The sequence below is a fragment of the Vibrio sp. Y51_MX_L26 genome (genome assembly GCF_024181935.1).
Classification (GTDB): domain Bacteria; phylum Pseudomonadota; class Gammaproteobacteria; order Enterobacterales; family Vibrionaceae; genus Vibrio; species Vibrio diabolicus.
Window position 1 is genome coordinate 230,686 of the sequence record NZ_JAMZAS010000005.1, and the last position, 57,671, is coordinate 288,356.

Here is a 57,671-nt window from a genome sequence, read left to right on the forward strand (position 1 = left end):
GCAGTCCAACTCACTTAACTCAGTGTCCAAAACTGCTGGTGCGGATCATTAATTTTTGAGGCGAGCCTCTGGACACTGAACTTCCATAATCAATGTAAGATTGTTGGTAAGCCGCACCCTGATGCATTGATTTATCGTGGCTTTATTGATTATTACTTGGAGGGTAAACGTTTAAAACTGGTAGTTAATAAAGAGAACTACGACTCTTTCTTGTGCAAGATGCAGCATCACGAAAAAGCGATTGATTTTGCTAAAAATTGCCTAACGATTGATGACAAGGATGTATAAAAATCACTCTAGCAGTCACCTTTGTTCAACTTCAAGACAGTCTCCATAGAAAAAACCATAAAAAAACAATATATTGCTGTTTTCAATCTTGTATTAAAAGATATTTAGTTGCATAATTAAATTATATAAGTTTCTGATTTTTATTAAAAAATGACAAAAAACACTAATCGAGAACACCCAATTGTAAAACTACTGCGTTTGATTCTTTCACTGCTGGCTTTAGCTGTTTTGACATATATAACTCTTGAATTATTTGCTAACAGTTGGTGTCGAGCGGCCTTCGGTACTAGTATTGATGAAAATTCAAGCTGGGAATTGAAAGCTTGCGCTAAGTACTATTGGGATATCGACTTAGAAAATCGAGACGGTTGGTAAATCAACTCTAAAAACCCGATTTCAAGCAACGTTCAAACTGCTTAAAAGAAAAATAAACGGAGATACCCATGTCAGATGATTACATTTCAATAAAAGACCGAATGAAAAGCTTTGCGGTTGGTTTAGGCGTCATGATGGTCATTGCCTTCTTACTTCTGAAGAGCGGTGATTTGATCGGATACCTAGCAGAGTACTACGACTTGTAAGAAAAAGAAGAACAACGAGCCTCCATTAATATGGGGGCTTTTTTTATGGAGACGATTTCAACGCTCACTTATTTATCCATGCAACTTGTTAAAGTTCTTGACATAAGGAAAATTAAGTCCAACGGCAACAATTACATTCAAGCTCAATTCCGTACTGGCACACAATGGGGCAAAGATGAGTTACGCGTACTCTGGGAAACCGCTTATACCAGATTAGTAAAAGTATCTTGAAAACTTAAACACTTGTTATAGCTCATTTAGCGACATAAGATTCATGATTGATCGTTTTGTCGTACAGTCCTAAGTTTTTGTCGGAATATAGCTGAAATAAAGCAAGCACTAAAATAGAAGGTACTTTAAGAGATTCACATAGCTCTTTTGCCGTGATTACTACACCCGACTCACAGTCATCGACATAACCAACTAACTCGTTTAGTGTTGAATCAGGTTCACATAAGCCTGCCATATAGACAACATATGCTGGATTTAAAGGCTCAATAAAAATACCTGATTTTTTAAGCCAACCAGCACCAGAGAGAAGTAATATAGCCTTGCGGAACTCAGGACTTAACTCTTCATCAACCACATCGATAAAATGGCTATTTTCAGCTTTTATTTTGTCATATAGAAACTTGGAAACTTCAGGGACACTTGGGTGCAAAGATGATATTGGATCTTCAAGTGCTTGAAGGCGCTTCTCTAGAGCAATACCTTCTAACTCAGACTTTAACTGTAGAAAGTTTGATGCAAAGGGAAGTGATGCTCCAGCAACACATGCAAGCTTGACTAACCATTTAACATTTTCCATTTTCAGTTTCACCTATTTGAAGTTGATGAGCTATAACGCTTTTTATACGCCTTTCATGCCCCTATCATGCAGCCATTCCATTCACAGTTCAATTTATAATCAATAGGTTAATGGGAGCTATTGGGTATTAGATTGAAAAAAGCTGCATAATTTTTTAGAAAGTTTACTTCGACACTCCCTCTCTCCAGATACACCTTAATTATTCCATTGGTTTGATATAAATAACAATCATATCAGTTTCTCTATGCTACCATCGACATTTAAATGTCAGTTTTTTTAGGAGGACGTATTGGCTAGACGAGGTAGTGGCTTAAGAACAGTAATGAAGGTTGCTAAGGCAATAGATCGTGCCAACAAGCAAGCTGCTCGTGAAGCTCAGCGCAGAGAAAAGGCTCAACAACGTGCTTTAGCTCAAGAGATAAGAGATCAAAAAAGAGCCGTGCGTGAACTGGAGAAAGATATTAAAAGGCATGAGCGAGCACAAAAATCAGCAGCAAAGCAAGCTTTTAAAGATGCTATAGCTAGCGCGAGCGAAGAATATCAGGAACGCTGTGAAGAACGATCAGCACTTAGAAAGCGATTTATACAAGAGGTTTTAAAATAACTAATGGAAAATAACATACTGATATTGGCAGGGTTATCTTTAGTCGCAATTATATTGACCTATGTATTGACGAAACGAGCAGCGGATAAAAAAGCAGGCCAATACAAGTCTCTAGATGAAGCATTAACCAAAACCAAGAAAGAACTTGAAGCATTAGAACAAACTAACGAATCGGTTAAGCAATCCATCGTAACAGCTAAAAACGAACTGGAGATAGTTAACGCTGAAACTGCTGAACTACAGGATTTAAAAAGGCAAGACGATTCACTTAAGCTTAGTATCCAAGAGCAGCAAGCCCATCTTGATACTGCCAAGAGTACTTTAGTTGTACTTAATGCGAACATTGAAAAAGGCGAACTCGACCTAAACGAGTTAATGGGTGATATAGACCTGTATTCTCGCCTCGATGAATACACTGCTCATGGTCATTTTGAAATGCCACAATACCTTTATGAAACATCTACTCGATATGCTGAAGAGATCAAAGATATCAGGCAGCAGCAGAAAGATATGATTAAAGACAAGACTGCTATCACATTCCCAGATACAACAGTCATCTCTAATGATAAGTCTTTTAATAAGAAGATCCTAAACGGTCAAGTTAAGTTGATGCTTTCCGCATTTAATATTGAATGCGACATGCTTATTGGCAAGGTTTCTCCAAGCTCGTTTGGTCGAACGCTCGAGCGAATTGAAAAACTGGCGAACAATCTTGAGAAGTCGGCAGCGACTCTTGAATGTGGTTTTGACATTGATTACATCGAACTCAAATTCGAAGAATGCAAACTCCAATACCAATTCACGCTGAAGAAACAGGAAGAAATTGCGGAGCAGAAACTCATCAAAGAGCAGATCCGTGAAGAGCAACGGGCTATCAAAGAGTTTCAAAAAGCGATTGCTGATGCAGAGAAAGAGGAAAAGATGTATCGCAATCTTCTTGATAAAGCACAGCAAGAGCTTGCTAAAGCTTCTGAGCAAGAACGTAGTGACATGGAGCAAAGGATTGCCATTCTTGAGCAGCAACTAGCTGAAGCAGAGGCCAAAGAAGAACGTGCTAAGAGCATGGCAGAACAAACACGTAAAGGTCATGTGTACGTGATCAGCAATATAGGTTCTTTTGGTGAAGATGTTTATAAGATAGGCTTAACTCGAAGACTAGAGCCTATGGATAGGGTTAAAGAGCTTGGTGATGCCAGCGTACCGTTCCCATTTGACGTTCACGCTATGATTTATACCGACGATGCTCCTGCCCTAGAAACGGCACTACACCGTGAATTCCATGCTCAGCGTGTCAACGCAGTAAACCTCCGTAAAGAGTTCTTTAGTGTCGATTTAGATGATATCAAGGAAGCAGTTGAGAAGATTGCTGGCGTAGAGGCAGAGTTTAAGATGACTGCACTGGCTGAAGACTATTATGAAAGCCTAAGATTGAGCGATGCAGCATAAATACTTAGAGTAAAGTTCTTAGTTGGGACTAGGAACTTTACTTCTAATCTAATCGCTATTCGTATGTATGGAGGTAGACTAGAAAGTGTTATATGCCATGTAAAGATCATCGTGGTTAAATTTTATATATTTATAATCACTAGAGCCGAGGTTTTCACTGCCGCCTCTTCTCCTAAAGTCATGTTAAAAGTCCACCCAGAAATTAAATGTTTTGTAGTAGACTCTCCCTTTCCTACGGCTTTCAATGCTGGATAGTGGTGATTAGCAAATTTGACTACATAGTTAGAGTGCTAGTCATAAGGAAAGGCAAGTCAAATAGTGAGGATTGGAATCAGGTTAAATCTCGCTCTAGCTCACTTTGGGGCAGATGTGTTTTAGGCTTTGCTCTAACTCAGCCGATTTCGATTAATAAAGTAAGTCTGAACCCTACAGAGCGGGACATTATCCTTCAACGAACAGCCCTTTGTAGGGCCAGATAATACTCGATATCATCAGGCTTTACTCTCTGCTTATTGCGACCAGAGCGAATATAGAAGTGTTCTCTACCCACCTTCTCTTGGTAAAAGAATAAGTAATCTTTTGATGGCTTTATCTTAACCCAAGCGACTGTATGACCATAGATCGGCACTAGAGTAGTGGATAGTAGTTCGCTTGGCTTTGATATTGTTTTTGATTGGTCATCGTTGATAGCACGCATGGAGATCTTATCTCGAAAAAGAGAAGTTAGTTGCATCACAAACTTGTCTTCAGAAGAATTATGATAGTGCTCTAGCTCCTCCTCAATCCCATGAATCGACAAGTCATCATCAACACCAATGAATAAATTGCCGCCATTTGAGTTTAGAAAAGCTACCACAGAGGTAATTCGTTGTTTGTCCATGTTATTTTTATCATAGCGCCGAATAGTGTTGGAAGACAAATAACATGATTTAAACTCAACGTGTTGCCCTTCATCACTTCGAATGATCTCTAATGCATCCTTATGTAGAGGTGGAGTATAGTCCAAGTTAAGATGCTGAAATTTTTCTAAATACCTAATCCCCCCTTTAGGGCAACTTGAGATGCCCTCTATGAGCTTTAATACCTTTTCAACCTCGTTAGGTAATGGGGTAGCGTAAAGCAAATAGTCAGAAAATTTTGCATGAGCTTCAACTGCTTCAATGTAATAGCGTAGAGTTGGAGGAAAACATTTTAGTGAAGCCGCTGTTCTTATGTATTTTTCACGATCTTCGCTTCTTCCATTTAACCTAATTTGGAAAGCTAAATTACTCAGTTCGTACAGTTTTTCTTGAATCAATGGTGGAGCTGCAACTTCAAGTGGTTGCTCTAGGGTCGGTCGTATTAACTGGAGTATAGAATGTACCTCTGGGAAAAGTGGTGATCTTTCATATACATAAGACCACCAATATGGAGAGTGTATTCTGAGTTTATCCCATAAAAATGATTCTTTGTATAAGGTAGACCAAGGCCCAACTCCATTAATTTTACCGCTATTAACTCTTTCGAATGTATCGCATATTTTCTGAAGCTGAGTATCTACATCTCGAATCATTAACGCATCTGTCATAATAAAGTCCGATCAAGTTAATTCAATTGAAGCCACAAGCGAGCTGTTCAAATTATACCACATCACACAAAAGCTCAGAAAGTCAGCCACATATGAGTGAGGGTATGGTGGATTAGCAAATTTGACTCTATAGTTAGAGTTCTAGTCATAAGGAAAGGTAAGTCAAATTGCGAGGATTGGAATCAGGTTAAATCTCGCACTAGCTCATTTTGGGGCAGATGTGTTTTAGGTTTTACTCTAGCTCAGCCGATTTCGATTAATAAAGTAAGTTTGAACCCTACAGAGCAGGACATTATCCTTCATCGAACAGCCTTTTGTAGGGCCAGATAATACTCGATATCATCAGGCTTTACTTTTTGCTTATTGCGACCAGAGCGAATATAGAAGTGCTCTCTACCCACCTTCTCTTGGTAAAAGAATAAGTAATCTTTTGATGGCCTTATCTTAACCCAAGCGACGGTATGACCATTGATCGGCACTAGAGTAGTGGATAGTAGTTCGCTTGGCTTTGATTGTTTTTGATTGGTCATCGTTAATAGCACGAATGGAGATCTTATCTCGAAAAAGAGAAGTTAGTTGCATCACAAACTTGTCTTCAGAAGAATTATGATAGTGCTCTAGCTCCTCTTCAATCCCATGAAATTTGAGATAGTGTCGCTGCTGTCTAGTGCTCTCTTAAAATGTTTGTTATGCGCGTGGTTGGGGAAGAACCATTTAGGGTAACCTGTCAGATCTTGTCACATCGAAGTAACGAAACTGACAGTTTAGAGTCAGATTAATTCATCTAAATGACCTAGATATAACTTCTAGGTGACCTGGCGAGTTTATGCATTATCTTCAGCGTTAATTAGTGACTAACGCTTCATCTATAAATTTTGATATCTTTGTATGGCGGCTAAAAGCCTTTGATATAAGGAGAGATTCGTATAGAACCGACACATCTCCTACAAACACAACTTGGTGCTTTGCTCTGGTTAACGCTGTATAAATTAGATGTCGGTCAATGACCCTCGACTTTTTGATTACAACAATTACACGGTCAAATTGACTACCTTGGCTTTTATGAACTGTCAGTCCGTATGCATGCTCTAAGTGCTTTAACTCTGACGGGTTTAAGGTTACTTGTGTACCTTCAAAGTCCACAAAAACCTCTTGATTGGTTGAGTTGATTATCTTACCAATAGATCCATTTCTAATCCCTTTGGAATAATCGTTTCTTGTATACATGACAAGCTCACCAACCCTCAAGGTGCTACCATTTATAGCGTGTTGTACTGTTCCATATTCGGTATCTGTAAACTCTATAGCATCTCCCTTGGAAAACTTGTCATGTATGAGCGTATTTAGGCTTAGAACGCCGCCTGAGGAGGATTTAATTGCAGACAAGAGAAGGACATCATTATTTTCACCGTTTCCACCTAATTCTTCGTATAGCCGCAATGATTCTGTCTCAATATCTGCGTTGCTACACTGAACGAAACTAACGCCTTGCCCAATACCTTTATAGGGAGCGAAAGGGATGGGTTCTCTCGTCATTGGATAGCATCTCATTTTGTTTGCTACCGTAGGTATGCCAGAGGCTTCTGACTGTCGCTTAACCGATGTCAGGTTAGGATTGAAAATATTTTCTACACCAACGAGAGCATGGAAAATAAGACCGATTCCGACTGGTGGTAACTGTTCTTCATCTCCCGTCAGTATAATTCTCCCATTACTTGGAATTCTTTTTAGTAATTGATATATAGAAAGAATATCTATCATGGACGCTTCATCAATGATGAATGTAGCATCCTCTGGAATGTCATCCTGATTGACGTGATACATGAACGCTGCAATTGTCATGGCTTGACGTCCTGTAGCCTCCGTAATTCTCATGGCGGCTTTTCCAGACAATGCCATCAAATAGATTTTGCTAGTCAGTTTTAAACTTTCCAATGCGAAACAGATAGCTTCAAGTACGGTTGTTTTGCCGCATCCAGCACCGCCTGTCAGGACAGATAGTCTGGCAGCAGTACAAATCGATACTGCATGTTGTTGCTCTTCAGTAAGCTCAAAACCAACTCGTGATTCGTATTGCGCAATAATGGCATCAATATGCTTGCTAACAATTGGATTTAATGGATATTTAGTAAGACTAGATATTATTGAAGCGACACCTGATTCAACGATATCCATGCTTCTGACCTGCGCTATGTCTTCGTCAACAATTACTTCTTTATCTTCAATCGAGATATCAATAGCTGTCAGGGCTAAGTCACCAATTTTTCTTCTTAGTTTCTGCCTTAATTCTGCAAGCGGTAGGCACGTGTTACCTGATTTGAATCCTTCATAAAGTGTTTCTTTTGCATACGCTACAAGGCGTTCTGGGGAGTCAGATTTAAAGCCAAGCCGATTTATTGCATACTCATCCAGGGCTTCTAAACTCGCCATAAACATTACAAGCACATAGGGATTAGCTTTAATCTTGTCATAAGCACTTAGCCCCCATATTTTTAAGACAGATTCACCCACATATGCTGGTACACCTAAGTCGTCTAATAGCTTTAGACAATGTAACTCTTGATACGCATTCAGACCATCGATCAACGTCTGAGCAACGTGTGCGCCTAAGATTGGGGTCAGCCTATCAGCATCATTATTAGCCGCAATTTGGTATAGTTCGTCGCCATAAAAGGACACTAGTTTTTCAGCCTTTACTCCACTTATCCCTTTGAATACTTTGGATTCTGACAGGAGTCTCTTTAAATTTTCGTTTGCAGCCTTAACAAAAGATATCTTTGTGGGTTTTATGACTTTTTCTTCCTTTGACGTGCCATCTTTCCACGTTATTTTTTGTTTTTCTACGGTGCCTTCGACATGCCAAAAATGCTTTTCTTTGAATATTGAAGGAGTGGGTGCTACATCAAATCCAGCTTTAATGACAAAACGCGTGGGACTACCACAAAGAGTTACAGCAGAAAATATAATTCCTCCCTTTGCCCCTTTACTACGAATGGAACGAATTTGCACATCACCAGAGAATTGCTCCATTACAAGCGTCCTGTTTCCATCATGTAGCTTTCAATCACTTCTAGATGCTTCAGTTTTTCTTCAGTTTTTTGAAGCTGAATTTTGGTTTCTCTAAGTTCTTGTTCTAGTGCAGCATTGCATTCCTGAGCAAATTTCAGAGTCTTTTTATCTACACTATTTGAGATAGCGGCAGATTTTTCACTTACCTTGTCTGTACCAGTTCTTGAATCCTTGGTGAGTATCCCTTTCTTTAATAAATCAGTGACGACTTCATCAAATTTTTCAATGATTTTAGAATTTTCATTAATTCTTTTCCTGTCAAAGCCACATTCTTTAGCGATAGCTTGTTTGTTCAAACTGTGATTGTCTCTAGAGCGATAATCTTCCCAATCTCCCTCAGATTCTCGCTCTCTCACAAATGTTATGAACTTTTGGTAATTAACTTCTGCTTGAGGATTCGCCATTAATTTTCCTTATGTTTTTTCAGCTTTGTCGGATAAATAAACTCAGGGTCAATACCTTGATCTTCCAGCATTTGATAACAGTCATTTAAGCGTAATTGAAGGGCTTCAATCTTACGGGTCAATTCCTGATTCGCTTCCTTTTGTGCTTCATACTTTTCCTTGTAGCCATCAATAGGCGTTGCTCCTTGCGAAGGATCTACGGTTTTATATCCTCGCAGAAATTCTCTGACTTCTTTATACCGCTTCATATATGGTGTGTTGCGATTCAAAGTCATACGAGTTACACCACATCTGTCAGCAATGTAATCATGTCCAAATTCGTGCTTATACTCTGGGTTTTTAATAAAAAACTCTAAACTACTCAGCGCAATAGTTTGCCACTCTGGAGCCTTACTCATCTTTTATATTCTCTGGATTAAATATTTGAACGATAGGAATTTTATGAGCTTCATTTTTTTCTGCGTTTTCATAGGCTTTTAGTGCAGCAATGCAACCGTTTATTGTGTCTATACAAAACTGTACATGTTGGTCTAGAGGTTCTTGGTTATTCAGTTTCAATGAAAGCTCATCGTAGTTTGGCAATAGCGCACTTAGCTGATTTTCATAATGAACCTTTGTATTGTGAATATTAACTAGAGCTTCTTTATCGGTTGGATCTATTCCAAAATGATTGCATGTTTCACCATCATTACCCCGTAGACACATCATTCCTTTTTGACACGGTGATACGTCTAAATCTCTGTCGCAAGTTCCCCAAGGGGTGTAATGAACAGCAGACATGGTGTGATTTAGAGCTGTCTCTATTTCATCTAGCGAAACGTTATTATTTCTCATACGCTTTATGCGTCTGCCCAGAACATCATCGGGTGGATTTTCAGACATATACCGTTTACGCATTGCCTCAGCTCGTTCTTTCGCTGTTCGATGGTCGTAATGTCTTGTTTGTCCAGGCGTTCGCCCCATCCATAGGTCAATTGCTGATTCGTTTTTTCCCGCCCGAATTAGGGCTGTAGTAACCCAATGGCGTATTTGATGTGAATTCAAAGAAACAACGTCACCGTTTTCATATTTAATATCGTAGTTTTCGAATATCGTTTTATGGCGGCTTCCTTTTTCGTCATTGTTTATCCATCGAGTGTAAGCCCTATATGTCAAAGGACATGGAATTAAGCCATGAGATTTTGTCCCTGCGTCAAAAGTATCATTCTTAGCAATAAACAAAAATTCACTAAAAGGCATATCAATTGTATAGGAGGTTGATACAATCTCTTCTTTTGCATCAACGTTATCATTAGCTCGATACACCATCCTTTTGGTGTCTTCATACTCTTTCAAACAAAGTTTGCTAAGCTCTTCTTTTGAGATAATGACTCTTTGTCTTGCGGCTCTTTCGTCACCATACTTACACTTTAATTTACCGACAATTGATTGTGAGTATCGACCCTGAATAGCTTTACTTTCTCTCAACAAACTTACGGTTAGTCCCGAAACATGTATGTCACCACTTGTGCCTATTTCACTACGAGCAAAATGAAGATCGGGGTCATATCCATGTTCCTTGAGAGCATTCTCAAAATTCTCAGGTCGATCTGGAAAGGTAAATGAATTTATAAATGCTTGAGCACCTTCTTGCTCAACTTTACGAGCAAAGTCTCGGTGAGGCTTTGTTATTTCAAGGATTCTTGCATGGGCATCTACTATCACTTTTTCCCAAATTTTAGGGATAGACTTAGCGAAAGCAAGTTCCCCTTTTTCGACTGGCACTCTGAGGAAATAACGCTGTCTGTCTTCATCGAACCCAAGGCAATCTTTGTGAAGACGAAGTACTTCTCCGATACGTAGCCCTAGACCTTCCATAAAAGGTGTAGCTAGCAATCTAAGCTCATCATATCCATCTTTTGGTTGAAAGTATTCTGGTGTACCGCCTGATTCGACAAGGCGTTTAGCCGCATCAAATTTTTGTTTTATGCGCCCAAAGTACAGACCAATATCTTCAACATGTTTTTCTTTCTGAGCTTCCTTTTTTGTATTCGTGGTTACGTCATTACGTTCCAATGCAGGGTTTTTCATGTTAACTTTAGGCACAAAGGTCTTACAAAAGCTCTTCTTAACTACAAAATTCTTGATAAAAGATACCGAGTCTTTATAACGCTCAAAGGTGCCTCTGGGCTTTTCATAATAGGTTTGTAGTAATGGTATTAGGGCATCAATTTTACTTTGATCCATTGATAGCAATGCGTTTTCATCAAAGTTTAGTGAAGTTCCTAGCCAGGCGATACGACTAAGTAAGCCTGGAATAGTTCGTTCATTTCCAGATTTGTGTTTTTTAATACTATGTAGTGTAAAAAGGCGATATATGTCTCCCCATATCCCTTGCATCAAGACGCTATCTTCAATTTTTGTATGGGAAGTAACGATTGCTCCATTTATATCAAGACATCCTCTAAAATAGATAGTGCGACCGCGATACTGCCAACCGCTCTCATCCCATTGACCTTTTATGGTTCCTTTCGACACTAATGTGTCGAAGTCAACTTGTGCTAAATTCCTCTCTTCATGAACACGGTCTATTAGTGTTTGTAGAGCCTTATTTACTTTTTGAGAGCGAAAATCGATAGGGTTCATCGTTATTTTTCACCCCTCATAATTTTTTGAGCTTCAACAATTTGTAAAGCACCTTCATATGCTTCGCTTAACTGATGTTGAACCGCTCCTGTTGAATTATTTTTGACAAATTCGACTTCTTTCTCGATTACTTCTAGTTGTTTTTGATGATTAGCGTCCTTGAAGGGTCTAAAGCGGCTACAGCCATAGCAACTCACTGTTGGATGATATTCACATAAGGTCTTTTTTAAACACTTCCCAATAGAGAGAACATCCGATACACGAATTAGGCTACCTTCAAGATTATCGTCTTCATCGATAAAATAACCTTGCCATCGTAAAGCGGCATTTTTTAGAGCAGTAGATACTTCAAACGTATCATCGATAAAATCAATAAGATCTTGATTGTATTTAAAATAGTGCTGTACTGATGCTGTTGTTGAATGGTCTAGAGCTAACGCAACTTCTTCAGGTGTCTTGCCCTCCATCACCATGCGAGTGCCTAACGTATAACGGAAACGATAGGCGTTCATTTTAAGTGGATAAGGATTACCGTCTTCATCCTTACAATGCATGGATTTAATATCTAACAGAGGTGGAAGTTGTTGAGTAAAAAACAGTGCGATTTTCGTTGAGGTAAGATGCCAAGCAAAGGGTTTTAATTGGTCATGTTCGAGATAATCTTTATTTATTGTTTGGGCTTTAAATAATGGTCTAGGCAATGGTGTTCCGTCTTTATCTGTTTCAATTAGATTGGAATGCTCTTGAATTAATTGAACGATGTCTTCTGCTAACTCTGCTGGTAGTTCACGCAAAGTAAAGTTACCTTCAGTTCGGCGTAATTGCGCGACACGACCTTTCACTCGTGGGATAAGAATATACCAAGCTAACTTAGTCTTATCGTAATAAATATCGTCTTCACGAAGCAAAGCAAGTTGTATCGGTCTAAGACCAAACTTCTGGGCTAAACTGACCAATACTCGATGTTCGGTTTTAATGTCTTCACTTTGTATTGCCGAAGTTATTTGAGCGATTTCTGAACGAGTGAACGGTCCATACTCATGATCTAGCATAGATACTCGCTCTCGACGTCCTATTGCTTTAACGGCAACTTCAGAAACTTTTAATTCTAACTCATCAGTGAAGCCCCAATAATCGTTAGCGATACCAAACTTTACAAGTTTCCTAATCGATAAGAAAATTCGTTGTTTATCTTTATTTTTCAGTAAGATAGAGGATAATTGAGATCCAAGTTCTCTGGCAAATGTTTTTTCGTTGGAATAGGCGTCTACTGTGAAAGTAATATCTTTTAGGGCTTCAAAACCTACCGATATTTGATTTATAGATGCTGGTGTATTCTCAATAGCTGTATTTATCCAACACTTAGCAGCGATATAATCCAGATATACGTGACCTGAGTATGAGTCACTCAGGTTGTAGGTTTTCTCATCTTTGGCGACATTAACCAGTCTAATTCGATTTATCAGTCTTCCATTCGAGTTTCTTAGGTGAATCGTTTGGCCATAGTACGTCTCAATCTTGGAAGGGAAAGGTTCGCAATCACCATTTAAACTCGACACTAAATCATACATTTGAGAATAAATGTCAAATGATTCTTGTGATAAATACTGTGTAGCCGCATGCCCCATAATCATTCACTCTTTGCTAAGTATTCAGATAATTTTCTTTGCAGAAGTTCTTTTGTATAGTGCTTAGGCATATTACTGGTTGAAGACCAGCCGCCCCAAGTCGTTAATGTATCTTGCATGTCACCTGACTTAATCATACTAGAGTTGGAATCTTCATAATCTTTATTAACGGCATCGCGAACTTCAATCCCTTTAGTTACTCGTAAGCGATGGGGATGAATAGTGTTAACCAATTCAGGCACTTTCCGATAAAGGCTGCCGATTAAATATGATAGCCCATCGGTAGTCATTGCCCCGCCATCTGATTTACTTACAAATAGGTAGTCTGTTAATTGGTCATTAAATGGTTTACGTAACTTAGGTCTATCTTCTTCAATGTAATCAATAATTAAGTGTGACAAACCTTGAGATATGGGTAATTCTCGCCCTAAGGTTTTATGCGAAGCTCCATCTGCTCGACCCCGAAAACTTTTATTGTTTTTATCTTCTGCGGTAATCACCACAGTTGGATTGGTTGTCAGTTTCAGATGCTCGTCGTTGTTTTTAATTAAAACTAGCTCAGCAGCACGACAACCTAGCTCAATGAGTAATAAAATCGCACAAGCATTTCTTCTTTGAAGTTCTGGAGTAAAAGGGTTTACTTCATTAAAAAAGTCCTCAGTTGAGGGTCTTACTATATCTCTAATTATTTCGATTTCATCCATTGATAATGACTTTGCTTGATTCGTATGGATTTCAACCTCTGACTTGGAATAGCGTTTTTTCCTAAACCGTCCGATCATTGCGAAAACATGTTTTTGCCGATCATCCATTCTTTCTAAGTCATTCAATCTATTAACATAACGTGAATAGTGAAAATTCAAAAACTGAGCTATTGAATCAATACGACGATTGAAAGTGGAAGGCTTAACCGAAACTCCTTCCTCTACCGTGTAATGGAAGTTAATTAATAAAGCTGAACTGAGGGTTGTAATCTGCCTATGCGTAAGTATTTTTATCGCTGCTGCATCTTCAAAAAATGATGGGTGATGCCTATCGACATATTCATAGAAAGCTGCCAAGTCCTGTAAACGAGCCTCGACAGTATTTAGAGGTTTTTCGTGCCACAGGTCAAAGCCCCACAATGCCGCAGATGGTAGTGGACAATCATTATCTTCGGTATCAACTAGCATCGGAAGCAATTGATTATTGTATTTAGGGTGACGGATTTTTTTGACTGTGTATCGCATAGGCTATTGTTACATAAAATAGTAAGGTGAAATAACTTTATTGAATTTAGCCTAAGTCACATATGTTACATGTACAAGTGAAGTAAAATATTTTTTCCAAACAAAAAAAGAGGGCATCGAATTGATGCCCTCTTATCTAGTTGTTTTTAATGGTTTTTTATAGGTTATCCACAAAAAATGTTACATTGAGAGAAACTAACCCCCTAGATCTTACAACCGCCGCCAGCACAATCGTCATCTTGTGGTTGAACAGCGTCTTTCTGTTCATCTTTTGCGCCATCACGAGTGTTATGGTAGTAAAGCGTTTTCACACCAAACTTGTACGCTGTTAGCAGGTCTTGAAGTAGTTTCTTCATTGGTACCTTGCCAGTCTCGTAACGTGACGGGTCGTAGTTAGTATTAGCAGAGATAGCTTGGTCAACAAACTTCTGCATAATACCCACAAGATGTAGGTAACCGTCGTTCGAACCGATGTTCCAAAGCAGTTCATAGTTGTCTTTAAGTTCAGTGAACTCAGGTACAACTTGCTTCAGAATACCGTCTTTCGAAGCTTTTACTGAAACATAACCACGTGGTGGCTCAATACCGTTAGTTGCGTTTGAAATCTGAGAAGAGGTCTCAGAAGGCATTAGCGCAGTCAGTGTTGAGTTACGTAGGCCGTGCTCCATAATTTCTTTACGTAGGCTGTCCCAGTCGTAGTGCAGCGCTTCGTCACAAATTAGGTCGATATCTTTCTTGTACGTATCAATCGGCAGTAAGCCTTTCGCGTAGTTCGTTTCGTCGAATGAAGGGCACTTGCCTTGCTCTTTCGCCAGTTCTACCGATGCTTTTAGTAGGTAGTACTGCATTGCTTCGAACGTACGGTGAGTCAGGCCATTTGCGCTACCGTCAGAGTATTTCACGCCATGCTTCGCTAAGTAGTAAGCGAAGTTGATCACACCAACACCTAGCGTACGACGGTTCATCGTCGATTTGTATGCCGCTGGTAGAGGGTAATCTTGATAATCAAGCAGTGCATCTAGCGCACGAACAACAAGATCAGATAGCTCTTCGAAATCATCTAGAGACTTGATAGCACCAAGGTTGAAGGCAGAAAGCGTACATAGTGCGATCTCGCCCGAGTCATCTTCAACGTTAGTTAATGGCTTCGTTGGCAGTGCGATTTCTAGACATAGGTTCGATTGACGAACTGGCGCTACTTCAGAATCAAATGGGCTGTGAGTATTACAGTGGTCCACGTTCTGAATGTAGATACGACCTGTTGATGCACGCTCTTGCATTAGCAGAGTGAACATTTCAATCGCTTTAACCGTTTCTTTCTTGATTGAAGGATCGTTCTCGTACTTCACGTATAGACGCTCAAACTCTTCTTGGTTTTCGAAGAATGCGTCGTATAGACCCGGTACGTCTGAAGGTGAGAATAGTGTGATGTTGCCACCCTCAACTAAACGTTGGTACATCAGTTTGTTTAACTGAACACCGTAGTCCATGTGACGAACACGGTTCTCTTCAACACCACGGTTGTTTTTAAGCACCATTAGAGAGCGAGCTTCGCCGTGCCACATTGGGTAGAATACAGTCGCTGCGCCACCACGAACACCACCTTGCGAACAACATTTTACTGCGGTTTGGAAGTATTTGTAGAACGGGATACAGCCAGTGTGGAACGCTTCACCACCGCGAATCTCTGAGCCTAATGCACGGATACGACCAGCGTTGATACCAATACCAGCGCGCTGAGATACGTAACGAACAATCGAGCTTGCTGTTGCGTTGATAGAATCAAGACTGTCGCCACACTCGATCAGAACACATGAGCTGAACTGGCGAGTAGGGGTACGTACGCCAGACATAATTGGCGTAGGTAGAGAAATCTTAAATGTCGATGTCGCATCGTAGAAACGCTTGATGTAATCAAGACGCGTTGCTTTTGGATATTTCGCAAATAGGCACGCTGCTACAAGGATATATAAGAACTGAGCACTTTCGTAAATTTGGCCCGTTACACGGTTTTGTACGAAGTACTTGCCCTCTAGCTGCTTAACTGCCGCGTATGAGAAGTTTAGGTCGCGCTTATGGTCGATGTACGCATCAAGTTCGTCGAGTTCTGCTTTTGTGTAGTCTTCTAGAATATGTTGATCGTACTTACCCATATCGACGAGGCGAGACACGTGATCATAAAGCGTTGGTGGCTCGTATTGGCCATACGCTTTTTTACGCAGATGGAATACCGCTAGGCGAGCAGCTAGGTATTGGTAATCCGGAGTCTCTTCAGAGATCAGGTCTGCCGCAGACTTGATGATTGTCTCGTGAATATCTGTCGTTGTGATGCCGTCGTAAAACTGGATGTGAGCGCGAAGTTCTACTTGAGAAACCGAAACATTATCTAGACCTTCTGCAGCCCAAGTGATAACGCGGTGGATTTTATCCAGATCGATACTTTCTTTACGGCCATCACGCTTGGTGACGGTAAGTTGTTGGTTCATTCTGCTTTATTTCCCTAAGAAAACTGATAAAAGCCGTATTTTTGTTTGTTTATGTGCAATATGAGTAAAGCTTGCGGCGGCTTTGTGATCAAAGTCTATCTATATATTGTCGCTTAAACACAACATATAGGGGTTCATTTGTTTGCGGGTTACAAGATAGTGCTATTACACTGATTTATCAAGGTACAGATCGGGGATGACTTGTGGATAACTGACAAAATGAAAAAAATCAGTAAGTGAACACTAACCGATGAGAAAAGGGCAGACTTGAATGGTTAAAAGCACGGTTTTGAGATCGGTTTAGAAATAACCGCATGCAAAAATATTTTCCTTGATCTTTGGCCGTTTTTATCTACGAAAAATAGGTTGGTTAAAATGGAATCTAGAGCACGAATTTTAGGCATAAAAAGACAAAAAAAGCGGCAACTTTGTGCTACCGCTTTCGATTCATTTTCTACAAAAAATGTCAATCACAAAACGCATTTTTTAACATAACGGCGTTCAGTATTTTTTAGTATGAACGATGTAGTTTACATCTACATTACGGCCGAGTTTGTAACTGTCATTAAGAGGGTTGTAATGCAGGCCTGTAATGCCCATTTCTGTTAGGTCTGTTTGGTCTATCATCTTCATCATTTCGGCAGGCTTGATAAACTTCTCGTGCTCGTGAGTCCCCTCAGGAACAATCTTAAGAAGCTTCTCTGCACCGACAATAGCAAACAAGTATGACTTGATGTTTCTGTTCAAGGTTGAGAAAAACACGTGACCACCAGGTTTTACTAGCGCAGCACAAGAGCGGATAACGGAGAGAGGATCTGGAACGTGTTCAAGCATCTCCATACAAGTCACGACATCGTAAGTCCCTGCGTTTTCTATAGCGTGGTCTTCTATTGTGCTCTGAATGTAGGTCAGTTGAGTACCTGTTTCTAATGCATGTAGTCGCGCGACTTCTAAAGGTTCTTTGCCCATATCAAGTCCAGTCACAATAGCGCCTTCTTTCGCCATGCTTTCAGCAAGAATGCCACCACCACAGCCGACATCAAGTGCGCGCTTGCCAAACAAGCCATTTGCTTTTTCAAGTACATAGTTCAAACGAAGTGGGTTAATTTGATGAAGTGGCTTAAACTCGCCTTCTAAATCCCACCATCGAGAAGCCATGTCCTCGAATTTCTTAATTTCACTTGGGTCGACATTTTGTGCTTTAGTCATAATTGGTTTTATTGCATTCAATCTGAGTCCTTTAGAGGGCGTCAGTATACTCCAACGTTTTATAACCAAACAACCTCGACGTGCTTAGTGAAGGGACAATGACAGAGTTCACTGGTGCGGCAACAACAGGCTCCTGTAACTTTGAAAGGGCTTGCATGTTTTTGGTTCATCCTTGAACTAGTGCCAGTGACAATACTCTAAAACCGGCATTTTTGACGTTGTGTGGATATATTGGGATTAACGATTTCAACTAAGTTCCATACGTACAGAGTCCGATTTTGCTCAATATTGACCGAAATATAACCACTAATCAGAAAGATATGGGATGAGTGTGCAAATTCTCGACATTTGATTCATAACCAAGCTCACAACCTGATAAAAGGAGAGGGAAAGTGATGCCGAAGTGATGAATTGTGTGTTATATTTTTGCACCTTACACGTATCGTAATTACGATCAGATAATAGAGGGATAATGGCTCTATGAGCGATTTAGCTAAAGAGATCACGCCCGTAAACATTGAAGATGAGCTTAGAGGTTCATATCTAGACTATGCGATGTCAGTCATCGTGGGTCGTGCTCTTCCAGATGTGCGTGATGGCCTAAAACCAGTACACCGCCGCGTTTTATTCGCGATGAACGTACTAGGCAACGATTGGAACAAACCATATAAAAAATCAGCCCGTGTTGTCGGCGACGTAATCGGTAAATATCACCCACACGGTGATAGTGCTGTGTACGACACAATCGTACGTATGGCTCAACCGTTCTCGCTTCGTTACATGCTGGTCGATGGTCAAGGTAACTTTGGCTCTATCGATGGCGACTCTGCTGCGGCAATGCGTTACACCGAAGTTCGAATGGCAAAAATTGCCCACGAACTATTGGCTGACCTAGACAAAGAGACCGTAGACTACGTACCAAACTACGACGGTACTGAGCAGATCCCAGCGGTTCTTCCAACTAAAATTCCAAACCTATTGGTTAACGGTGCTTCTGGTATCGCAGTAGGTATGGCAACCAACATCCCGCCTCATAACCTTGGCGAAGTGATCGATGGCTGTCTTGCATACATCAATAATGAAGAAATCACTATTGATGAACTAATGGATTACATTCCTGGTCCTGATTTCCCAACGGCGGCGCTGATCAGCGGTCGTAAAGGCATTGTAGACGCGTACAAAACAGGTCGCGGCAAAATCTACATGCGTTCGAAAGCGGACATCGAAGTGGAGAAGAATGGTAAAGAAACCATCATCGTCACTGAGATCCCATACCAGGTAAACAAAGCTCGCTTGATCGAAAAGATCGCTGAGCTAGTTAAAGATAAGAAAGTTGAAGGCATCAGTGCACTGCGCGACGAGTCAGATAAAGATGGTATGCGTATTGTTATTGAATGTAAGCGCGACGCTGTGGGCGAAGTGGTTCTAAACAACCTATACGCTCAGACTCAGTTGCAAACCACTTTCGGTATCAACATGGTGGCCCTAAACAATGGCCAACCACAGCTATTCAACCTGAAAGATATGTTGAAGTGCTTCGTTGATCACCGTCGTGAAGTTGTGACTCGTCGTACTATTTTCGAACTGCGTAAAGCGCGTGAACGTGCCCACATCCTTGAAGGTCTGGCACTTGCACTAGCGAACATCGATGAAATCATCGACCTAATTCGTAAGGCGCCGACTCCTGCTGAAGCAAAAGCTGGCCTTATCGCTCGTGGTTGGGATTTAGGCAACGTTTCAGCAATGCTAGAGCGTGCAGGTACTGATGCAGCACGCCCTGAATGGCTAGAGCCTCAATATGGTATCCGCGATGGTCAGTACTTCCTGACTGAGCAACAAGCACAAGCAATTCTAGATCTTCGTCTACATAAACTAACAGGTCTAGAACACGAGAAGATTCTTGGCGAATACAAAACACTTCTAGAAGAAATCGCTGAACTCATGCATATCCTTGCAAGCACTGAGCGTTTGATGGAAGTGATCCGCGAAGAACTTGAAGCGGTTCGTGACGGCTTTGGTGATGCTCGTCGTACAGAAATCACAGCTGCGAGCCATGATATCGACATGGAAGAGCTGATCGCACGTGAAGACGTTGTGGTTACTCTATCGCATGGTGGTTACGTTAAGTACCAAGTACTGAGCGACTACGAGTCACAGCGCCGTGGTGGTAAAGGTAAGAGTGCGACCAAGATGAAAGATGAAGACCATATCGAGCGTCTTCTAGTGGCGAATACCCACGATAACATCTTGTGTTTCTCTACTCGCGGTAAAACATACCGTCTGAAAGTTTACCAATTGCCTCTAGCGAGCCGCACTGCTCGTGGTAAGCCAATTGTGAACATCCTTCCACTAGAAGAAGGTGAGCGTATTACCGCGATTCTGCGTGTTGATGAATTCTCTGAAGACAAATTCATCTTCATGGCAACAGGTGACGGTACGGTTAAGAAAACGCCGTTGAACCAGTTTGCAAATGTTCGTTCAAATGGTCTGATTGCGGTAAACCTACGTGAAGACGATTCGTTAATCGGTGTGGATATCACTAACGGCGAAAACGAAATCATGCTGTTCTCTAAAGCGGGTAAAGTGGTTCGCTTTAAAGAAGCAGAAGAAATTCCAGTACTTGACGAAAATGGTAAGCCAGTTCTTGATGAGAATGGTCAGCCAGAGATCAAGTTTAAAGGTGTTCGTCCTATGGGTCGTACCGCCTCTGGTGTGCGTGGTATGAAACTGGCTGAAAATGACCAAGTTGTATCACTTATCGTTCCTTCACACGAAGGCGACATCCTAACAGTTACAGAAAACGGTTACGGTAAACGTACAGCGCTGAGTGAGTACCCGACAAAAGGTCGTGGCACTCAAGGTGTCGTTTCTATCAAAGTTTCTGAGCGAAACGGCCCGGTAGTTGGTGCTATCCAGGTTGTTGAAGGTGATGAAATGATGATGATCACCGACGCTGGTACGCTAGTACGTACTCGTGTGGGTGAAGTTAGCCAGGTTGGTCGTAACACGCAAGGTGTAACGCTTATCCGTACTGCGGAAGACGAATCTGTTGTTGGTTTGCAACGTATTGAAGAAGTTGATGAAGAAGAGCTGCCTGCTGGTGAAGAAGCAGAAGCGTTAGAGTCAACAGACGAAAATACGCAGCAAGATACTCCAGAAGCGCCAGCCGCTGATGATGCAGAGGAAGGTAACGAAGAGTAATCTTTCGTCACTATTCTAATGTGAAAAGCCGAGCCTCAGTTGCTCGGCTTTTTTGTACCTCTATCAACGCAATACAAGCATTAAACCAGTACACTAATACTCAGTTTGTCTAGGGAGCGCGTTATGTCTGTTTGGTTTTTCATTGCCATCACTTTGATGGGATTATTCGTCGTCGTATTATCGCTCAGCGCTTCAAGAGTAAGAGCGGCACAATGGTTCGGTTTTTGTGCTTTGGTACTAGTGTTAACCAGCGCTAGCTTCTTATTGTTGCGTCAATCTCCTCCACAACCTATTCAAGCTGAAGTCTCTCGAATGATGACTGCTCGCGATATCATGCAGGAAATTCAAGACCAATTGCGTGAAGATCCAAACAATGCAGAATTGTGGTTTCAGTTAGGGCAGGGCTACCTGCTAGAGGGAGAACTGGATGGCGCGCTGATTTGTTTTGATTACGCCATCCAACTGACTGAGCCAGTCGGTGCCACGCAACTTGCTGCGAAAGCGACGACCTTATACTACATTCACCAGCAATCAATGACGCAAGAAGTCAGTTTGCTTCTAGAACAAGCTTTGCAGATAGAACCGCACAATGAAGCTGCTTTGTCTTTGATCGCCAATGATCATTTTTTGTCATTCCGCTTTCAGGAAGCCATTGATACTTGGGTGCTATTGCTCGACTCGAACGATCCAAGCTTGGATCGAGTACAAATTATTAACTCGATCAATAAAGCTAAAGAGCTGTTGTAGGAGTAGACTCTAACAAGTAGTAGAAGAAAGGTGGGGGGACGAATGAAGAATAAAGCGTTCGGAATATTGGTGGTGCTGTGCGGCTCCGTGTTAGTGGGTTGTAGCTCTTCCGAACATTCTGGCACCTCATCTGCGGTTTATTACTCTTCCGGTTATTACGACCCTTGGTGGTACGATCATGACGACTACTGGATTTACTACTATCCGGGTTGTTGCGACAACGACGATGAATACAAAGAGAAACTAGAAGAGTGGTGGAATGGCTTGGATGAAGAGCAACAGCAATCCATCAAAGACAAAGTCGAAGATTGGAAAGACGATGATATGTCCGCCAATATCGATAACATGAAGCGACAGCTTGACGATCATTGGCAATCGCTGCCTGACGAGCAAAAGCAGGAGATTCAAACCAAGTGGGAGAACCGCCCCAAGCGCATCGAGCCTATGGCTTTACAAGATAAAGCGGTGAAAGAAAAGGTTCAACAAAGAAAAGCATTGCCGGAAACGAAGATCCAGCGCCCAGTTACACGCCCAAATGTGCAGATGCCTAAAACACGTCCACATATTCAGCCTAGGCCGAGACTTCCTCGTCGCTAATCTGTTTTCCTCTGCCTTCTATCAAACAAAAAGGGCGCAACGTGCGCCCTTCGTTTTATCCATTTAACCTAGTGTAATCGATACTGATCAGTACGTTGCTTCGCGCTCAGCAGCTGCTTTATCCCATTCTGGTGCCACCGTTTCTAGGAAGTGTTTCTTGTCTGCGTTCATCTTTTCCATATCCATACCTAGTGCTTGTTGCGCTTTTGCTTTGGTCGAGATATCTGGAATTTGAACTGGGTCAGTAATACCTTTTGTTGCCAGTAAACGAACTAACTTAGTACGAGCGTCAGCAGCGCGATCAACTGCGGTACCGAGTACTTCAAGTGCTACCTCAGGAGCATGCATGTGAACACCGTGAGAAGCAATCGCGTAGTCCCAACGCCATTGTGCATGGCGAATATCTTGTAGGATAGGTTGCATCTCTTCTTCTGTTGCCCCTGCTTCCCATGCTGCACCAGCTTCAAAGTGTGCTGCCACAATTTGCTTCTCGGCGGTTAGCTTCATGTTTAGTACTTGCGCTTTGCGAGTCGAAACGATGCCTTGTAGTTGCTCTTTGGTTTGAGTATGGCATTGCGCACAGGTGTCTTCAAAACGATCAAACGGGTTACCTACTTTGTGGTCGGTGTATACCGTACCGTCTTCTTTGGTTACTTTAGGCATGTGACAGTCCACACACACCACTTTGTTTTTGCCATGAATACCCGCTCTCCAAGTTTCGAAACCTGGATGTTGCGCTTTTAGCATCGGCGCTTTAGATACTGCATGCGTCCAATCTTTGAAATTCAACGCATCGTAGTATTTCTCCATATCAGCGACGTTGGTCCCCATGTCCCATGGGAATTTGACTGCTTTAGTCGGACCTGTGAAGTAGTACTCGACATGACATTGAGCGCAGACTGACGCTTGTTTATCTAAGCGAGATTGTTGGTCAAAATTTTTGCCGATGGTGTCAAAAGCACGCTCGACGTATGGGCGAGTCAGTGCCAGTGCGGGTTCGCCCTTCTTGAAGGCTTCAGAACCCGTATTGTGACAGTCGGAACAACCGATAGGGTTGACGATTTCTGAGCCCAAGCGCGCCCATTTACCTTCAAAATAGCCGTCTTCACCGCGCTCTTCAATTACGCGGGCGACATCTGGGCTTTTACAACTCCAACAAGCCATCGGCATTGGCCCGGAGTTTTCGTCTGCTGGTGCGCCAGTTCTGAGGGTTTGCCTCACATCATTAAGCGCGTAAAAGTGACCGCGCGCTTTGTTGTAGTCTTTAGCAAAACCATAACCGGCCCACAAGATCACCATGTTTGGGTCTTCACTTAAGGCATCTTCAATATGCTCGCTTTCCGATGTGGCTTTCCAAGAGTGATATTGGTCAGGATGGTTTTGTTCAAAGGTATCATTGCGAGGCTCTATGAGACCAGTATCCTCTGCCGCCAAAGGAGCACCAACCAAAAATAATTGGCTGGCGAATAACGTCGCAACCGCGATAGGTGCGCTCATCCAGTGTTTTATGCTCACGGTGTTATCTCCATATTCGTTTTTATTAGCAGCGTTGTGAGGAGCTATTCCAAATAAGAATCGGAGATCTATCGTTAATATTAATAGTGAATTGAATAGATGAAATAGTGACCGAAATTGGCCTTGTTTTAGATCAATTTATGCTAGTGATCTTAATCATGTTTAAGTTTATATACCCCTAAAGTGGTATGTTGTAATCCCCTTTAATCACAGCGTGTTATGGGTATAACCATTCTAAAAATAAGGTGATTAAGGTCGCTTTTTGAACATGTGATTCTACCTCTTAGGAATTATAGAGGTATTATAAATACAGGTTTAGCGTTGTGGCTTTCCAAAATAAGAATTGATGTCATTTGAAGGTGTAAAAATATCTTCAGAGGAAATTAATTGTTGCTCAAATAATAGTTGATAAGAGTTATCAATTATTATCGAGCTAAGGAAAGAAAAATATGGGCAATATAAAATTGACCATAGAGACAATGCTGAAATTTCTCTTCATCTTTGCCATCTATGGTTTTTTCACCGCCGCCCATGCGACTTCTTCAGAGCCAGTTGAAGGTGCTCAAGCTGAGCGTCATCAAGTCGAGTTGATCCGTGACCGAGACTATAAATGTCTTCAATGTCATAAGGATGCTAAAGATACTCTGAATCTATCGCATGATTCGCAAGCGTTATTGAGTCAAGGTAAGCAGCTCAATTGCACTAACTGTCACAGCAACATCGGCCCTGATCACCGTGAAGGGGCACCCGATGTGATTAAGTTTTCTGCTGCGCAATCGAAAGCGGTGCACGACAAAGTGTCCCTTGACCCAAGCTTGATTCTCAAAGCTAATAGCCAGTGTGTGGATTGTCACGCGCCACTTAAGTTAAGAGAAAAGCATTGGACGCACGATGTGCACGCCAAAAAACTCACTTGTTCAAACTGTCATGATGTTCATGCCGCAAAAACCAAAGCTTTGTCTTATGACAGAAAACAGCTGATTAAGCAGTGTGTGGATTGTCACTCTGAATTTGCCGTCGAACCTGAACTTGCCAAAGAAGAGGAGAGATAGCATGAAATGTTCGAGAAGAAACTTTTTAGCTAGCAGCGGTGCGTTGATTTTAACTACAGGCGTTGCGGGCACTTCCGTTGTTAGCTCCTCTCTTTATGCCAGCAACAGTGAACAAGCGAAGCGCATGGGTATGGTTCATGATGAAAATGCCTGCATTGGCTGTACCGCTTGTACCGATGCTTGTCGCGAAGTAAATAAAGTCCCTGAAGGCGTGACGCGACTTAAAATTCATCGCAGTGAACCGATTGGAGAATTCCCAGATGTGGAATACCAGTTTACTCGCGAATCCTGTCAGCACTGTGATAATCCACCATGTGTCTATGTGTGCCCAACAGGCGCAGCATACAAAGATGAAGCGACGGGCATTGTGGATGTACACAAAGAGAAATGTGTCGGATGTGGTTATTGCTTAGCGGCTTGCCCTTACCAAGTGCGTTTCTTTAATCCAGTCGATCACTCTGCGGATAAATGTAACTTCTGCCGCGATACCAACCTGGCGCAAGGTAAGCAGCCAGCTTGCGTGGAATCTTGCCCAACAAAAGCACTCATCTTTGGTGATTTAAATGACCCAGCTAGCGAGGTGAGCAAAGCCATTGAAAGCCATGTTGTCTATCGCGATAAATCGCATTTAGGTACCCAACCTAAACTGTACAAAATTCCGCATAGCAAAGGGGAGGTGTCATCATGAACGGCTTCGAAAGTGCATTCCACTTTGACTCGTTAGTCTGGGATTGGATTATTGCAATTTACTTATTCCTTGCTGGGATGTCAGCAGGTGCGGTGATGATTTCTATCTATTTAAAACGCAAAGTGATTGAAGGTGATCCCGCAAACAATGGCATTATAAAAGCAATGGCTTGGCTCGCGCCATTTGGCATTATTTCTGGCTTAGTGATTTTGATTTTCCACTTAACTAAACCGCTTGAGTTTTGGAAGATCATGATTTACTACAACCCGACTTCCGTGATGTCGATGGGCGTTGTCTTGTTCCAAGTGTACATGCTAGTGCTGTTTGTTTGGATCGGCGTTATCTTCCGTCATCAAATCATCAGCTTCTGCGAAGGAAAGTTGCCGAGTAAATTATTGGATTTTGCCGATGGCATCTTGATTAAAGCAGGGAAAGCAAACAACGCGATTGAGTTGTTCTTAGGCTTTTTAGCGATCGTGCTTGCGGCATACACTGGCTTCTTATTGTCTGCATTGAAGACTTACCCAATGCTAAACAATCCAGTACTGCCAATCTTATTCCTATTCTCTAGTTTGTCATCTGGCGCAGCAGCATGTTTGATGTTCGGCATCTTGGTGTTTGAAGAGTCGACCAGCAGCCCAAGTGTGTCTTGGGTACACGGATTTGAACGCCCAGTAGTATTGTTTGAGCTGTTTGTCTTAGTGACATTCTTTACTGGGCTTATCTTTAGTGGCGGGCAAAATGAAGCCGCGGCTTGGAATGCCATTTCGAGTGGGTTCTGGGCTCAGTGGTTCTGGGTTGGGGTGGTGCTCATCGGAATGATCACACCGTTGACACTAAACTGGCTAACGCCTTCAGAAGTTCGTCATAGAGGAAGTTACGTTTTTGCGGTCACAACGTTGAGTTTGGTTGGCGTACTCATGCTGCGTACTTTCATTCTCTATGCTGGTCAAATGACCATCGTGTAAGGAGGCTAAATGGAGGCTGAGCTCGGTTTCTTTTTGTTGATATTGGTGGCTGTCGCATCGACATGTGCGACGCTGCTGCATTGGGTTTGCTTTATGCTGCGGAAGAAGGGAGTGTTGCCACACCAAACCGCAACGTCTCATATTATCAGCTTAGCCTCCTTAGTTTGTTTGGCGCTTTTGATAGTCTGTTTTATTCAGGATAATTTTGCGCTTGAGTATGTGGTTACACACTCGAACAGCCAGTTACCTATCGCGTTTAAGATTGCAGCTGCTTGGGGCGGCCATCAAGGGTCTATGTTGTTTTGGGTGGTTACGTTGAGCTTATGGGCCTCTTTTATTGCTATCAAGTCGCCAGTTTGCACTCAATATACAGGCGATTGCTTGGGTATCATGAACTTACTTATTGCTATTTTCGCTTGGTTTACCCTCACCACGTCCAATCCTTTTGAGTATGCTCAGACGCTAGCGTTGGAGGGGCGAGATCTCAATCCGATGTTGCAAGATATCGGGCTTATTATTCATCCACCGCTGTTGTATTTGGGTTACGTTGGTTATGCCGCGATACTGGCGTTCGCCTTAGCTGCGTTATTAGCGAAACGACCTATAAATGAATGGTATGGTGTTGCCCGTAGTGCCGCTTTCTTTGCTTGGGGTACGCTAACAATTGGAATTTTGATCGGTGCTTGGTGGGCATACAATGAATTAGGTTGGGGCGGGTGGTGGTTTTGGGACCCGGTAGAAAACGCGTCTTTGCTGCCTTGGTTAATGGGTACCGCGCTACTGCATAGCGGTGTGTTGTCGAAGCGTAATAAAGGAGCAATTTGGAGCACCTACGCATTGGCTTTTGCGACGTTCAGTTTGAGTATTCTCGGCACATTTGTTGTGAGATCGGGTGTATTAACCTCAGTACACGCGTTTGCGGTTGATCCAACCAAAGGTGTAGTACTTCTTGCTGTTCTTAGCGTTTTGGTGATTGTTACCTTTGGTGTGCTCATTATGCGAGGGCTACATATTCCTCGTTTTACGCTCGATTCGTTAATAAGTCGTGCCTACATGGTATACATCGCTATTGGACTTCTCGTTGTTTGTATGGCGATTGTTTTCCTCGGTACCTTTTACCCAATGCTTTATCAACTGCTTGGCTTGGGTAATATATCCGTTGGGGCACCTTACTTTAAAAGCCTCGTTTTTCCCCTTACATTACTTGCTCTGACCTTTCTCGCCTTTATGCCCGTGTTGAAGTGGACGAAAGGAGCCAGTCCTCATGCCGTTAAAACCATTGGGTTTGTCGGTATTCATGTTATTGCGGTTAGCGCTATTTTCGTTTTTGCTACTAAAGAGCTTCATATAACGACTTTGATTACTCTGGTATTAGCGACGTGGGTAGTGGTTTCTCATGTGCTATTGCTGTTTTGTGCAGAAAACAAGAGCAAATTAATGCCTATGTTTCTTGCTCATGTTGGCTTTGCGTTGGCTGCAAGCGGGGCAGTATTTAATAGTGACTATTCGTATGAATACAACTTACGGGTAGAGCCTGGTAGCTCGTATCAAAAAGCGGGTATCACCGTTGATTATCATGGAATTGAATGGTTAGTTGGGCCGAACTACACCGCAGAACAGGGGAGTGTTGATCTTTATTTGGAGAGCGGTAAGGCGTTGAACTTTCAACCCGAGAAACGGCATTACCCTGTACGCGTGATGAATATGACCGAGCCCGCTATTCGATCACTATGGCATGGAGACTACTACATCACTTTGGGTGACAAGCTCGACAACAGCGCCTACGCAATTAAAGTGCAATATCGCGCGGGCATATGGTGGATATGGTTTGGTGGCGCTTTAATCGTAATAAGTGCTTTGGGGAGTATGATGAATCTAAGGGGAAAAGGTAATGAGATCGAAAAATACGCTTAAACTGATCGTTCTCATATTGCTAGTTGCGATTTTTTTTGTCACCGCGACAATGGCATTATCCGATAGACCAAACGTAGAAATACAACAAAATCGTATGTTATCTATCCCAGATTTTACCGCTTACTCACTCATTTCAGGCAATCGAATCACCGATGCAGTACTAGAAAATCAAGGTTATGTGCTATTGAATGTTTGGGCGTCTTGGTGCGGGGTTTGTAAACAAGAACATGATGATTTGCTCAACTTAGCTCGACAAGGTGTGCCCATCGTTGGTCTTAACTATCGAGATAAAGAAAGCGCGGCTAAACGCTATTTGAGCTCTTCACACAATCCATATACCGAAGTTATATCCGATCCTAATGGGCAACTGGTGGTTGAACTTGGTGTAATAGGAACACCTGAAACTTACTTAATTGATCAAAATGGCAATGTTTTGATCAAATATAGAGGTAAGTTAACAATAGACAAATGGAACTCGTTATTTTCGGGGTATTTTAATGTCTCACTTTAAATATGCTTACTTCATTATTGTTTTGTTTTCTTTGTGTTCTTCTTGGGTCAAAGCAGAGCAAATTACGCAGCATGTTGATCTGTTTGAATTTCATTCCGTTGAACTGCAACAAAGAGCAATTGCATTAGCTAAGGCTTTACGATGCCCGCAATGTCAAAACCAAAACCTTGTTGAATCTAATGCACAAGCCGCTAAAGATTTAAGATTGAAAGTGTACTCGATGGTAAACGAAGGAAGCACGGATCAAGAGGTAAAAGATTATTTGGTTCAGAGATATGGGAATATCGTTTTGTATCAGCCACCATTTAATTATTCGACAGCGGCGTTGTGGATCTTTCCTCTATTACTTTTGATCTTTTTTATCCTATTTTCGATCAAAATGATAAAGCGTCAATAATGTGACCACTATTCCACTATGGGAAATAAATCGTGCAGATAACAAACAGAATGTTATCATTTTTCCGAATTTATGAAGATTCCAGTATAAAGAAAATCAACGATTTGAGCTGGAGAAGTAATAAAAGAACTAAGTAGGTGCACGCAGTGGATTCAGTTATATTACAGTTAAAAAAAGACTTTTATTCGCAGATTCGTGCATTGCAAACCTCGAAACTGCCTCAAGTTACATCGTCTCTTGCCGTATTAACCGAAGAAGAAATTCAAGAACTCGAAGCGGTATGGATAGAGCTTACGGTTTGGAAACGTAGCCAAACACATTAAATCATCACCCCTACATGCAACTCATTATCAACCCCAGACAAAATTTGTCTGGGGTTTTTTATTGTAGTTTTTCAAAATTGTTATACTATAACAATTCGTCAGCGCGGGGAGTTGTTCTCTTTGGCTGTCTTTAGGGGATAACTGCTCTCAATTGTGATCTCTATATTGAAAAATGCGGTATCAATCCCCATAGTTGAAGAGCAATGAGTGAATCCCATGAATGCAATAACGAAAACGCATCAAGCGCATCAAGCAATAAATCGAGTGAGTATAGATATGGCGGAAGTACGTGCCAGAGTAGATTTTAAAGTCGGGGCTAAAAGTAATATCGATGCTGAAATCCTGTCTTTTCGTGGCCTGAAGACAGATAAAGAGCATGTGGCAGTTATCTTTAGGCAAGCGGATCAAACGCAAGAAACGCCTTTGGTGCGTATGCATTCAGAATGTCTTACTGGTGATGTTTTTCACTCATCCCGCTGTGATTGCGGCGAGCAATTAGAAGAAACCATTCAACGCATGGGCGAATCTGGCGGTATTATTTTATACCTACGTCAGGAAGGTCGTGGTATTGGTCTATACAATAAGATTGATGCGTACCGTTTGCAAAGCCAAGGTATGAACACCTATGAAGCAAACAACCATTTGGGTTTTGACGATGACCTTCGTGATTTCACTGAAGCAGCGCAAATGCTCGAAGCATTAGGTGTAAGTAAAATTCGCCTTGTGACCAACAACCCTAAGAAAATCCGTGAATTAGCAGAATACGGCATCGAGATTGTTGAGGTTGTCAATACCTCTGCACATATTAAAGATGGTAATGAAAGCTACCTAAAAGCAAAAGTTTCTCATGGTAAGCACAATCTAAAATTCTGATTTTATTTATTAAATTATCAGTTTTGCATGTTAAAAGCCTCACAATGATGAGGCTTTTTTTGTATCTAGAGTTGAAAATAAATTGTAAATTTGTATTATCTCGTGACTAATAGTGCAAATAAGAATAATTAGCACTACGAATAAAACAAATAAATTGCTCAACAAGGATGCTTCAGATGAATGCAAAAACAGTTTTAGTCCAATCTATTGCTGCATCACTCCTCATTGCCAGTGGTTCTACCGTTGCTGCCCAAGTAACGAAACAACAAGTCGTTGAACATTATGCAGACGTTGCACATGCAGTCTTTGCTGACTCAGTGACAACGGCGAAAACGCTCGACGTAAAAATCGACGAATTCCTAAAATCGCCATCAGCGGATAAGCTTGAAGAAGTAAAACAAGCATGGCTAGACTCTCGCGTTCCGTACCAACAATCTGAAGTGTTCCGTTTTGGTAACGCGATTGTTGATGACTGGGAAGGGCAGTTAAATGCATGGCCACTTGATGAAGGCCTAATTGACTACGTAGCGACAGATTACCAATATGAACTCGGTAACGAAGGCGCTGCTGCAAACATCATCGCAAACACCAGTTTACAGATTGGTGCTTCTAAACTAGACGTTTCAAACATTACTCCAGAATTGCTAGCGGATCTCAACGAAGTAGGTGGTTCTGAGGCAAACGTTGCGTCAGGTTACCACGCGATTGAATTCTTACTTTGGGGTCAAGACCTAAACGGCACAAACGCAGGCGCAGGTCAGCGCGCTTACACAGACTTCGTTGTCGGTTCTGAGTGTACGAATGGTCACTGTGACCGTCGTGGTGAGTACCTAAAAGCGGCAGCCGATCTACTGGTTCAAGACCTTGAATGGATGGAAAAACAGTGGTCTGCGGAAGTGAAAGGCAACTACCGTGAAACGCTTCTTAATGATTCTGCGGATAATGGCCTACGTAAAATGTTGTTCGGTATGGGTTCATTGTCTTTAGGTGAGCTTGCTGGTGAGCGTATGAAGGTGGCGTTGGAAGCAAACTCGACAGAAGATGAGCACGATTGTTTCTCAGACAATACGCACAACTCTCATTACTACAACGAGCAGGGCATCTATAACGTTTACACAGGTCTTTACAAGCGTGAAGACGGCACATTGCTTTCTGGTCCGAGTATTGCTGACCTAGTGGCTCAAAAAGACAAACAAGCAGCTAAAGAGATCCAGAAGCAGTTTGATGTTACGCGTAATCAAGTTGGTAAATTGGTTACGTCTGCGGAGAAGAATAACCAACACTTCGACCAGTTAATTGCAGCGGGTAATGCACAAGGCAACACGTTAGTGAATGACACCATCATGTCATTGGTTGCTCAAACCGGTTCAATTGAACGTGCTGCGGGTATCATTGGCATTGATAGCCTAAGCCCTGATACTGCTGACCACGAGTTTTAATCAAAGTACAAAAAATAATTGAAAGGGCTCGTTTGAGCCCTTTACCGTTTTAACTCGCTGTTATCCCACCCCTCTTGTTGTGTTTTAGAGCAATGATATGAAGCCTTACTTAATTTCGGTCTTGGCCGTGATCTTTTCTTCTACTGCTATCGCGTATGATGTGAAATCTGGTGGACAAACGAGCGTCAAAAAAGAAGGCGCCAACGCGTATTCTCTTCCTGCCGCGAACCTTCCTATGAGTAAACGTCTTGATTTTAGCGTGGGCAATAGTTTTTTCCGCAACCCTTGGGTACAAGCGCCAGCGTCTACCGATGCCAGAGATGGTTTGGGACCTCTTTTCAATACAAATGGTTGTCAAAACTGCCACATCAAAGATGGTCGTGGTCATCCTCCAGAGCAAAATGATTTGCATGCGGTGTCCATGTTAGTGCGTTTGAGCATCCCTGCGATGACGTCAGAACAAAAAACAGCGTACATCAGAGACGGCGTTATACCTGAGCCGACTTATGGCGGCCAGCTCCAAGACTTTGCCCTGCAAGATCAAACGCCAGAAGGAAAAATCGAAATCACGTACACCGATGTGCCAGTGAAGTTTAAAGACGGCACGACGGTGACACTAAGAAAACCTCATTTGAATATTACCGATCTAGGTTACGGCGATATGCACCCTGATACGGAATTTTCAGCGCGTGTTGCACCGCCAATGATCGGCCTTGGTTTGTTAGAGAGTATTCCTGACGAAACGCTACTTGCATGGGCTGATGCACAAGATGCAAATAAAGACGGTATCTCAGGTAAAGTAAACAAGGTTTGGGATATTGAGAAGGACGACTTCTCGATTGGTCGTTTTGGTTGGAAAGCCGGACAACCGACGTTAATGCAGCAAAATGCAGCAGCATTCAATGGTGATGTGGGGCTGACGAGCCATTTATTCCCCAATGAAAACTGCACCTCGAAACAAAGTATTTGTGACGACATGCCAAATGGCGGCAAACCAGAAGTGAGTGAAAATATTCTCGACTTCGTTGAGTTTTACAGCCAGCACTTGGCCGTACCTATTCGCCGAAATATGAACGATCCTAGCGTGAAACTCGGTCAGAAAATCTTTGCTGCAGCTGGCTGTGAAAGCTGCCATAAGACCAGTGTCAAAACGGCGAAGCGACCAGAGTTACCAGCGCTTTCTGAGCAGCTTATCCATCCATATACAGACATGCTTCTGCATGACATGGGGGAAGGTTTGGCCGATAACCGTCCTGAGTACTTAGCAAATGGCCGTGAATGGCGAACGGCACCCCTATGGGGAATTGGTTATACCGAAGAAGTAAATGGGCATAGTTACTTCTTACATGATGGCCGCGCCCGTAACCTGATGGAAGCGGTGTTGTGGCACGGCGGCGAAGCGGAAACGGCCAAACAAAACGTGCTAGCACTGAACAAAAAAGAACGTGACGCATTGATTGCGTTTCTGAATTCTCTATAAGGAACCAACCATGAAAATAACACGATTAGTGAGTGCGGTTGCCGCAACGTTAAGTTTGGTTGGTTGCCAATCGACAGTCGGTTCGAGCTCTGCCAAGCCTGAGAGTACAAGTCATATTTCTCAAGCGGTCTATGAAGTTGAGTTTCAATCTGCGCAGACATTTTTAGCGCAAACCACAGAACTAGAACAAAGCTTCGCGGATTACTGCACATCAGAGACGAAAGATGATGCGCAAGTAAAACAGCAATGGCACCAAACTATGCTGAAGTGGATGGCATTACAAGGTCAAGAGCGTGGCCCTGCTACGGCGTTGGAGCAAAGTTGGAATGTCCAGTTTTGGCCAGATAAAAAGAACACCACCGGCCGAAAAATGTCTGTGCTGACGAAATCTGACCAAGTCTGGAGTGCGGAAAAGATCTCCACGCAAAGTGTTACTGTGCAAGGTTTAGGGGCACTGGAATGGCTGCTTTACGATAAAGCGTCGACCTTATTTAGCAACAGCAATACCTGTGCGACAGGTGTTGCAATTGCTGAAAACCTAGAGAACAAAGCGCAGATCATCGCAGATTCTTGGGCACAAAATCCCTGGAAGTCGTTAGAGATGACGGAATGGAAATCCGAGTACATCTCGCTGCTTTCTAATCAGCTTGATTACAGCATGAAAAAGCTGAGCCGACCGCTAGCGAAGATTGGTAAGCCTCGTCCTTACTTTTCAGAATCTTGGCGTTCAGAGACCTCGCTTTCAAACTTAAAAGCCAACCTTCAAGGGATGGAAGCGTTGTACTTTGCTAACGGGAATGGTCTAGATGCGCTACTTAGAGAGCAAGGCCATGCAGATCTCGCAGACCGTGTCGTTCATCAGTTTGAAATGGCGTTAGAAACTTGGCCAGAAGATAAGAGCTTGTTTTCTGAACTACAAACAAAAGAAGGTTATCGCATGGTGCTCGCTCAGTATAATAAGCTAGAGCAATTGAAGTACCTGATTCATGAAGAGGTGGCGATCGAGCTTGGCGTAGTTATAGGATTTAATGCAACCGATGGTGACTGATCAAACCCGCCGAACCTTACTGAAAGCCGCTCTCTTTGGTACGGCCGCACCTATGATGCCATTTGGTTGTGCTTCAACACGTTCACGTCAACCAGCGTTGATTGGCTGCTCAATCATTGGCCGAGATAAATACGCAGCGGTAGTGGCCGATGAGCATGGTATGCCGCTATCTTCGTTGCCGATTCCTGAGCGTGGTCATGGTGTGGCGACCAACCCACAAGGTCACGCAGTGGTCTTTGGTCGTCGACCAGGAACTTTCTTCATGGTGTTTGATTATCGCTCTGAGCAGATGATCAAACTTCAGTTGGCAAAACCGAATCGCCATTTCTATGGTCATGGTGTTTACTCCCATGACGGTTTGTTGCTATTTGCTACAGAAGGGGAAAGGGGCACAAGCCGTGGGATCATTGGTGTTTATGATGTGCAGAAGCAATATCAAAAAATCGATGAGTTAACGGGTTTTGGTCTAGGTCCTCATGAAGTGATCATGATGCCTGATGGCGCATTAGCGATTGGCGTCGGTGGCGTACACACCAACGGGCGTGAACCGCTCAATCTTGATAGCATGAGACCAAGCCTGAGTTACCTTTCACAAGAAGGTGAGCTGTTGGATCAAGTCTCTTTACCAGATCATAAGTTGAGCATCCGTCATTTAGCGCATGATGGTGCAGAGACGGTACTGTGTGGTCAGCAATATCGTGGAGAGCCGGATGAATACCCAGCTTTACTTGCGATGCACACTCGTGGAGGCGTGATGCAATCTTTGCATGCGGAACCCGAAGAGTGGGCGAGATTTAATCACTATGTCGCGAGTATCGCGGCGACGGATGAATGGATCCTTGCGACTTCTCCTCCGGGCAGTTGTTATGGGATATGGTCCAAAGCTACAGGTAAGTTGGTTGAGTTAAGTGCTTTGCCAGATGCATCGGGAGTAGTGACGTATGGAAAGGAATTCAGGGTCAGCTCTGGTGCTGGCAAAGTGGTTGAGCAAAGGCCAACAACACATAAAAGCGCTTCTTTTAGTGGTGTTCAATGGGATAACCATTGGTCAAAGATTGTTTGAACCCAAATAGATAAAGAAACTTGATGTTAATTTCGACATCAGATTCTTAATTTTAAACCTGCAAGCTGTGAGATATTTGCCATACTTTTCATTATGGCAAGTAGCGCAAGGATCGTTTCAGTGTTTGCTAGGGTTTTAATCATGACGGCACTTATGGTGCCGTTTTTCAGCTTTTCTACCGTCGTTTCTCTCGAAGCTTCTGCACAAACAGAGCAAGAGGGAGCGGTACAAAAGCTGTCTGTCGAAAAAATGATCCATTATCCAGAGGTGATTGACCAGCTTTATCAAAGTACCAATTACCGTTTGAACTGGGAAAATGAAAGCGATATTGAGCAGTTTCTTTTTCAAGTAAACTTGGTTGCTCTTGCTGGCGTCACGGACGAATTCGAGAATCAACTCCATCGTATAAACCAAGTTCGATGGCAGGGAGATAACCTCGACTTTGATTTGGTGATGACAGATTCACTGTTGATGTATCTCAGCTATCTCGAGCAGCTCCCTGAAGAAGGTATCAATTGGTTATTTGCTAACAAAGCCCACGTGATTTTACCTGCTCCTAGCATCGATACTTTGTCCGTACTGAGTAACGAAATTACGGTTGGCAAACTTGGTCAATTCTTAGCAAGTCTTCGTTCTCCTTTACAAACGGACGAAGCTTTTTATTCCGCTTACTCCTCTTTATCCGAGCATGCTCAGTATCAATACCCACTCTATGAACAAACGGGCCTCGCCCGTGTTGGTGACCAATTAGAAAATAAACCGCTTCTGATTGAGCGTATGGAAGTGGTTGGTGTGGATGTATCGTATTTAGATATCACGACCCAACAGTATGATGAAGAATTAGAGTTAGCGGTGAAAGAGTTTCAGCGTATTCATGGCTTGAAAGAGGACGGGGTGATTGGCCCGAATACCATTCGATGGATCAACTTTTCTCCTCAAGAACGATTGCATCTATTGGCGCTGAACTCAGAACGTTCAAGGATTTGGTCCAAAGACAGAGATAATGTTGTCTTTGTAAATGTACCTGGATACGAAGTAACGTATTGGCACGATGGTCAACCGTTGTTCGAGTCTAAAGTTGTGGTTGGCAGAGCCTCAAGAAAAACACCAATCATGTCGGGGACTCTTGACTCCGTCATTCTCAACCCCACATGGAATGTGCCATGGACCATAATGGTGAAAGACATCATTCCTAAAGTGAAACGTAATCCGATGTATTTGATTAACCACAATATTCAAATCATCCGGTCTTGGACTTCAAACGAAATTATTGACCCTACAACCATCAATTGGGCGACGGTGAATCCGAGAACATTTCCTTATCGTATGCGACAGGCATCGGGCTTACACAATGCATTGGGATTGTATAAGTTTAATATGCCAAACCCCCAAGCTATCTATTTGCATGATACGCCAAGTAAAAACTTGTTCGAACGAGATAGACGCGCATTCAGTTCCGGGTGTGTCCGCGTTGAACATGCCGACCAACTGGCGGAGCTCTTATTCAAAACTCAGGGATTAGAAGAACGCCTAGCGAAAAAACGGGAAAGTACGCGTCGCTCTAACACGTCGGTCCCTTTAGGAGAACGCATCCAAGTGCACATTATTTATCAAACCGCATGGCTAGAAGAGGGAACACTTTACTACCGAGATGATATCTATAAATACGATCACCGTAGTTGAAATCTTTAAGTAAAATTTACAAAACTAAGAATCTTCTGTTTGTTCAATAATTAAGCGTTAATCGCCACATCTTAAAATTAGGGTGGAGCGATTTATGCATTTGACGTGACAAATGTGTTTGGGTAATGTCCGCGACTTGTTTAGTTGTTGAGCATTGTTTTTTGAAATGGTAAGTCGTAATTTTTCCCGCCGAGATTTCCTTAAAATGACCGCTGGTGGCGTAGTATTGGCATCTGCCTTGCCATCGATTTCATGGGCTTCATTCCCTGACGAGCCACGTGAGTTGGCGATGAACAACCTTAATACTGGAGAGCTCCTCGAAACATGCTATTTCGATGGTAGACGCTATCTTGATGATGAACTAAAAAAGCTGAATGAGTTTTGTCGTGATCACCGTCGAAACGAAGTTCATCCGATGGATCGACGCTTGTTCGATCAAATCAGCCAGATTCAAAAGCTGATCGGTACAGATGCAGAAGTCATTGTAATTTCTGGTTACCGTTCGCCTTTGACCAATGCGTCCCTGCGTAAAGGGGCTAGCGGAGTGGCGAAGAAAAGTCTTCATATGGAAGGTAAGGCCATAGACTTCCGTCTTGATGGAGTGAAATTGTCTACTGTACGCGATGCAGCAATTAGCTTGAAAGCTGGTGGTGTTGGGTATTATCCAAGTAGTAACTTTGTCCATATCGATACAGGTGCTGTGCGTTCTTGGTAAGTCAATAGCAAGCCTCAGCAGGTCTTGAAGTCGCATGGGGTTAGTGTCATAGTTGCGCCAGTTTTAACGCAAATTTGTTTGGTAATAGGTTTTCTATGGCTCTGAAATACCAAGTTGTCCCAGTGACATCTTTTTCTCAAAACTGTTCTATCGTGTGGTGTGATGAAACGATGAAAGGCATCGTTATTGACCCAGGCGGTGACGAAAAGCAACTTGCTATGCTCATTAAAGAGCTTGGTATCGAGATCGTCAACTTGGTGCTAACTCATGGTCACCTAGATCATGTTGGCGGAACAGAGCCGCTGGCTGCAATGCTTGGTGGTACTGAGATCATTGGTCCTCATAAAGCGGATAATTTTTGGTTACAAGGTCTAGAAGGGCAAAGCCAAATGTTTGGTTTCCCATTGACTGAAGCCTTTGAACCGCATCAATGGTTAAATGAGGGTGACACTGTCACGTTTGGTAATCAAGTATTAAAGGTATTCCACACACCAGGTCATACCCCTGGTCACGTTGTTCTTTATAGTGAAGAAGCGCGATTGGCGTTTGTGGGCGACGTATTGTTTAACGGTAGCATTGGCCGAACTGACTTCCCACAAGGTGATTTCAATACCTTGATTAGCTCTATCAAAGAGAAATTGTGGCCTTTAGGCAATGATGTCACGTTTGTCCCTGGTCACGGCCCTCAATCGACTTTCGGTCACGAACGTAAAACTAACCCGTTCGTTGCTGACGAGATGCCGCTTTACTAAAAGCGCGTGTAGTAAGCATTATTCTGGCTCAGCGGCAGCTAAGTATCGCCGAGTCAGTCCCACAAAATCCTCTGCTTCACGATCTAGGTCACTGGCTGATATAAACAGATCGTAGCCGTAAAATCCTCTTTGATATTTCATACGGTTGGCGAGCATCGCCAGCAAGCCTTTATACTCAACCCCGTTGCTGTTTATGTATGGCTTAGGATCAAGCACCATATCTTCAAACTTTTCTTCACACTGATTTTGCTTCGCACCTAAATAAAGTAGTGCGCGTTGGCTAAGGAGAATTTCTGTCGCTATACGAGGGCAGATCGAATCCAAATAAGGTGAGTAGTGTTTTAGACGAATACCAATCCAAGGTAGCGGCTGATGCCACCCTTCCTGCTGGTAGCTACAAATCCCTATTGACTCAATATTTCGCCATCGGACGACCCATCCGCCTTTAAAAAGATGTTGTTGGAAGTGAGAAGCTGTCAGCGTAAAAGTGACTTGGCTTTTTTTGATCATCAAGATGGCGAAACCAACAATTGCAGACATCAAAATGACCGACAACATGGCTTGCTTCCATCCCGGAGAAATGACAACCAAAAACAGGGTTATCAGTGCAACGAGCAACAAAAGTATTCTGTTGATAGGGGAGTCGGGTTTGAAATGTGAATTTGTTAGGTGCAGCGTTTCCATGCTTATAACCTCATCGAATACTTGATCAAAAATGCGTGGATGACTAAATGTGCATTGACTTGCATTTGAAATAAAAGAAACCTCTGTTTTTATACCCAGTATTCAATAAATCCGTTCATAAAATATCTGATTAAATAGTAGACGTTCTATGCTTTGAGCGCATTTTTCATCGCGTTTCGCCGCTAAAACCTACAAATTGCTTGTGAATTTTGGTATAAAACGCGCTTCAAATTTTCATCCCTGCTGAGATGCAGTGAACTGGAGAAATATTCAATGAGACTTGCTCATAAGCGTAAAGTGCAGATGAAACTGCAAAAACGCATTAAAGCGACAGTAGCAAACTTAGCTGCAGCACCTAAAGCAGTGAAGCCTGTTGCCGAAAAAGCAGTAGCACCTTCTGTTGCTGAAAAAGCTGTTGCGGAGAAAGTAGTAGCTGAGAAAAAAGTAGCTGCAGTGAAAACAGTTGATGTTGCCCTTACTCCTAAGCAACAACAAGTATTAGACATCGTTGTAGCAAATGCTGAAGGTATTAACCCTAAAGGCATTGGTCTAGCTGCAGGTCAAGAAGATACTAAAGCGGCATCATGGGCTACTGGCGCACTGAAGAAGCTTCTTGAAGAAAACCTAGTTCAAAAAGAGCAGTTAGCAGGTAACAAAGTTATCTACAAAGCAGTTTAATTACCGCTACCGTTCTAGATTGAATACCTCGGCCAATGCCGGGGTATTTTTTTATCTTCGTATTGAAAGTAATCCATTAGGTATTGATTTTAACGCTGCCAATAAGTGCTTTGTCACATTTTCTTAAATACTATGTAAATTTTTTGGCAGAGAAGTACGTACGTATCATTTTTCTTTTTACATCGTTAAGGGAAAAGTAACTCATTAATTTTATGATGGTTAAACTTGTTGTATAACAGCTGTCCTACGTAGTTATACGTAATACCTAAGGCTAATGTCTTATTGATGAATTACTCGCTTCCGTGTTCATGCCCATTTCGCATTCGACAACATTGTTACATCTTTTATACCGAATACAGCCAATCCTAATGAAATGGATGACAACAATAACCTTGGTGATAAAGGACGTGAACGATGAGTCTAATCCAAAAATCTTTAAAACGAGTGCTCAAAACAACCGCTGTCGTTGCCGCGATGACATTCGTTGTGACTTCTGCAAATGCTGCTGAAAAAGTCTATCGTTTAAAGCTTGCTGAAACTTGGGGACCTAACTTCCCGATTTTTGGTGATGCGACAAAAAACATGGCAAAAATGGCAGAGGAGATGTCCAACGGGCGTCTGCAAATCCGTATTGATTCCGCAAACAAGCACAAAGCGCCTTTTGGGGTGTTTGATATGGTTAAGTCTGGCCAATACGACATGGGCCACTCGGCGTCTTACTACTGGAAGGGCAAGGTTCCAAACACACTTTACTTCACTTCTATGCCTTTCGGTATGTTACCAACTGAGCAGTATGCGTGGTTTTACTACGGCGGTGGTATGGAGCTGATGGAGAAGGTGTACTCTCCACATAATTTGATGTCTTTCCCTGGCGGTAATACCGATACTCAGATGGGCGGGTGGTTCCAGAAAGAGATCAAGTCCGTCGAGGATTTGCAGGGTTTGAAAATGCGTATCCCAGGTTTTGCTGGTGAGATCTTGGCAGAGCTAGGTGCAAAACCAACGAATATCGCCCCTGGTGAACTATATACCTCTCTAGAGCGTCGCACAATTGATGCCTTGGAGTGGGTTGGTCCATCATTGGACTTGCGCATGGGCTTCCACAAAATCGCGCCATACTACTACACAGGTTGGCATGAGCCAGCAACTGAGCTTCAGTTCCTTGTTAATAAGCGTACTTGGAACCGTCTACCTGATGATCTAAAAGCGATTTTACAAGTAGCAATGAAAACCGCCGCTTACGATATGTACACGCAATCGAAACACGAAAGTGGCAAAAACTGGGCATCTATCAAATCTGAATACCCAAATGTTGAAGTCAAAGACTTCCCGCCTGAAGTAGTAGCTGCGTTGCGAGAAGCAAACGATCGTTTGTTGAAAGAGCACGCAGAAAAAGATGCTTTGGCGAAAGAGATTCAAGAGTCGCAAGCGAACTACATGAATCAAGTTCGACCTTGGTCAGACATTTCACACCGAGCTTACTTAAACAGTCAAGCTCAACAATAACGTTATGACGCAGGCGACGCCGAGAGGTTTAGCCTCCGAACGAAGCCCAAGAAAACTTCATAATGAATGCTCCGCACCATAGCGGAGCGTATCCAAACGTTCCACGGAGTTCGGAATGAGAAGTCTTATTTATATTGAGCGATTATTTAACCGCTTTAGCGATTTTCTCGGATGGTTATCCAGCATCCTGTTTATTTTGTTGTTAGCAAACGTTGTGTACGACGTTGTCATGCGTTACGTGTTTAATGATGTGTCTATCGCATTCCAAGAAATGGAATGGCATCTATTCTCTGCCGTGTTCTTGCTTGGTGTGCCTTACGCAATTAAGTCCGGTGGCCATGTTCGCGTCGACATTTTTTATGAACGCTTATCTTACAAAGCACAATCCATCATCGACATCATAGGCACACTATTTTTCTTATTCCCTTTTTGCCTACTGGTGGCTTGGTTTGGTATTGATTTCGCCAAAGAAAGTTACGCGCTAGGCGAGACGTCTGGTGATCCAGGCGGATTGCCATATCGTTGGATCATCAAGGCGATGATTCCGCTGTCATTTTTCTTTATGGCAGTTAGTGGCATTGGACTGCTGCTGCATTCGATCAACAAGATTGTTAACCCTCATCTTATCTATGCCGGTAATAACGGTAAGTCGTAAAAGGAAGTCATTATGATCGGTATAGTGATGTTTTTTGTCGCGCTCTTTGCGCTTTTATTGGGATTCCCCGTTGCCTTTACTTTTGGCGGTATTGCACTGATTTTTGGTGTTTGGGCTGAAGGCATCGAGATGTTTGCTTTCATGCCATATCGTATTCAATCCATTATGGAAAATACGGTGCTAATGGCCGTACCATTGTTTGTCTTCATGGGACTAGTACTTCAGAAGACGAAGCTTGCAGAGCAACTGCTTGAGTCAATGGGACGTCTGTTTGGCGGCGTCCGTGGTGGTATTGCTATTTCGACAGTCTTAGTTGGCGCATTACTTGCCGCGTCAACGGGCGTAGTCGGCGCATCGGTTGTTGCTATGGGGTTGATCTCATTGCCTGTGATGCTTAAATACAATTACGACAAAGGCTTGGCGTGCGGGACTATTTGTGCGTCTGGTACCTTGGGACAAATTATCCCGCCTTCTATCGTGTTGATCTTGCTAGGGGATGTACTCGGCGTTCCGGTTGGGGATTTATTCCAAGCTGCAATCTGGCCCGGTATCACGCTCGTCGGCGCCTATGTTATCTACATTCTTATTTACGCGAAGTTGAATCCTCAAGCCGCACAGGCAATAGAGCGCGATGAGTCGATCAGTCGAAAGCAAGAAGTATTCACCGCGCTGAAAGCCGTTTTACCACCACTAGCACTGATCATTGTGGTATTGGGCTCCATCTTTGCAGGGATTGCAACGCCAACAGAGTCAGCGGCTCTGGGCGGCGCTGGTGCGATAGTTCTGTCGTTACTGTATAAGCAGTTTAGTTGGTCGATGATTTATGATGCATCGAAAGAAACCGTTAAAGTAACCGCAATGGTCTTTGCTATTTTGCTAGGGGCAACCGCCTTCTCAATGGCATTTACCTACACTGGCGGTGATTATCTAGTCGAAGAGTGGATGCTAGAACTGCCTGGAGAAAAGTGGGGCTTCCTCATCATTACCATGGTGGTGATTCTGATTTTAGGCTTCTTTATCGACTTCGTTGAAATCTGCTTTATCATCGTGCCAATTATTGCGCCGGTCGCTGAGTTGATGGGTATCAACATGACGTGGTTTGCGATTCTTATCGCAATGAACTTACAGACATCATTCCTAACACCGCCATTTGGCTTTAGTTTGTTCTATCTAAAAGGCGTCGCACCAGCAGGTGTCACTACGCGAGATATTTACAAAGGTGTGATGCCGTTTATCGCGATTCAAATTGTCGTGTTGGCTTCTTTGCTGTTTTTCCCAGGCTTTTATGGCATGAGTTGATCACTCGATAATAAAAGAGATTTTGTGAACTGAGAGTTTTTACCTTTTGAGACAAGTTGTTAAGCTGCTATTTATGTCTAGGCGGACGAAGTCGAGTTATTTGTGCTGCTAAGATAGTGAGCTGTAAAGCAGCGTTTCATGGAGGAAAGGGATGCCTCTCAAAGCAAAGTTAATTCTGCTGACATTGATACCCGTGGTATTGGTGTCAGCGAGTATCAGTTGGATTTCTATCTATCAAACCAAGACTCTTGGCAAAAGGGAGGTAGAGATCTTTCATCAAAACCTGATCCAATCAAAAGAGGCGGCGCTCAAAGACACGGTCGACGTCGCCTTTGACTCCATTTCTTATATTTACAACGATCCAACCTTAGAAGAGGGCGTTGCTAAAACACGCGTGAAAGCGATTTTAAACCGTTTAAGCTACGGAGCAGACGGCTACTTTTTTGCTTACGATAAATACGGCACCAACCTTGTACATCCTGTTCTTCCAGAGCTAGTCGGGGAGAACTTACTCTATCTTGAAGACGAGAATGGCGATCGTCTAATCGAAGCTTTGTTGTATCAAGCTCAATCAGGTGGTGGATTTCATCAGTACCTGTGGCAAAAGCCATCTACGGGTGAAGTCGTCCCAAAGCTTAGCTACGCCGCATGGCTCGATAAGTGGGAATGGATGATAGGGACAGGGCTCTATATTGAGGACGTCAGTCAAGAAGTTGCCAATATGCGTGCTGCGGTGAACAAAAATATCGAAACGACTTTTTTCTCGGTCGTCGTGATCTTAGCGGTGACCGTTGCTGTAATTATCGTTCTCACTTTAGCGATCAATTTGCATGAACACCGTCTTGCCGATAAAAACCTTAAAGAGTTGGCACATAAAACCGTCATGTTTCAAGAGGATGAGAAAAAGCATCTAGCGAGAGAGTTGCATGATGGAATCAACCAGTTGTTAGTTTCTAGTAAATGTCATTTGGATTTAATGAGTCATAGACTGGAAGACGAAAAACTCAAATCCCACTTAGATAAATCGCAACGCTCATTGGTCACCGCGATAAATGAAGTAAGGCATATTTCTCATCAGCTCCGTCCTAGCGCCCTTGATGATATCGGCTTAGAGGCGGCACTGACCACTTTACTGCAAGACTTTCACTCTCACTCTGGGATTGATATAGAAAGTAATTTTGATACTCAGCAGTACAAACTGACGTCGGAGGTCGCGACGACCTTGTATCGTGTTGCTCAAGAGTCTTTGAACAACATCGAAAAACACGCAAGAGCGAAAAAAGTGACGGTTACTTTGCAAAAAATGGGCAATATGCTGCAATTACTCATACGTGACGACGGTGTTGGCTTTGTGGTTAACCAAGCAGTGCACCAACAAGGGATTGGGTTAAGGAACATGCAAGAGCGTGTAGAGTTCATTGGTGGTGATTTTGAACTGATGAGTGAGCTTGGTTTAGGAACAGAGATTACCGTGCTGCTTAATTTGGATGAATTAGTTTATGGATAAACCGATTAGTGTGGTGATTGTTGATGATCATCAAGTGGTCTTAGATGGCTTCATGGCTCGCTTGGAGTTAGAGCCTGACATTGAAGTGGTCGGTACGGCAAGCAATGGGCTGGAAGCGATTGAAGTCGCAAAGCACCTTCAGCCTGATGTCATCTTGATGGACATTAGCATGCCGATAATGAACGGTATTGAAGCGACTGGGGTAATTAAAGAAGAGCGACCAGAGAGCAAAATACTTATGCTGACCATGCACGATAACCGTGAATACATCATGAAGGTCATGCAAGCTGGCGCAGTAGGGTACATGCTCAAGGAAATCTCGGCCGAGAAAATGGTGCAAGCAATAAAAACGGTGAATCAAGGTTCAACGTATTTCTGCGAGTCTGTCACACAAACGCTTTTTACCCAAGAGGTGCTGCCAGCCACTCAAAAAACGAATCCACTTAGCCGTAGGGAAGAAGCGGTGCTTAAATTAGTCGCTCAAGGAAACAGCAGTAAGAAAATCGCCACACTACTTAACATTAGCTACCGAACGGTAGAGACGCATCGCCACAACATTAAGCACAAGTTGGATTTACATTCGACGGCAGAGCTAGCGAAATATGCGTTTGAAACAGGGTTAACGGAGTAGGAGAGTAGTGCCCGCAAAAAGCGAGCACGTGAGAGCGAAATTAATCGACTTTTGTAATGCTGCCAAGCTCTAGCATTGGAGCGACATCGATATCCTCTGCATTCATCATTGTTGAGATGCGTTGAACGGAAGATAGCAGCAGAGACTGCTCCCATTCTTCCAATTTTTGGAATCGATTAATGAAGTGTTCCTGCAATGGCGTTGGTGCTTGCTTTAGGGCTTCTTGGCCTTTGCTCGTAAGTACAGCATGCACTTTACGCTTGTCTTGAACACTGCGTTGACGCTCAACAAACTGGCCTCGTTCTAGTCTATCTAGAATGGTCGTTGCGGTCGCTTGGCTCATGTTAGTGTGGCTAGACAACTGTTTAATCGTTACGTTATCTAACTCATTGATAGCACGCATCAAAATCAACTGTGGAGCGGTCAATCCAGACTCTTTGCTCAGCTTTTTAGAATGTAAATCAATAGCGCGGATGATCTGACGAATCGAGACCAATACTTCTTCGTACTTTTCCAATTTATTCATCCAGTCTGTAGGGAACATTTATCGAGGCGACACTAACTTAAATGCGCCCTTATTTAAAGGGGTGGAATCAAAAATTACCACTACAATTTTAAGTAGTGTCTCCAATTTCATTTTGTCGCGTCGTGTAGACAAAATAAGAAGACCTAAAATTATTATAGCAATAAATGTTTGTGGTCTAACTATTGCGCTAGTGGTTTATCCTTTTAAAGGCGGAAATTGCTGAGTGAAAAGTAAGTTATTGGATTTTTTCATAGCAAAAAGATAGACAAAAACGTGTCAAATGATAGGATCTTGCGCCTTCACGGAATGTAAAACGTATCGTGTTCGAAAGATTTTTTTGTTTGGTACGTAAAAACAGTACAAAAATAGAGAGGAACGATGACAAAGGGTATAGATAAGTACAGTATCGATAGTACCGACTATACGGTAGGTCAAGACAACGTTCAAAAATGGGGTTTTGATGTTCATAACCCAGTTTTTGGTATTAGTGCAGGTTTAATTGCGCTGTTTCTTGTCGCTGCATTAGTTCTAGATGCACATACCGCAAAGACGGCACTTGATGGGCTGAAATGGAAGATCATTGGTTCATTCGATTGGTTGTTCATTATTGCAGGTAATATTTTCGTTATTTTCTGTTTGGCACTTATCGTTTCGCCAATGGGTAAAATCCGCCTAGGTGGTAAAGACGCTGTTGCCGATTACTCGTTCATGTCATGGCTTGCAATGCTATTTGCGGCTGGTATGGGTATCGGTTTAATGTTCTGGAGTGTCGCAGAACCTGTCGCTTACTTCACTGGTTGGTATGAAACGCCACTCGGTGTTGAAGCAAACACACCAGAAGCAGCGAGATTGGCACTGGGTGCGACGATGTTCCACTGGGGTCTTCACCCATGGGCAATTTACGGTGTTGTAGCACTTTCTTTAGCATTCTTTGCCTACAACAAAGGATTACCGCTGTCTATGCGCTCGATCTTCTACCCGCTTCTGGGTGATCGCGCGTGGGGCTGGGCTGGTCATATCGTGGATATCTTGGCCGTTCTTGCGACTTTGTTTGGTCTTGCAACGTCACTGGGCTTAGGTGCACAACAAGCGGCAAGTGGTATTCATCACGTATTTGGTGTTGAGCCAGGCCTTGGCCTACAAATCGTCGTCATTACCGTTGTAACTTTGCTTGCTGTTGTTTCAGTGGTACGTGGTATTGATGGTGGCGTTAAAGTCATTAGTAACATCAACATGGTTGTGGCGTTCTTGCTACTGATTCTTGTTGGTCTTATCGGTTGGGCGGCGAGTTTAGGCTCGATTCCAACCACACTTATGGCATACGTAGAGAATATTATTCCGCTAAGTAACCCGTTTGGTCGTACAGATGAAGCATGGTTCCAAGGCTGGACAGTATTCTACTGGGCTTGGTGGATTTCATGGTCACCATTCGTAGGTATGTTCATTGCGCGTGTTTCTCGCGGTCGTACCGTTCGTGAATTCATTACAGCCGTTCTATTGGTTCCAACCGCTGTTACTGTTGTTTGGATGTCAGTATTTGGTGGTCTAGCGATCGAGCAAGTTGTTGATAAAGTAGGTGAGTTGGGCACGAATGGTTTGACTGACGTTTCACTTGCTATGTTCCAAATGTTCGATGTTCTTCCATTTGGTAGTATGCTTTCAATCATTGCTGTTGTGTTGGTACTTGTGTTCTTCATCACGTCTTCTGACTCTGGTTCACTTGTTATCGACAGCATCACAGCGGGCGGTAAAGTCGACGCTCCTGTACTTCAACGTGTTTTCTGGGCATTTATGGAAGGTGCAATTGCGGTTGCTCTACTGTGGATTGGTGGCTCAGAAGCGGTTCAAGCGCTTCAGGCAGGTGCAATTTCTACAGCACTACCGTTTACCTTCATTCTGCTTGCAATGTGTGTGAGCTTATTGATGGGTATGAGAACAGAACGTCAATAACTCAGGCATTTTATAAATCTGTCTGAGTAACAAGTAATCAAAAGGCCAGCATTTTGCTGGCTTTTTTTGTGCGGTTTTTATGACGGTGAGACAAAAAAATGACACATGAAAGTTCATATTTTACAAAGAGTTAATGTGCTATTTTGTTTTTTAAAAATTAGTGAATAGTCGTGAAAAAGTGTGTAATATTCACACACCTTAACTGTTCTCCCAACTCAAAAACTATAAATATGAAATTATCATTAAAACAAAAGCTTATAGGCGCAAGCCTTTCTGCTGTTGTTGTGATGGCAACAGCACTTACTTGGTTGTCGGCTGGTCAATTATTTGATCAGACTCGTTCAGGTGTCTATTCACGTGCGCAAAGTCTAAGTACTACTGCGTCAGAAGGAATTTCTGATTGGGTCAATATCCGCAAAGATATTGCTACCGCATTCAACGACTACTCGACAGAGCAAGACGTTGTCCCTTTCCTACAACAAGCTCGCAAGGCTGGTGGCTTTGATGACATCTTCCTTGGTACACCAAACGGTAATATGTATCGCTCTCACCCTGAGCGTAACCGTGCTGATTACGACCCTCGTACTCGTCCTTGGTACAAAGATGCTAACGCCGCAGGTAAGCAGATCATCACAGCTGCATATCAAGATGCAATCACTAACGCGCTGCTTGTAACCATTGCTGAGCCAGTAATGAAAAATGGTCAGTTTGTTGGTGTTGTTGGTGCAGATGTACTGATCGATCAGCTTATCAGCGACGTGATTAACCTAGATGCAGGTGAAAATGCGCATGCGATGTTAATCGATATGAACGAAGGTACGTTCCTAGCGCATCCTGACAAAAGCTTAACGCTTAAGCCTATCACCAGTGTTCTAAAAGACTTTTCAGAAGAGGCAATCGAGCGTGCTGCAGATGAAGGTCGTATCGAAGATACGGTAATCAAAGGCAAAGAGAAGCTTTACTACTTTAATAAAGTACCTGGCACGCATTGGATGTTCGCGATTGAAATGGATCGCGCAACGGAAGAAGCAGGGCATGCGGTATTGCTACGTGACCTATTGATCACTGCAGTGATGATCACCATTGTGGTTATTCTTGCGGTATCTTGGTTGGTTGGTTTCTTGTTCCGTGACTTGAGCCGCGTATCAAATGCACTTGAGGAAATTGCATCTGGTGAAGGTGACTTAACGCAACGACTAGAACCACGCAGTGATGATGAAGTCGGTAAATTGGCTGAAAACTTCAACCGCTTTGTTGGCAACATGCACACGATGGTGACCAAGCTTAGTCACGTATCATCTGCGCTTTCAGAGCAAGCACGCACGACGGCACAGCAAGCTGAAGAGCGTAGTCAGCGTATCTCTTACCAGCAAGATGAAATCAACATGGTGGCGACGGCTGTGAACGAAATGGCTGCAGCGACACAAGAAATTGCAGGTAATGCAGATAGCACGGCAAGTAACTCAGAGGAAGCGGTTCAAGCTTGTTCACACGGTTCTAGCCAAGTGACTCAGACGCAAGGTTCTATCCAGAACTTGGCGCAAGAAGTTCAAGTCGCCACTGATGTGATTCAAGAGCTAGAAGCACACGGAAATAGCATCAATACGATTCTATCAACGATTCAAGGTATTGCTGAGCAAACAAACCTACTTGCACTTAACGCGGCAATTGAAGCAGCACGTGCAGGTGAACAAGGCCGTGGCTTTGCTGTGGTTGCGGATGAAGTTCGCGTATTGAGCCAACGCACTCATGCTTCAACGCAAGAGATTCAAGAAACTATCGAGATGCTACAGGGCACAACAGCGAAAGCGGTTGGCATCATGGGTGATAGCCGTCGTCTGGCTGACACCAGTGTTGATGATGCAAACGCGGCTGCAGCGAGCTTGACGCAAATCCATACTGCTGTTGAGCGCATTAGTGACATGGCAACGCAGATTGCATCGGCGGCAGAAGAGCAAGCATCGGTAACAACCGAGATCACGCGTAATACTGAAGGCATTCGTGACGTGTCTAACGAGCTGTCGGTAGAAGCTCATCAAGCAGCAGAACAAGCTGCCCACCTATCTGAGCTTTCACACGAATTAGAGCAAGAGATTCAACGCTTTAAGCTGTAATCGGATACCGACCTAAATAAAAAGGAGCCATTTGGCTCCTTTTTTGATCGCTTATTAATCTAGCAAGACGTTATAGCCAGAACTCACTGATCGGTTGCTCTTCGCTATAATGATGGGCGATTTGCGCTTGTAGCAGTTCTGCCGTAGCAATTGCATCGGTTAATGCATGGTGAGGGGTATAGTCTGGCAGACCATAACGGCGTCGAGATTGCGCTAGCCGAACCGATTCTGGCTTTTTCCCTTTTAAACGCTCCCAGAGTGAGCCAGAGCGTTTCTGTTGAATGGTTTCTTCAAGATGCAGCGTATCTATCACTGGAAACTCAATTCCTTCACCTAAACGGCTTTTGAGTGCTTTATCCAGAAATTCTCTCTCGATACGACGATAATGCACAACAATGATTTTTCCGCTTAAGCATGGTAGTAGCTCGCTTAGGATGTCACCCAAGTCAGGTGCATCAATCAATTCACTGTGAGTAATACCATGTATGATTACTGAGTCTTCATCGAGTGCTCGCTGCGGACGAACTTTCCAATGACGCGAATTGCGCAAAAAAATCCGTTTCAAGTTAAACGGCACTAAACCAATGGTAATGATGTCATGTTTTTCAGGGTTCAACCCCGTCGTTTCGAAATCTAGTGCCACGAACTCGACCTCAGACAGGGGGGTCTCTGGTGTAGGTGGTTTATTGCTATAAAACGCAATTAAATTCTCATCTTTAGCCATCTCCAACTTTTGTTCAAATTTCGTTGGCCACTGAATGGTTGGCTTCTGAAAGAGCTTTTTGATCATGTTCAACCTCACTTAAAGCTCTTATTCGCTTGGTAGCGGAACTTAAGGAAGTTCTGCCCATTGCTTAGGATTTGGAAAGCATCTTTTAGGTTACGACGTTCAAATTCAGAGAGATTTTCAGGTTCGATATTGTTATCTGGATCAATGCCTAATTCCACGTCCGTCGCTTGGTGACGAATACGCACCATGGAAATAAACTCTAACGCGTCTTTTAAGTCTTGTGCACGACCTTTTGGCAAAATGCCAGCATCAATGATGTCGTCGAGACGCTCAAACGAATTCTGTGCGCGTGAGCCAACCGCCAGAGAGTGAACGCGAATTAAGTCGACCAGAGGAGCCGTACCGCGACGTTTGAGGTTGATGGAGTTATTGTGTCTGCCATCTTTCTCCATCACAAAGTCTTTAAAGAAGCCGAGTGGCGGCGTTCGGTTAAGTGCATTGCGAGCCAGACAGGCTAAGAAGCGATTGTTTTTACGCGCACGACGAACAATAAAGCTGGTTAATTGTTCTGCCCATTTTAAGCGACCGTAAACGCCATCCAAATCGAAAAAGATGGACGCGTTGAGTAGCGCTTTCGGGTTCGGGTTATCAATCCAGTCAGCGAAGCACTCTTCCCACTCTGAACGAGTCATGCGCCATAATGGGTTGGTTGCCATAATATCGCCCGTACAATACTTGTAGCCACAGGCATCTAATCCATCACTGACATATTTCGCTAAAGCTTCGAAGTACTTACCATGTTTCTCTTCTTGGTAGGTCTCATCTAGAATGATGGCGTTATCTTGGTCAGTCACCAACAGTTGCTCATCACGTCCCATTGAGCCAAGTGCAAGGAAACAATAAGGAATTGGTGGTGGGCCAAGCTCTTCTTCAGCCATTTCTAACAGACGTTGTTTGAAGCTTCGACCAATCACGGACATCGCACTGCCCACCATGTGTGAGTTGGCATCTTCGTTGACCAGGCGTACAAAGCTGCTTTTTACTTCTTCAGCAACAACTGCCAAATCTTCGATGGTCTGTTGTTGGAAAATGCTGCTTACCAATAAGAGCGAGTTTTGTGATTCATAACGAACAATGTCGGTTGTTTCGATAATACCAATAGGTAATTGGTTTTTAACCACAGGCAGATGGTGCACGTTGTAACGCAGCATGGTTAACATTGCTTCATAGATGTAGGCATTGTGATCAAGAGACATGACTTCAGTGGTCATCACACTTGATACATCGTCCTGTGGAGACAAGCCTTCGGCTAACACACGGGTACACAAGTCACGGTCAGTAATAATACCAAGTACCGGAGACTGTGGGTCATCTTCGTCACGAACGAAATCTGGATCGACGATAAGTAGAGCAGATACGTTGTCATTCGCCATCTGCTGCGCGGCTTGCTGGATTGTCTGTCCTCGATCAATCGTATGAGCATCGCCAGTCAGCAAGGTTTTCACTTTCGATGTCGTCAGATCATTTGCATCTTTGTTTTCTGAAATTGCTTGGCGTAAACGAGCACTATTTTCCACTTCGACAAAGTCTGCAAAGGAATCAAAGTTGTCGTATATTTCTTGGAAAACGTCACCAGGAATACAGTAGAGAAGAGTATCTTCAATGGCTTTTACCGGAAAGCGTACTTTGTTGTTGGTTAGCATTCCCATCTGGCCAAATAAGTCACCTTCATCAAGACGGTTATAAAGCTCTCCTTTGCGTCGATAAACTTCTACGACCCCGCTTCGCACCACGTAGAGATCTTGGATATAGTCTCCAAAATGGATGATTGGGGTATCTTCTCGGTAGTACGAGATCTCGACACTCTCTGTCACCTTGTTTAGTGTTTCTTCAGGGAGTTCATTGAACGGGGGATACTTGGCGAGAAAGTTATAAATCTCGAGAAGTTCTGCATCCATCGAAGGTGCCTTTTAGTTCGCAAATAATAAAGTAATCTTAACTTAGTTTTAAAACAGAGTCTTATCTGAACCGTGATTTTCGTACTCAGTCATAAGATTCTGACATATCGCACGATAAGGAATCGGCATTTCTACTACTATATAGTCACTTAAAAGGTGAGCGGACGTGGTCGACATATTTTGGGCCAATGCTTGATTTAGAGGCATAGCAGATTTCAAATCGTTACCGCGTCTGTAAACTAAGTTATTTTTGTTGAACTAAGCCACTCAAGGTGATTTGGGGGCGGTGTTTAAATAATTCTCATGAAAGGAAGTCGAATGGTGAGAAGTTTATTGCTTGCGTCTTTAGCTGCTTTGCCAGCAGTAACTAGCGCGGCGGTCATGGACCAAGCAGAAAAATTTGGGTATGAACACATTCACCTGGATGTAGGTGCCGGAACCACAAATGAAGAGTGGTTAGATAATTCGAACGCGACCACAATTGGGCTCGGTGGTAATTACTTATTTACTGAGAACTGGTTGTTTAATGTCGATTACTCGGCGCAGTTTTTCCATCCGGACGACTTTACTCTTCGCATTGACCGTTTGTTGTTTGGTGGTGGTTATCGTTATGGGATTACGGATCAATTCGATATCTACGGTAAATATGGAATAGGTGCAATCAAAGCGAAAGCGACGGACGACAAAACGGATAATACGTTATCTTCAGATAGCGAATTGCTTCAAGCCGTCACCGTTGGGGTGAATTACTTATTCAGTGAACAACTTATTGCGACGGCCGAGGTGGAAGTTAACCGCAGTGATATCGTCGATGAGAACAATTTTAAGATAGGTTTTAACTACCAATGGCATGATGTTATTGGTACTGGTCTTTTTTATCAGTTTAGAGATACCGATTACAGCGGTGAGAGCTCTGATTATGTCAATGAAGTGGGGCTGAGTTTGAAGTTTGTCTACTAGCGGACTGGTTCATTTATTGGCAATAAATAAAAACAAAAAGGTCAGCTTATGCTGACCTTTCCTTTTAATAAAGTATGCGACTATCGATTATAAAACCGCTGCAATGCCTTTACACAGAGGGCCCATATTTGACTTCGTCATACCAGCAACACTGATTCGGCCTGAACCGACGATGTAAATACCGAACTCTTCTTTCAGACGGTTTACTTGCTCTTTAGATAGGCCAGAGAAAGAGAACATACCATTTTGACGTTCGATGAAGCTAAAGTCTGCGTCCACACCTTCTGATTTTAGTGTCGCTACAAATAGTTCACGCATCTCTTGGATACGGTCACGCATTTCTGCTACTTCAGCTTCCCATTCCGCACGCATTTCGGCGTTGCCAAGAATGTGAGTAACGACCGCGCTGCCGTGCGCAGGTGGGTTAGAGTAGATAGAGCGAATAATGGCTTTAACTTGCGAAAATGCGGTTGTTGCGACTTCTTCTGATTCTGCTACTAACGTGAAGGCACCAACGCGTTCGTTGTATAGGCCAAAGTTTTTCGAGAACGAGCTCGCGACTAGGATTTCTTTGTTGTACTTAGCAAAAGTACGAAGACCTGCAGCATCCTCTTCCACGCCTTTAGCAAAGCCTTGGTATGCGAAGTCAAATAGAGGAAGCAATTTCTTCTCTGCGACTAGTTTCGCCAATGTTTCCCATTCTTCAGCAGTTGGGTCGATACCTGTAGGGTTGTGGCAGCAGCCGTGTAGAAGCACGATGTCACCTTCAGATGCAGATTGCAGATCGTTTAGCATTGCATCGAAGTCTTTGTCTTTTGTTTCAGCGTTGTAGTAGCTGTATTGTGCCGTTTCGATACCAGCAGCAGTAAATACGCCGTTGTGGTTTGCCCAAGTAGGGTTGCTGATCCAGATTTTTACATCGCCAAGTTGGCGTTTAATGAACTCACCAGCAACACGTAATGCACCAGTACCACCTGGAGCTTGAGCTGTTTTAGCGCGTTTTTCGTTTACAATTTCGGCATCAGAGCCGAAAAGCAGTTTTTGTACTGCAATGCCGTACTCTGCTGTGCCTTCGATAGTTAGGTAAGACTTGGTTTTTTCAGTTTCAACAAGCGCTGCTTCAGCTTTCTTTACTGTTGCAAGAACGGGAGTTTCGCCTTGCTCGTTTTTGTAAATACCTACGCCAAGGTTAATTTTGTCTGCGCGAGTATCTTTTTTAAACTCTTCAGTAAGGCCAAGAATAGGGTCAGCCGGAGCGGCAACTACTTTTTCAAACATAATCTTCATCCATGTTAATCGAAGGGGTGTGCTAACATTTATACCTTTCAGCAATATTGGTTACAACCGTTACTGAAAAGAAAACCTAAAAAAGTTGCGATTTGAAACAGAATTCTAACATAACTAAAGTTTTTGCCATGAAAACGTTTGGTAGGCACAGAGTTTGAGGGGGATTTATACTATGGTTGATGAAGTTTTGTTCACGTACCAATCGTTTGACTTCAGCGCTTTGCGTTAGTGATTTACGTGGAGTGGCGGTTACTCGTTGAGACAAAAACGCCCCACTAAAGGTGGAGCGTTTGTTTGTAAGAAGTATAGATGTCGGCTGATGTTATTTCTTCAGATCGATTTCAGACTCAACCGCATTGGTTTCGATGTCTGGGTTAGAAGAAAGCTTCTCAGTCGCCCAGTCGTTCATATGCTTTAAGATTGCTTTTAACGCGTGCTTCTCTGTTGGGACTTCCGCTTTTTCGACTTCAAGCTTTTGTTTCGGGTGTGTGCCCGTCGCATCTTCCGCTACGTGTAGCCAATCTGGGTGCCAGTAATAAGGTTGGCCGGAAGGAGAACTCCAAGAATGTACGCCGTTGGATTCACCTTTGTATTTAATGTCTTCTTCGTTGTATTTCGCCATTATTGTTTTCTCTCATAATTCATGAGTTGAGGTGTGCATCACCATTACTATCTAAATGTAACAGATGTAATGAAAATTAATGTGATAACTATCGACTTATTTTGTCATTCGATAGCTACAGACGATGCGTACTTCTCATTCAGAAGAATTTATTATTTGGTAGGTTTTGGCTTTATATGCGTTTAAAGCATACGACGATGGATTCGCCTACCTAACGCTATTCTTGAACGGTGATAGAGCCTAAACTACTCGTCATTCAAGTGTTTGAGAATCGCCGCTTTTGCATGCTCTTCTGTCGCTGCTTCTCCGTCAGGGACTTCAAGGTCAGCCTTTTTGTGTTCACCCAAAGCATCTTCAGCGATATGCAACCAATCAGGATGCCAGTAATAAGGGGTTGTGCCGCCAGGATGGTCCCAGCTATGTACACCTTTATGTTTCCCGCGATAAGAGAGATCGTCCATTGTAAATACTTTCATCGCTTCCTCCCGGCTTAAAAGATAGATGTCTAAGTGGATTTAACACTCTCAGCTCCGTGGAATGCCTTGCTTTTCGGACAAGGCAAAGATTTAAGACCACTCGGACGTATCAGTAAAAGTATGGAACATAAATTCTCACTTCGTCGTCGAAATTGCTATTAACAAGCTTGATAAATTACGTTGCTAAATTGACTACTGCCATATCAGAATGCTGGCGCGAAGTATGCTATGGTGCGGCTGCAAGTGAAATGAGGGATACATGAATCGATACCGTCAATTGGCCGAATTGTTTAAAGCACAAATTCAGCAAGATACTTGGAGAGCAGGGGAGAAGCTGCCTTCAATACGCGTCACCAGCCGCAATCATTCCGTAAGTGCAGGTACGGTATTACAAGCCTATCAATTGCTAGAGGCGCAAGGTTGGGTGATAGCAAAGCCTCAATCTGGTTACTATGTGACTGCCGATCTTGAACGTCTCACCAATACGAATGGAATTAAAAGCAATAATACGCCATGCACTAAGTTGAATGATGAGTTGTATTCGTTTTTGAAGCACCAAGCAACATCGGATGTTGTTCATTTAGGCTCGGCGTTTCCGGATCCGTGTTTGTTTCCTTTGGAGTCGCTTAACCGTAATTTGGCCAGCTCGGGACGAAAAATGGGGCCGGATAAGTTGCTAGACAACCTACCTCCTGGTGCCGAGTCGTTAAGGCGACTCGTCGCTCAGAGGTATATTCATCATGGGATATCATTAACCCATGATGATGTGGTTATTACTTCCGGTGCGCTAGAAGCATTAAACTTGAGTTTGCAAGCGGTCACCCGACCAGGTGATACCGTCGTTGTCGAATCCCCAACGTTTTATGGCGCACTTCAAGCGGTAGAACGGTTAGGTCTCAAAGCTATTGAAATCAGTGTCGATGATGAGAGTGGGCATTCGCTTGAACAAATCGAAGCAGCTTTTGCCAATGAAGATGTTCGGGCTTGTTGGTTAATGACGAACTTTCATAATCCAACCGGGGCTTCTTTGTCTGATGAACACAAACGATACATTGTTGAGTTAGCCAATCGATATGATGTGTATCTCATCGAAGACGATGTGTACTCTGAGCTGTATTTTTCTGACAAAAGGCCGAACTCATTAAAGACCTTTGATGAGCAAGAGCGTGTCCTTCATT

50 protein-coding genes (1 of these 50 running past the window's edge) are annotated in these 57,671 nt (G+C 43.0%); 31 read left to right on the plus strand and 19 right to left on the minus strand.

Annotated features, from left to right (window positions below; genetic code table 11):
- The first annotated feature begins 731 nt into the window (after positions 1 to 731).
- Entirely contained in the window at positions 732 to 869 is a 138-nt protein-coding gene (locus NL645_RS13765; protein WP_158005881.1) for a hypothetical protein, read from the plus strand.
- Between the two features lie 253 nt (positions 870 to 1,122).
- Here NL645_RS13765 and NL645_RS13770 read toward each other — a convergent pair whose 3' ends face one another.
- Positions 1,123 to 1,677: a hypothetical protein gene (locus NL645_RS13770; RefSeq protein ID WP_017789259.1), complete on the minus strand. Its 555-nt coding sequence runs from the start codon at positions 1,675 to 1,677 to the stop codon at positions 1,123 to 1,125.
- A gap of 322 nt (positions 1,678 to 1,999) precedes the next feature.
- Between NL645_RS13770 and NL645_RS13775 the strand changes: the two genes are divergently transcribed.
- Together NL645_RS13775 and NL645_RS13780 are read left to right on the plus strand one after the other, a co-directional pair.
- Entirely contained in the window at positions 2,000 to 2,281 is a 282-nt protein-coding gene (locus NL645_RS13775; RefSeq protein WP_017789258.1) for a hypothetical protein, read from the plus strand.
- A 3-nt stretch (positions 2,282 to 2,284) separates the two neighbouring features.
- On the plus strand, positions 2,285 to 3,727 hold the full coding sequence (locus NL645_RS13780) for a DUF4041 domain-containing protein (RefSeq protein ID WP_253651859.1): 1,443 nt from the start codon (positions 2,285 to 2,287) through the stop codon (positions 3,725 to 3,727).
- Positions 3,728 to 4,175: 448 nt separating this feature from the next.
- Here the strand turns inward: NL645_RS13780 and NL645_RS13785 are convergent, their stop codons facing one another.
- From NL645_RS13785 to ubiG, 10 genes are all read right to left on the minus strand, one after another.
- Entirely contained in the window at positions 4,176 to 5,294 is a 1,119-nt protein-coding gene (locus tag NL645_RS13785; protein WP_024699245.1) for a helix-turn-helix domain-containing protein, read from the minus strand.
- 299 nt (positions 5,295 to 5,593) lie between these two features.
- The gene (locus NL645_RS13790; protein ID WP_047725740.1) at positions 5,594 to 5,824 is read right to left on the minus strand and encodes a hypothetical protein; all 231 of its coding nucleotides are present in this window, start codon (positions 5,822 to 5,824) and stop codon (positions 5,594 to 5,596) included.
- A gap of 313 nt (positions 5,825 to 6,137) precedes the next feature.
- Positions 6,138 to 8,324 carry an ATP-dependent RecD-like DNA helicase gene (locus tag NL645_RS13795; RefSeq protein WP_206953355.1) on the minus strand — a complete coding sequence of 729 codons (2,187 nt, stop codon included), beginning with the start codon at positions 8,322 to 8,324 and terminating at the stop codon, positions 6,138 to 6,140.
- A complete protein-coding gene (locus tag NL645_RS13800; protein ID WP_047725738.1) occupies positions 8,324 to 8,767 on the minus strand; it encodes a hypothetical protein in 444 nt (147 codons plus the stop codon). Before NL645_RS13800 ends, NL645_RS13795 begins: the two co-directional genes overlap by 1 nt.
- Positions 8,767 to 9,165: a hypothetical protein gene (locus tag NL645_RS13805; RefSeq protein WP_047725737.1), complete on the minus strand. Its 399-nt coding sequence runs from the start codon at positions 9,163 to 9,165 to the stop codon at positions 8,767 to 8,769. The genes NL645_RS13800 and NL645_RS13805 overlap by 1 nt, the downstream gene beginning before the upstream one ends.
- The gene (locus NL645_RS13810; protein WP_206953353.1) at positions 9,158 to 11,392 is read right to left on the minus strand and encodes a hypothetical protein; all 2,235 of its coding nucleotides are present in this window, start codon (positions 11,390 to 11,392) and stop codon (positions 9,158 to 9,160) included. The genes NL645_RS13805 and NL645_RS13810 overlap by 8 nt, the downstream gene beginning before the upstream one ends.
- Positions 11,393 to 11,394: 2 nt before the next feature.
- Positions 11,395 to 13,026: a site-specific integrase gene (locus NL645_RS13815; RefSeq protein ID WP_141693659.1), complete on the minus strand. Its 1,632-nt coding sequence runs from the start codon at positions 13,024 to 13,026 to the stop codon at positions 11,395 to 11,397.
- A complete protein-coding gene (locus NL645_RS13820; RefSeq protein ID WP_047725734.1) occupies positions 13,023 to 14,249 on the minus strand; it encodes a tyrosine-type recombinase/integrase in 1,227 nt (408 codons plus the stop codon). Before NL645_RS13820 ends, NL645_RS13815 begins: the two co-directional genes overlap by 4 nt.
- A 203-nt stretch (positions 14,250 to 14,452) precedes the next feature.
- The gene (gene nrdA, locus NL645_RS13825; protein ID WP_005394788.1) at positions 14,453 to 16,735 is read right to left on the minus strand and encodes a class 1a ribonucleoside-diphosphate reductase subunit alpha; all 2,283 of its coding nucleotides are present in this window, start codon (positions 16,733 to 16,735) and stop codon (positions 14,453 to 14,455) included.
- A gap of 501 nt (positions 16,736 to 17,236) precedes the next feature.
- Positions 17,237 to 17,944, minus strand: coding sequence for a bifunctional 2-polyprenyl-6-hydroxyphenol methylase/3-demethylubiquinol 3-O-methyltransferase UbiG (gene ubiG, locus NL645_RS13830; RefSeq protein ID WP_031780424.1), 708 nt, complete (start codon positions 17,942 to 17,944; stop codon positions 17,237 to 17,239).
- A 480-nt stretch (positions 17,945 to 18,424) separates the two neighbouring features.
- On the opposite strand from ubiG, the gene gyrA reads away from it, so the two are divergent.
- The 3 genes from gyrA (at position 18,425) to NL645_RS13845 (ending at position 22,489) form a co-directional block, all read left to right on the plus strand.
- Positions 18,425 to 21,145, plus strand: a complete 2,721-nt coding sequence (gene gyrA, locus NL645_RS13835) for a DNA topoisomerase (ATP-hydrolyzing) subunit A (protein WP_248381873.1) — start codon at positions 18,425 to 18,427, stop codon at positions 21,143 to 21,145.
- 123 nt (positions 21,146 to 21,268) lie between these two features.
- Positions 21,269 to 21,892, plus strand: a complete 624-nt coding sequence (locus NL645_RS13840) for a cytochrome c (protein WP_006743142.1) — start codon at positions 21,269 to 21,271, stop codon at positions 21,890 to 21,892.
- Between the two features lie 42 nt (positions 21,893 to 21,934).
- Positions 21,935 to 22,489 (plus strand): hypothetical protein, encoded by a 555-nt coding sequence (locus tag NL645_RS13845; protein WP_012841631.1) that lies wholly within the window; start codon positions 21,935 to 21,937, stop codon positions 22,487 to 22,489.
- A gap of 87 nt (positions 22,490 to 22,576) precedes the next feature.
- Here NL645_RS13845 and nrfA read toward each other — a convergent pair whose 3' ends face one another.
- Positions 22,577 to 24,004, minus strand: coding sequence for an ammonia-forming nitrite reductase cytochrome c552 subunit (nrfA, locus tag NL645_RS13850; protein ID WP_253651860.1), 1,428 nt, complete (start codon positions 24,002 to 24,004; stop codon positions 22,577 to 22,579).
- Between the two features lie 449 nt (positions 24,005 to 24,453).
- Between nrfA and nrfB the strand changes: the two genes are divergently transcribed.
- The 15 genes from nrfB to NL645_RS13925 all read left to right on the plus strand — a co-directional run bounded on the left by nrfB (position 24,454) and on the right by NL645_RS13925 (position 38,910).
- Positions 24,454 to 25,056, plus strand: coding sequence for a cytochrome c nitrite reductase pentaheme subunit (nrfB, locus tag NL645_RS13855; RefSeq protein ID WP_253651861.1), 603 nt, complete (start codon positions 24,454 to 24,456; stop codon positions 25,054 to 25,056).
- 1 nt (position 25,057) lies between these two features.
- Entirely contained in the window at positions 25,058 to 25,744 is a 687-nt protein-coding gene (gene nrfC / locus NL645_RS13860) for a cytochrome c nitrite reductase Fe-S protein (RefSeq protein WP_012841634.1), read from the plus strand.
- On the plus strand, positions 25,741 to 26,712 hold the full coding sequence (gene nrfD / locus NL645_RS13865; protein ID WP_005394774.1) for a cytochrome c nitrite reductase subunit NrfD: 972 nt from the start codon (positions 25,741 to 25,743) through the stop codon (positions 26,710 to 26,712). Before nrfC ends, nrfD begins: the two co-directional genes overlap by 4 nt.
- 9 nt (positions 26,713 to 26,721) lie before the next feature.
- Positions 26,722 to 28,626: a heme lyase CcmF/NrfE family subunit gene (locus tag NL645_RS13870; protein ID WP_253651862.1), complete on the plus strand. Its 1,905-nt coding sequence runs from the start codon at positions 26,722 to 26,724 to the stop codon at positions 28,624 to 28,626.
- Positions 28,604 to 29,137, plus strand: a complete 534-nt coding sequence (locus NL645_RS13875) for a DsbE family thiol:disulfide interchange protein (protein WP_253651863.1) — start codon at positions 28,604 to 28,606, stop codon at positions 29,135 to 29,137. The genes NL645_RS13870 and NL645_RS13875 overlap by 23 nt, the downstream gene beginning before the upstream one ends.
- Positions 29,124 to 29,534 (plus strand): heme lyase NrfEFG subunit NrfF, encoded by a 411-nt coding sequence (gene nrfF / locus NL645_RS13880; RefSeq protein ID WP_053808915.1) that lies wholly within the window; start codon positions 29,124 to 29,126, stop codon positions 29,532 to 29,534. The genes NL645_RS13875 and nrfF overlap by 14 nt, the downstream gene beginning before the upstream one ends.
- Before the next feature lie 146 nt (positions 29,535 to 29,680).
- The gene (locus NL645_RS13885) at positions 29,681 to 29,857 is read left to right on the plus strand and encodes a hypothetical protein (RefSeq protein WP_005394761.1); all 177 of its coding nucleotides are present in this window, start codon (positions 29,681 to 29,683) and stop codon (positions 29,855 to 29,857) included.
- Between the two features lie 216 nt (positions 29,858 to 30,073).
- Positions 30,074 to 30,730, plus strand: a complete 657-nt coding sequence (gene ribA / locus NL645_RS13890; protein WP_005394759.1) for a GTP cyclohydrolase II — start codon at positions 30,074 to 30,076, stop codon at positions 30,728 to 30,730.
- A 176-nt stretch (positions 30,731 to 30,906) separates the two neighbouring features.
- Entirely contained in the window at positions 30,907 to 32,169 is a 1,263-nt protein-coding gene (locus NL645_RS13895) for an imelysin family protein (protein WP_046876199.1), read from the plus strand.
- A gap of 97 nt (positions 32,170 to 32,266) precedes the next feature.
- Entirely contained in the window at positions 32,267 to 33,649 is a 1,383-nt protein-coding gene (locus NL645_RS13900) for a di-heme oxidoredictase family protein (RefSeq protein ID WP_253651864.1), read from the plus strand.
- 10 nt (positions 33,650 to 33,659) lie between these two features.
- The gene (locus NL645_RS13905) at positions 33,660 to 34,697 is read left to right on the plus strand and encodes an imelysin family protein (protein WP_253651865.1); all 1,038 of its coding nucleotides are present in this window, start codon (positions 33,660 to 33,662) and stop codon (positions 34,695 to 34,697) included.
- Positions 34,678 to 35,760: a DUF1513 domain-containing protein gene (locus NL645_RS13910; RefSeq protein WP_253651866.1), complete on the plus strand. Its 1,083-nt coding sequence runs from the start codon at positions 34,678 to 34,680 to the stop codon at positions 35,758 to 35,760. Before NL645_RS13905 ends, NL645_RS13910 begins: the two co-directional genes overlap by 20 nt.
- A gap of 141 nt (positions 35,761 to 35,901) precedes the next feature.
- The gene (locus NL645_RS13915; RefSeq protein WP_046876195.1) at positions 35,902 to 37,443 is read left to right on the plus strand and encodes a murein L,D-transpeptidase; all 1,542 of its coding nucleotides are present in this window, start codon (positions 35,902 to 35,904) and stop codon (positions 37,441 to 37,443) included.
- A gap of 166 nt (positions 37,444 to 37,609) precedes the next feature.
- The gene (locus NL645_RS13920; RefSeq protein WP_048625700.1) at positions 37,610 to 38,158 is read left to right on the plus strand and encodes a DUF882 domain-containing protein; all 549 of its coding nucleotides are present in this window, start codon (positions 37,610 to 37,612) and stop codon (positions 38,156 to 38,158) included.
- 95 nt (positions 38,159 to 38,253) lie between these two features.
- Positions 38,254 to 38,910: an MBL fold metallo-hydrolase gene (locus NL645_RS13925; RefSeq protein ID WP_048625699.1), complete on the plus strand. Its 657-nt coding sequence runs from the start codon at positions 38,254 to 38,256 to the stop codon at positions 38,908 to 38,910.
- 18 nt (positions 38,911 to 38,928) lie between these two features.
- Here the strand turns inward: NL645_RS13925 and NL645_RS13930 are convergent, their stop codons facing one another.
- The gene (locus tag NL645_RS13930; RefSeq protein ID WP_048625698.1) at positions 38,929 to 39,594 is read right to left on the minus strand and encodes a DUF2982 domain-containing protein; all 666 of its coding nucleotides are present in this window, start codon (positions 39,592 to 39,594) and stop codon (positions 38,929 to 38,931) included.
- Positions 39,595 to 39,867: 273 nt separating this feature from the next.
- On the opposite strand from NL645_RS13930, the gene NL645_RS13935 reads away from it, so the two are divergent.
- From NL645_RS13935 to NL645_RS13960, 6 genes are all read left to right on the plus strand, one after another.
- Complete coding sequence (locus NL645_RS13935; protein WP_005394736.1) at positions 39,868 to 40,272, plus strand: hypothetical protein; 405 nt, start codon at positions 39,868 to 39,870, stop codon at positions 40,270 to 40,272.
- 414 nt (positions 40,273 to 40,686) lie between these two features.
- Positions 40,687 to 41,778, plus strand: coding sequence for a TRAP transporter substrate-binding protein (locus NL645_RS13940; RefSeq protein WP_005394734.1), 1,092 nt, complete (start codon positions 40,687 to 40,689; stop codon positions 41,776 to 41,778).
- 115 nt (positions 41,779 to 41,893) lie between these two features.
- Complete coding sequence (locus tag NL645_RS13945; RefSeq protein ID WP_005376869.1) at positions 41,894 to 42,433, plus strand: TRAP transporter small permease subunit; 540 nt, start codon at positions 41,894 to 41,896, stop codon at positions 42,431 to 42,433.
- A 12-nt stretch (positions 42,434 to 42,445) separates the two neighbouring features.
- Positions 42,446 to 43,732, plus strand: coding sequence for a TRAP transporter large permease subunit (locus tag NL645_RS13950; RefSeq protein WP_005394731.1), 1,287 nt, complete (start codon positions 42,446 to 42,448; stop codon positions 43,730 to 43,732).
- A 151-nt stretch (positions 43,733 to 43,883) separates the two neighbouring features.
- Entirely contained in the window at positions 43,884 to 45,239 is a 1,356-nt protein-coding gene (locus NL645_RS13955) for a cache domain-containing protein (RefSeq protein ID WP_253651867.1), read from the plus strand.
- Entirely contained in the window at positions 45,232 to 45,870 is a 639-nt protein-coding gene (locus tag NL645_RS13960) for a response regulator transcription factor (protein WP_253651868.1), read from the plus strand. Before NL645_RS13955 ends, NL645_RS13960 begins: the two co-directional genes overlap by 8 nt.
- A gap of 40 nt (positions 45,871 to 45,910) precedes the next feature.
- On the opposite strand, the gene NL645_RS13965 is transcribed toward NL645_RS13960, so the two are convergent.
- Positions 45,911 to 46,387, minus strand: a complete 477-nt coding sequence (locus NL645_RS13965) for a MarR family winged helix-turn-helix transcriptional regulator (protein WP_031780419.1) — start codon at positions 46,385 to 46,387, stop codon at positions 45,911 to 45,913.
- Positions 46,388 to 46,774: 387 nt separating this feature from the next.
- On the opposite strand from NL645_RS13965, the gene NL645_RS13970 reads away from it, so the two are divergent.
- Together NL645_RS13970 and NL645_RS13975 are read left to right on the plus strand one after the other, a co-directional pair.
- Positions 46,775 to 48,346 carry a BCCT family transporter gene (locus tag NL645_RS13970; RefSeq protein WP_005394723.1) on the plus strand — a complete coding sequence of 524 codons (1,572 nt, stop codon included), beginning with the start codon at positions 46,775 to 46,777 and terminating at the stop codon, positions 48,344 to 48,346.
- 230 nt (positions 48,347 to 48,576) lie between these two features.
- The gene (locus NL645_RS13975; protein ID WP_253651869.1) at positions 48,577 to 50,460 is read left to right on the plus strand and encodes a methyl-accepting chemotaxis protein; all 1,884 of its coding nucleotides are present in this window, start codon (positions 48,577 to 48,579) and stop codon (positions 50,458 to 50,460) included.
- A 70-nt stretch (positions 50,461 to 50,530) separates the two neighbouring features.
- On the opposite strand, the gene NL645_RS13980 is transcribed toward NL645_RS13975, so the two are convergent.
- Both NL645_RS13980 and NL645_RS13985 read right to left on the minus strand, forming a co-directional pair.
- The gene (locus NL645_RS13980; RefSeq protein WP_168187853.1) at positions 50,531 to 51,250 is read right to left on the minus strand and encodes a 3'-5' exonuclease; all 720 of its coding nucleotides are present in this window, start codon (positions 51,248 to 51,250) and stop codon (positions 50,531 to 50,533) included.
- 8 nt (positions 51,251 to 51,258) lie between these two features.
- The gene (locus NL645_RS13985; RefSeq protein ID WP_005396868.1) at positions 51,259 to 53,148 is read right to left on the minus strand and encodes a DUF294 nucleotidyltransferase-like domain-containing protein; all 1,890 of its coding nucleotides are present in this window, start codon (positions 53,146 to 53,148) and stop codon (positions 51,259 to 51,261) included.
- A gap of 318 nt (positions 53,149 to 53,466) precedes the next feature.
- Here NL645_RS13985 and NL645_RS13990 point away from each other — a divergent pair, with 318 nt between their 5' ends.
- A complete protein-coding gene (locus NL645_RS13990) occupies positions 53,467 to 54,108 on the plus strand; it encodes an outer membrane beta-barrel protein (protein WP_005396869.1) in 642 nt (213 codons plus the stop codon).
- An 87-nt stretch (positions 54,109 to 54,195) separates the two neighbouring features.
- Here NL645_RS13990 and NL645_RS13995 read toward each other — a convergent pair whose 3' ends face one another.
- From NL645_RS13995 to NL645_RS14005, 3 genes are all read right to left on the minus strand, one after another.
- Entirely contained in the window at positions 54,196 to 55,386 is a 1,191-nt protein-coding gene (locus NL645_RS13995; protein WP_012841647.1) for an amino acid aminotransferase, read from the minus strand.
- Positions 55,387 to 55,717: 331 nt separating this feature from the next.
- The gene (locus tag NL645_RS14000; protein WP_005396873.1) at positions 55,718 to 56,017 is read right to left on the minus strand and encodes a hypothetical protein; all 300 of its coding nucleotides are present in this window, start codon (positions 56,015 to 56,017) and stop codon (positions 55,718 to 55,720) included.
- Between the two features lie 245 nt (positions 56,018 to 56,262).
- On the minus strand, positions 56,263 to 56,493 hold the full coding sequence (locus NL645_RS14005) for a hypothetical protein (RefSeq protein ID WP_005396877.1): 231 nt from the start codon (positions 56,491 to 56,493) through the stop codon (positions 56,263 to 56,265).
- A 259-nt stretch (positions 56,494 to 56,752) separates the two neighbouring features.
- On the opposite strand from NL645_RS14005, the gene NL645_RS14010 reads away from it, so the two are divergent.
- Positions 56,753 to 57,671, plus strand: partial view of a PLP-dependent aminotransferase family protein gene (locus NL645_RS14010; RefSeq protein ID WP_253651870.1) — the 5' portion only. 503 nt of this gene lie beyond the right edge of the window; only the first 919 of its 1,422 coding nucleotides appear in the window; the start codon lies at positions 56,753 to 56,755; its stop codon lies beyond the right edge, outside the window.

Excerpts from the sequence above, each read along its gene's own strand:
- NL645_RS13895 (WP_046876199.1), top strand. The coding sequence starts at position 30,907 with ATGAATGCAAAAACAGTTTTAGTCCAATCTATTGCTGCATCACTCCTC.
- NL645_RS13875 (WP_253651863.1), top strand. The coding sequence starts at position 28,604 with ATGAGATCGAAAAATACGCTTAAACTGATCGTTCTCATATTGCTAGTT.
- NL645_RS13905 (WP_253651865.1), top strand. The coding sequence starts at position 33,660 with ATGAAAATAACACGATTAGTGAGTGCGGTTGCCGCAACGTTAAGTTTG.
- NL645_RS13925 (WP_048625699.1), top strand. The coding sequence starts at position 38,254 with ATGGCTCTGAAATACCAAGTTGTCCCAGTGACATCTTTTTCTCAAAAC.
- NL645_RS13985 (WP_005396868.1), bottom strand. The coding sequence starts at position 53,148 with ATGGATGCAGAACTTCTCGAGATTTATAACTTTCTCGCCAAGTATCCC.
- gyrA (WP_248381873.1), top strand. The coding sequence starts at position 18,425 with ATGAGCGATTTAGCTAAAGAGATCACGCCCGTAAACATTGAAGATGAG.
- NL645_RS13930 (WP_048625698.1), bottom strand. The coding sequence starts at position 39,594 with ATGGAAACGCTGCACCTAACAAATTCACATTTCAAACCCGACTCCCCT.
- NL645_RS13845 (WP_012841631.1), top strand. The coding sequence starts at position 21,935 with ATGAAGAATAAAGCGTTCGGAATATTGGTGGTGCTGTGCGGCTCCGTG.
- NL645_RS13810 (WP_206953353.1), bottom strand. The coding sequence starts at position 11,392 with ATGAACCCTATCGATTTTCGCTCTCAAAAAGTAAATAAGGCTCTACAA.
- nrfD (WP_005394774.1), top strand. The coding sequence starts at position 25,741 with ATGAACGGCTTCGAAAGTGCATTCCACTTTGACTCGTTAGTCTGGGAT.
- NL645_RS13975 (WP_253651869.1), top strand. The coding sequence starts at position 48,577 with ATGAAATTATCATTAAAACAAAAGCTTATAGGCGCAAGCCTTTCTGCT.
- NL645_RS13980 (WP_168187853.1), bottom strand. The coding sequence starts at position 51,250 with ATGATCAAAAAGCTCTTTCAGAAGCCAACCATTCAGTGGCCAACGAAA.
- nrfF (WP_053808915.1), top strand. The coding sequence starts at position 29,124 with ATGTCTCACTTTAAATATGCTTACTTCATTATTGTTTTGTTTTCTTTG.
- NL645_RS13935 (WP_005394736.1), top strand. The coding sequence starts at position 39,868 with ATGAGACTTGCTCATAAGCGTAAAGTGCAGATGAAACTGCAAAAACGC.
- ribA (WP_005394759.1), top strand. The coding sequence starts at position 30,074 with ATGAATGCAATAACGAAAACGCATCAAGCGCATCAAGCAATAAATCGA.
- NL645_RS13960 (WP_253651868.1), top strand. The coding sequence starts at position 45,232 with ATGGATAAACCGATTAGTGTGGTGATTGTTGATGATCATCAAGTGGTC.
- NL645_RS13795 (WP_206953355.1), bottom strand. The coding sequence starts at position 8,324 with ATGGAGCAATTCTCTGGTGATGTGCAAATTCGTTCCATTCGTAGTAAA.
- NL645_RS13955 (WP_253651867.1), top strand. The coding sequence starts at position 43,884 with ATGCCTCTCAAAGCAAAGTTAATTCTGCTGACATTGATACCCGTGGTA.
- NL645_RS13805 (WP_047725737.1), bottom strand. The coding sequence starts at position 9,165 with ATGAGTAAGGCTCCAGAGTGGCAAACTATTGCGCTGAGTAGTTTAGAG.
- NL645_RS13990 (WP_005396869.1), top strand. The coding sequence starts at position 53,467 with ATGGTGAGAAGTTTATTGCTTGCGTCTTTAGCTGCTTTGCCAGCAGTA.
- NL645_RS13785 (WP_024699245.1), bottom strand. The coding sequence starts at position 5,294 with ATGACAGATGCGTTAATGATTCGAGATGTAGATACTCAGCTTCAGAAA.
- NL645_RS13770 (WP_017789259.1), bottom strand. The coding sequence starts at position 1,677 with ATGGAAAATGTTAAATGGTTAGTCAAGCTTGCATGTGTTGCTGGAGCA.
- NL645_RS13915 (WP_046876195.1), top strand. The coding sequence starts at position 35,902 with ATGACGGCACTTATGGTGCCGTTTTTCAGCTTTTCTACCGTCGTTTCT.
- NL645_RS14005 (WP_005396877.1), bottom strand. The coding sequence starts at position 56,493 with ATGAAAGTATTTACAATGGACGATCTCTCTTATCGCGGGAAACATAAA.
- NL645_RS13765 (WP_158005881.1), top strand. The coding sequence starts at position 732 with ATGTCAGATGATTACATTTCAATAAAAGACCGAATGAAAAGCTTTGCG.
- nrfC (WP_012841634.1), top strand. The coding sequence starts at position 25,058 with ATGAAATGTTCGAGAAGAAACTTTTTAGCTAGCAGCGGTGCGTTGATT.
- NL645_RS13840 (WP_006743142.1), top strand. The coding sequence starts at position 21,269 with ATGTCTGTTTGGTTTTTCATTGCCATCACTTTGATGGGATTATTCGTC.
- ubiG (WP_031780424.1), bottom strand. The coding sequence starts at position 17,944 with ATGACTAAAGCACAAAATGTCGACCCAAGTGAAATTAAGAAATTCGAG.
- NL645_RS13950 (WP_005394731.1), top strand. The coding sequence starts at position 42,446 with ATGATCGGTATAGTGATGTTTTTTGTCGCGCTCTTTGCGCTTTTATTG.
- NL645_RS13940 (WP_005394734.1), top strand. The coding sequence starts at position 40,687 with ATGAGTCTAATCCAAAAATCTTTAAAACGAGTGCTCAAAACAACCGCT.
- NL645_RS13945 (WP_005376869.1), top strand. The coding sequence starts at position 41,894 with ATGAGAAGTCTTATTTATATTGAGCGATTATTTAACCGCTTTAGCGAT.
- NL645_RS14000 (WP_005396873.1), bottom strand. The coding sequence starts at position 56,017 with ATGGCGAAATACAACGAAGAAGACATTAAATACAAAGGTGAATCCAAC.
- NL645_RS13815 (WP_141693659.1), bottom strand. The coding sequence starts at position 13,026 with ATGATTATGGGGCATGCGGCTACACAGTATTTATCACAAGAATCATTT.
- NL645_RS13995 (WP_012841647.1), bottom strand. The coding sequence starts at position 55,386 with ATGTTTGAAAAAGTAGTTGCCGCTCCGGCTGACCCTATTCTTGGCCTT.
- NL645_RS13775 (WP_017789258.1), top strand. The coding sequence starts at position 2,000 with ATGAAGGTTGCTAAGGCAATAGATCGTGCCAACAAGCAAGCTGCTCGT.
- NL645_RS13970 (WP_005394723.1), top strand. The coding sequence starts at position 46,775 with ATGACAAAGGGTATAGATAAGTACAGTATCGATAGTACCGACTATACG.
- nrdA (WP_005394788.1), bottom strand. The coding sequence starts at position 16,735 with ATGAACCAACAACTTACCGTCACCAAGCGTGATGGCCGTAAAGAAAGT.
- NL645_RS13790 (WP_047725740.1), bottom strand. The coding sequence starts at position 5,824 with ATGACCAATCAAAAACAATCAAAGCCAAGCGAACTACTATCCACTACT.
- NL645_RS13870 (WP_253651862.1), top strand. The coding sequence starts at position 26,722 with ATGGAGGCTGAGCTCGGTTTCTTTTTGTTGATATTGGTGGCTGTCGCA.
- NL645_RS13920 (WP_048625700.1), top strand. The coding sequence starts at position 37,610 with ATGGTAAGTCGTAATTTTTCCCGCCGAGATTTCCTTAAAATGACCGCT.
- nrfB (WP_253651861.1), top strand. The coding sequence starts at position 24,454 with ATGGGCAATATAAAATTGACCATAGAGACAATGCTGAAATTTCTCTTC.
- NL645_RS13800 (WP_047725738.1), bottom strand. The coding sequence starts at position 8,767 with ATGGCGAATCCTCAAGCAGAAGTTAATTACCAAAAGTTCATAACATTT.
- NL645_RS13780 (WP_253651859.1), top strand. The coding sequence starts at position 2,285 with ATGGAAAATAACATACTGATATTGGCAGGGTTATCTTTAGTCGCAATT.
- NL645_RS13910 (WP_253651866.1), top strand. The coding sequence starts at position 34,678 with ATGCAACCGATGGTGACTGATCAAACCCGCCGAACCTTACTGAAAGCC.
- NL645_RS13820 (WP_047725734.1), bottom strand. The coding sequence starts at position 14,249 with ATGCGATACACAGTCAAAAAAATCCGTCACCCTAAATACAATAATCAA.
- NL645_RS13900 (WP_253651864.1), top strand. The coding sequence starts at position 32,267 with ATGAAGCCTTACTTAATTTCGGTCTTGGCCGTGATCTTTTCTTCTACT.